Origin of the sequence: Rhizobium sp. CF142 (genome assembly GCF_000281145.1) — a bacterium.
In the GTDB taxonomy this organism is placed as follows: domain Bacteria; phylum Pseudomonadota; class Alphaproteobacteria; order Rhizobiales; family Rhizobiaceae; genus Rhizobium.
In genome coordinates this window covers 1-55,562 of sequence record NZ_AJWE01000018.1, presented here as the reverse complement: position 1 = coordinate 55,562, position 55,562 = coordinate 1, and the positions used below count along the sequence as shown (strand labels likewise).

The 55,562-nt window shown below is 60.8% G+C and carries 54 protein-coding genes; 21 read left to right on the top strand and 33 right to left on the bottom strand.

Annotated features, from left to right (window positions below; all coding sequences use genetic code 11):
• The first annotated feature begins 52 nt into the window (after positions 1–52).
• Entirely contained in the window at positions 53–745 is a 693-nt protein-coding gene (locus PMI11_RS05500) for a ribonuclease HII (RefSeq protein ID WP_007814284.1), read from the top strand.
• Positions 746–983: 238 nt separating this feature from the next.
• On the opposite strand, the gene PMI11_RS05495 is transcribed toward PMI11_RS05500, so the two are convergent.
• The 11 genes from PMI11_RS05495 to PMI11_RS05445 form a co-directional block, all read right to left on the bottom strand.
• Entirely contained in the window at positions 984–1,475 is a 492-nt protein-coding gene (locus PMI11_RS05495) for a F0F1 ATP synthase subunit B (RefSeq protein WP_007814282.1), read from the bottom strand.
• Between the two features lie 3 nt (positions 1,476–1,478).
• Positions 1,479–2,099, bottom strand: a complete 621-nt coding sequence (locus PMI11_RS05490; RefSeq protein WP_007814280.1) for a F0F1 ATP synthase subunit B — start codon at positions 2,097–2,099, stop codon at positions 1,479–1,481.
• Positions 2,100–2,177: 78 nt separating this feature from the next.
• A complete protein-coding gene (locus PMI11_RS05485; protein WP_003588243.1) occupies positions 2,178–2,405 on the bottom strand; it encodes a F0F1 ATP synthase subunit C in 228 nt (75 codons plus the stop codon).
• A gap of 67 nt (positions 2,406–2,472) precedes the next feature.
• Positions 2,473–3,225 (bottom strand): F0F1 ATP synthase subunit A, encoded by a 753-nt coding sequence (locus PMI11_RS05480; RefSeq protein WP_007814277.1) that lies wholly within the window; start codon positions 3,223–3,225, stop codon positions 2,473–2,475.
• Between the two features lie 59 nt (positions 3,226–3,284).
• On the bottom strand, positions 3,285–3,623 hold the full coding sequence (locus PMI11_RS05475) for an AtpZ/AtpI family protein (protein WP_007814275.1): 339 nt from the start codon (positions 3,621–3,623) through the stop codon (positions 3,285–3,287).
• A 385-nt stretch (positions 3,624–4,008) separates the two neighbouring features.
• Positions 4,009–5,187 carry a cell wall hydrolase gene (locus PMI11_RS05470; RefSeq protein ID WP_007814273.1) on the bottom strand — a complete coding sequence of 393 codons (1,179 nt, stop codon included), beginning with the start codon at positions 5,185–5,187 and terminating at the stop codon, positions 4,009–4,011.
• 217 nt (positions 5,188–5,404) lie between these two features.
• Positions 5,405–7,303 carry a potassium transporter Kup gene (locus tag PMI11_RS05465; RefSeq protein ID WP_007814271.1) on the bottom strand — a complete coding sequence of 633 codons (1,899 nt, stop codon included), beginning with the start codon at positions 7,301–7,303 and terminating at the stop codon, positions 5,405–5,407.
• A gap of 18 nt (positions 7,304–7,321) precedes the next feature.
• Positions 7,322–8,299: a magnesium transporter CorA family protein gene (locus PMI11_RS05460; RefSeq protein ID WP_007814270.1), complete on the bottom strand. Its 978-nt coding sequence runs from the start codon at positions 8,297–8,299 to the stop codon at positions 7,322–7,324.
• 405 nt (positions 8,300–8,704) lie between these two features.
• Positions 8,705–9,856 (bottom strand): Mrp/NBP35 family ATP-binding protein, encoded by a 1,152-nt coding sequence (locus PMI11_RS05455; protein ID WP_007814266.1) that lies wholly within the window; start codon positions 9,854–9,856, stop codon positions 8,705–8,707.
• A gap of 569 nt (positions 9,857–10,425) precedes the next feature.
• Entirely contained in the window at positions 10,426–11,157 is a 732-nt protein-coding gene (locus PMI11_RS05450; RefSeq protein WP_007814265.1) for a LuxR family transcriptional regulator, read from the bottom strand.
• 260 nt (positions 11,158–11,417) lie between these two features.
• The gene (locus tag PMI11_RS05445) at positions 11,418–12,233 is read right to left on the bottom strand and encodes an IclR family transcriptional regulator (RefSeq protein WP_007814263.1); all 816 of its coding nucleotides are present in this window, start codon (positions 12,231–12,233) and stop codon (positions 11,418–11,420) included.
• Positions 12,234–12,346: 113 nt separating this feature from the next.
• Here PMI11_RS05445 and PMI11_RS05440 point away from each other — a divergent pair, with 113 nt between their 5' ends.
• The 5 genes from PMI11_RS05440 to PMI11_RS05420 all read left to right on the top strand — a co-directional run bounded on the left by PMI11_RS05440 (position 12,347) and on the right by PMI11_RS05420 (position 16,431).
• Positions 12,347–13,108, top strand: coding sequence for an SDR family NAD(P)-dependent oxidoreductase (locus PMI11_RS05440; protein WP_037070762.1), 762 nt, complete (start codon positions 12,347–12,349; stop codon positions 13,106–13,108).
• Positions 13,108–14,025, top strand: coding sequence for a 2-dehydro-3-deoxygalactonokinase (locus PMI11_RS05435; RefSeq protein ID WP_007814258.1), 918 nt, complete (start codon positions 13,108–13,110; stop codon positions 14,023–14,025). The genes PMI11_RS05440 and PMI11_RS05435 overlap by 1 nt, the downstream gene beginning before the upstream one ends.
• Before the next feature lie 14 nt (positions 14,026–14,039).
• The gene (locus PMI11_RS05430; RefSeq protein ID WP_007814256.1) at positions 14,040–14,672 is read left to right on the top strand and encodes a 2-dehydro-3-deoxy-6-phosphogalactonate aldolase; all 633 of its coding nucleotides are present in this window, start codon (positions 14,040–14,042) and stop codon (positions 14,670–14,672) included.
• 4 nt (positions 14,673–14,676) lie between these two features.
• On the top strand, positions 14,677–15,564 hold the full coding sequence (locus tag PMI11_RS05425) for an SMP-30/gluconolactonase/LRE family protein (RefSeq protein WP_007814254.1): 888 nt from the start codon (positions 14,677–14,679) through the stop codon (positions 15,562–15,564).
• Positions 15,565–15,801: 237 nt separating this feature from the next.
• The gene (locus tag PMI11_RS05420; RefSeq protein ID WP_007814252.1) at positions 15,802–16,431 is read left to right on the top strand and encodes a PRC-barrel domain-containing protein; all 630 of its coding nucleotides are present in this window, start codon (positions 15,802–15,804) and stop codon (positions 16,429–16,431) included.
• 66 nt (positions 16,432–16,497) lie between these two features.
• Here the strand turns inward: PMI11_RS05420 and PMI11_RS05415 are convergent, their stop codons facing one another.
• Positions 16,498–17,865 carry a putative bifunctional diguanylate cyclase/phosphodiesterase gene (locus PMI11_RS05415; RefSeq protein ID WP_037070761.1) on the bottom strand — a complete coding sequence of 456 codons (1,368 nt, stop codon included), beginning with the start codon at positions 17,863–17,865 and terminating at the stop codon, positions 16,498–16,500.
• Between the two features lie 128 nt (positions 17,866–17,993).
• Positions 17,994–19,706, bottom strand: coding sequence for a response regulator (locus tag PMI11_RS05410; protein ID WP_007814248.1), 1,713 nt, complete (start codon positions 19,704–19,706; stop codon positions 17,994–17,996).
• A 183-nt stretch (positions 19,707–19,889) separates the two neighbouring features.
• Here PMI11_RS05410 and mutL point away from each other — a divergent pair, with 183 nt between their 5' ends.
• Both mutL and PMI11_RS05400 read left to right on the top strand, forming a co-directional pair.
• Positions 19,890–21,707 (top strand): DNA mismatch repair endonuclease MutL, encoded by a 1,818-nt coding sequence (gene mutL / locus PMI11_RS05405; RefSeq protein WP_037070766.1) that lies wholly within the window; start codon positions 19,890–19,892, stop codon positions 21,705–21,707.
• Between the two features lie 67 nt (positions 21,708–21,774).
• Positions 21,775–22,002, top strand: a complete 228-nt coding sequence (locus PMI11_RS05400; RefSeq protein WP_007814243.1) for a DUF2093 domain-containing protein — start codon at positions 21,775–21,777, stop codon at positions 22,000–22,002.
• Here PMI11_RS05400 and lpxK read toward each other — a convergent pair.
• From lpxK to PMI11_RS05370, 6 genes are all read right to left on the bottom strand, one after another.
• The gene (gene lpxK / locus PMI11_RS05395; protein ID WP_007814240.1) at positions 21,999–23,042 is read right to left on the bottom strand and encodes a tetraacyldisaccharide 4'-kinase; all 1,044 of its coding nucleotides are present in this window, start codon (positions 23,040–23,042) and stop codon (positions 21,999–22,001) included. The genes PMI11_RS05400 and lpxK overlap by 4 nt on opposite strands.
• A gap of 104 nt (positions 23,043–23,146) precedes the next feature.
• A complete protein-coding gene (locus PMI11_RS05390; RefSeq protein ID WP_007814238.1) occupies positions 23,147–23,869 on the bottom strand; it encodes an HAD family hydrolase in 723 nt (240 codons plus the stop codon).
• Positions 23,870–23,878: 9 nt separating this feature from the next.
• Positions 23,879–25,198 (bottom strand): lipid IV(A) 3-deoxy-D-manno-octulosonic acid transferase, encoded by a 1,320-nt coding sequence (gene waaA, locus PMI11_RS05385; RefSeq protein WP_007814236.1) that lies wholly within the window; start codon positions 25,196–25,198, stop codon positions 23,879–23,881.
• Between the two features lie 168 nt (positions 25,199–25,366).
• Positions 25,367–25,615, bottom strand: coding sequence for a DUF4170 domain-containing protein (locus PMI11_RS05380; protein WP_007814234.1), 249 nt, complete (start codon positions 25,613–25,615; stop codon positions 25,367–25,369).
• 61 nt (positions 25,616–25,676) lie between these two features.
• Positions 25,677–26,483 (bottom strand): 3'(2'),5'-bisphosphate nucleotidase CysQ, encoded by an 807-nt coding sequence (locus PMI11_RS05375; RefSeq protein WP_007814232.1) that lies wholly within the window; start codon positions 26,481–26,483, stop codon positions 25,677–25,679.
• A 16-nt stretch (positions 26,484–26,499) separates the two neighbouring features.
• Complete coding sequence (locus tag PMI11_RS05370; RefSeq protein ID WP_007814230.1) at positions 26,500–27,849, bottom strand: TldD/PmbA family protein; 1,350 nt, start codon at positions 27,847–27,849, stop codon at positions 26,500–26,502.
• Positions 27,850–27,964: 115 nt separating this feature from the next.
• Between PMI11_RS05370 and PMI11_RS05365 the strand changes: the two genes are divergently transcribed.
• Positions 27,965–29,776, top strand: coding sequence for a monovalent cation:proton antiporter-2 (CPA2) family protein (locus tag PMI11_RS05365; protein WP_007814228.1), 1,812 nt, complete (start codon positions 27,965–27,967; stop codon positions 29,774–29,776).
• Positions 29,777–29,788: 12 nt separating this feature from the next.
• On the opposite strand, the gene PMI11_RS05360 is transcribed toward PMI11_RS05365, so the two are convergent.
• The 3 genes from PMI11_RS05360 to PMI11_RS05350 are packed head-to-tail and all read right to left on the bottom strand — an operon-like array spanning position 29,789 to position 33,233.
• Positions 29,789–30,670 (bottom strand): patatin-like phospholipase family protein, encoded by an 882-nt coding sequence (locus PMI11_RS05360; RefSeq protein WP_037070760.1) that lies wholly within the window; start codon positions 30,668–30,670, stop codon positions 29,789–29,791.
• An 18-nt stretch (positions 30,671–30,688) separates the two neighbouring features.
• On the bottom strand, positions 30,689–31,249 hold the full coding sequence (gene rsmD, locus PMI11_RS05355) for a 16S rRNA (guanine(966)-N(2))-methyltransferase RsmD (protein ID WP_007814224.1): 561 nt from the start codon (positions 31,247–31,249) through the stop codon (positions 30,689–30,691).
• Positions 31,230–33,233 carry a pseudouridine synthase gene (locus tag PMI11_RS05350; protein WP_007814222.1) on the bottom strand — a complete coding sequence of 668 codons (2,004 nt, stop codon included), beginning with the start codon at positions 33,231–33,233 and terminating at the stop codon, positions 31,230–31,232. Before PMI11_RS05350 ends, rsmD begins: the two co-directional genes overlap by 20 nt.
• A gap of 89 nt (positions 33,234–33,322) precedes the next feature.
• On the opposite strand from PMI11_RS05350, the gene PMI11_RS05345 reads away from it, so the two are divergent.
• Both PMI11_RS05345 and PMI11_RS05340 read left to right on the top strand, forming a co-directional pair.
• Positions 33,323–33,760, top strand: a complete 438-nt coding sequence (locus PMI11_RS05345; protein WP_007814219.1) for a nucleoside deaminase — start codon at positions 33,323–33,325, stop codon at positions 33,758–33,760.
• The gene (locus PMI11_RS05340) at positions 33,757–34,062 is read left to right on the top strand and encodes a hypothetical protein (protein WP_007814217.1); all 306 of its coding nucleotides are present in this window, start codon (positions 33,757–33,759) and stop codon (positions 34,060–34,062) included. The genes PMI11_RS05345 and PMI11_RS05340 overlap by 4 nt, the downstream gene beginning before the upstream one ends.
• Positions 34,063–34,129: 67 nt before the next feature.
• Here PMI11_RS05340 and PMI11_RS05335 read toward each other — a convergent pair whose 3' ends face one another.
• Together PMI11_RS05335 and ileS are read right to left on the bottom strand one after the other, a co-directional pair.
• On the bottom strand, positions 34,130–34,759 hold the full coding sequence (locus PMI11_RS05335) for a hypothetical protein (protein WP_007814215.1): 630 nt from the start codon (positions 34,757–34,759) through the stop codon (positions 34,130–34,132).
• A 131-nt stretch (positions 34,760–34,890) separates the two neighbouring features.
• A complete protein-coding gene (ileS, locus tag PMI11_RS05330; RefSeq protein ID WP_007814213.1) occupies positions 34,891–37,797 on the bottom strand; it encodes an isoleucine--tRNA ligase in 2,907 nt (968 codons plus the stop codon).
• A 441-nt stretch (positions 37,798–38,238) separates the two neighbouring features.
• Between ileS and PMI11_RS05325 the strand changes: the two genes are divergently transcribed.
• Positions 38,239–39,453 (top strand): MFS transporter, encoded by a 1,215-nt coding sequence (locus PMI11_RS05325; RefSeq protein ID WP_007814211.1) that lies wholly within the window; start codon positions 38,239–38,241, stop codon positions 39,451–39,453.
• Positions 39,454–39,455: 2 nt separating this feature from the next.
• Here PMI11_RS05325 and PMI11_RS05320 read toward each other — a convergent pair whose 3' ends face one another.
• Both PMI11_RS05320 and PMI11_RS05315 read right to left on the bottom strand, forming a co-directional pair.
• The gene (locus tag PMI11_RS05320; RefSeq protein WP_037070764.1) at positions 39,456–40,439 is read right to left on the bottom strand and encodes a bifunctional riboflavin kinase/FAD synthetase; all 984 of its coding nucleotides are present in this window, start codon (positions 40,437–40,439) and stop codon (positions 39,456–39,458) included.
• Positions 40,440–40,453: 14 nt separating this feature from the next.
• A complete protein-coding gene (locus PMI11_RS05315; protein ID WP_007814207.1) occupies positions 40,454–41,302 on the bottom strand; it encodes a TIGR01459 family HAD-type hydrolase in 849 nt (282 codons plus the stop codon).
• 307 nt (positions 41,303–41,609) lie between these two features.
• Between PMI11_RS05315 and groES the strand changes: the two genes are divergently transcribed.
• The 3 genes from groES to PMI11_RS05300 all read left to right on the top strand — a co-directional run bounded on the left by groES (position 41,610) and on the right by PMI11_RS05300 (position 44,698).
• Positions 41,610–41,906, top strand: a complete 297-nt coding sequence (groES, locus tag PMI11_RS05310) for a co-chaperone GroES (RefSeq protein WP_007814205.1) — start codon at positions 41,610–41,612, stop codon at positions 41,904–41,906.
• Between the two features lie 55 nt (positions 41,907–41,961).
• A complete protein-coding gene (gene groL / locus PMI11_RS05305) occupies positions 41,962–43,599 on the top strand; it encodes a chaperonin GroEL (RefSeq protein WP_007814203.1) in 1,638 nt (545 codons plus the stop codon).
• Between the two features lie 652 nt (positions 43,600–44,251).
• Positions 44,252–44,698 (top strand): hypothetical protein, encoded by a 447-nt coding sequence (locus PMI11_RS05300; RefSeq protein ID WP_007814201.1) that lies wholly within the window; start codon positions 44,252–44,254, stop codon positions 44,696–44,698.
• 67 nt (positions 44,699–44,765) lie between these two features.
• Here the strand turns inward: PMI11_RS05300 and PMI11_RS05295 are convergent, their stop codons facing one another.
• Entirely contained in the window at positions 44,766–45,476 is a 711-nt protein-coding gene (locus PMI11_RS05295) for a glutathione binding-like protein (protein WP_007814199.1), read from the bottom strand.
• 204 nt (positions 45,477–45,680) lie between these two features.
• Here PMI11_RS05295 and PMI11_RS05290 point away from each other — a divergent pair, with 204 nt between their 5' ends.
• Positions 45,681–46,109, top strand: coding sequence for a DoxX family protein (locus tag PMI11_RS05290; RefSeq protein ID WP_007814196.1), 429 nt, complete (start codon positions 45,681–45,683; stop codon positions 46,107–46,109).
• A 71-nt stretch (positions 46,110–46,180) separates the two neighbouring features.
• On the opposite strand, the gene hisG is transcribed toward PMI11_RS05290, so the two are convergent.
• The 3 genes from hisG to hisS are packed head-to-tail and all read right to left on the bottom strand — an operon-like array spanning position 46,181 to position 49,510.
• Positions 46,181–46,876: an ATP phosphoribosyltransferase gene (gene hisG, locus PMI11_RS05285; protein WP_007814195.1), complete on the bottom strand. Its 696-nt coding sequence runs from the start codon at positions 46,874–46,876 to the stop codon at positions 46,181–46,183.
• On the bottom strand, positions 46,873–47,994 hold the full coding sequence (locus PMI11_RS05280) for an ATP phosphoribosyltransferase regulatory subunit (protein WP_007814193.1): 1,122 nt from the start codon (positions 47,992–47,994) through the stop codon (positions 46,873–46,875). Before PMI11_RS05280 ends, hisG begins: the two co-directional genes overlap by 4 nt.
• Before the next feature lies 1 nt (position 47,995).
• Positions 47,996–49,510: a histidine--tRNA ligase gene (gene hisS / locus PMI11_RS05275; protein WP_007814192.1), complete on the bottom strand. Its 1,515-nt coding sequence runs from the start codon at positions 49,508–49,510 to the stop codon at positions 47,996–47,998.
• A gap of 135 nt (positions 49,511–49,645) precedes the next feature.
• Between hisS and PMI11_RS05270 the strand changes: the two genes are divergently transcribed.
• The 3 genes from PMI11_RS05270 to PMI11_RS05260 all read left to right on the top strand — a co-directional run bounded on the left by PMI11_RS05270 (position 49,646) and on the right by PMI11_RS05260 (position 51,241).
• Positions 49,646–50,404, top strand: a complete 759-nt coding sequence (locus tag PMI11_RS05270; protein ID WP_007814190.1) for a hypothetical protein — start codon at positions 49,646–49,648, stop codon at positions 50,402–50,404.
• A 40-nt stretch (positions 50,405–50,444) separates the two neighbouring features.
• Positions 50,445–50,810: a hypothetical protein gene (locus tag PMI11_RS05265; RefSeq protein WP_037070763.1), complete on the top strand. Its 366-nt coding sequence runs from the start codon at positions 50,445–50,447 to the stop codon at positions 50,808–50,810.
• A 71-nt stretch (positions 50,811–50,881) separates the two neighbouring features.
• Positions 50,882–51,241: a CopM family metallochaperone gene (locus PMI11_RS05260; RefSeq protein ID WP_007814187.1), complete on the top strand. Its 360-nt coding sequence runs from the start codon at positions 50,882–50,884 to the stop codon at positions 51,239–51,241.
• Between the two features lie 67 nt (positions 51,242–51,308).
• Here PMI11_RS05260 and PMI11_RS05255 read toward each other — a convergent pair whose 3' ends face one another.
• Positions 51,309–52,358 (bottom strand): aldo/keto reductase, encoded by a 1,050-nt coding sequence (locus tag PMI11_RS05255; RefSeq protein WP_007814185.1) that lies wholly within the window; start codon positions 52,356–52,358, stop codon positions 51,309–51,311.
• A 246-nt stretch (positions 52,359–52,604) separates the two neighbouring features.
• On the opposite strand from PMI11_RS05255, the gene PMI11_RS05250 reads away from it, so the two are divergent.
• A complete protein-coding gene (locus tag PMI11_RS05250) occupies positions 52,605–53,309 on the top strand; it encodes an HAD family hydrolase (protein WP_007814183.1) in 705 nt (234 codons plus the stop codon).
• A 6-nt stretch (positions 53,310–53,315) separates the two neighbouring features.
• On the opposite strand, the gene PMI11_RS05245 is transcribed toward PMI11_RS05250, so the two are convergent.
• Together PMI11_RS05245 and PMI11_RS05240 are read right to left on the bottom strand one after the other, a co-directional pair.
• The gene (locus tag PMI11_RS05245) at positions 53,316–53,801 is read right to left on the bottom strand and encodes a hypothetical protein (RefSeq protein WP_007814181.1); all 486 of its coding nucleotides are present in this window, start codon (positions 53,799–53,801) and stop codon (positions 53,316–53,318) included.
• Complete coding sequence (locus PMI11_RS05240) at positions 53,798–54,427, bottom strand: DNA-3-methyladenine glycosylase I (RefSeq protein WP_007814179.1); 630 nt, start codon at positions 54,425–54,427, stop codon at positions 53,798–53,800. The genes PMI11_RS05245 and PMI11_RS05240 overlap by 4 nt, the downstream gene beginning before the upstream one ends.
• A gap of 210 nt (positions 54,428–54,637) precedes the next feature.
• Between PMI11_RS05240 and PMI11_RS05235 the strand changes: the two genes are divergently transcribed.
• Positions 54,638–55,390, top strand: a complete 753-nt coding sequence (locus PMI11_RS05235) for a L,D-transpeptidase (RefSeq protein WP_007814177.1) — start codon at positions 54,638–54,640, stop codon at positions 55,388–55,390.
• Positions 55,391–55,562: the final 172 nt, after the last annotated feature.

Below are 55,562 nucleotides of genomic sequence, written 5' to 3'. Positions count from 1 at the left end.
CCCTGATCCGGGGGCTTGCAGGAAATCGGGTTGGCGTGCGAGTTTCAACCGCATGAAACGTCGCACGTCACCCGATTCTCCTCTGCTTTTTGAAGAGGTCCCCCTCGTGCCGGATTTCCGGCTGGAGCTTAAAGCCCGCAAGGCTGGCCATTGGCCTGTCGCCGGCGCCGACGAGGCTGGACGCGGGCCGCTTGCCGGACCTGTTGTGGCTGCAGCTGTGATCCTCGATCCCAAGCGTATTCCCGAGGGCCTCAACGATTCCAAGCAGCTTTCGGCTCAGAAACGCGAGGAGCTGTTCGTCCAAATTCTTGCGACCGCAACAGTCTCCATCGCCTCGTCCAGTTCCACACGCATCGACGAAACCGATATCCGCAAAGCAAGCCTCGACGCCATGCGCCGCGCGATCTGCGGCCTTTCCATCCCGGCAAGCTATGTGCTGACGGACGGGCTGGACGTGCCGACTGGGCTCGATTGTCCCGGTCAGGCGGTGGTGAAGGGTGACGCGCGATCCGTTTCGATCGCTGCCGCCTCCATCGTGGCGAAGGTGACGCGCGACCGAATGATGGCGCGCGCGCATCTGGTGTTTCCCGAATATGGTTTTGCCGCCCATGTCGGATATGGCACGGCGCAGCATCGCTCCGGCATCGAGAAGCACGGGCCTTGCTCACTGCATCGGATGAGCTTCCGGCCACTCCGCAAGGACGGCGTCGTGGGAGAAATGAATGGGGAGATGCTGGAGGAGTAAGCTCCAGCGCGAGATCGGCTCCGTTTCCCTGCAAACCACGGGGATGGGAAAGTGTCAGAGACATTCCATTTGCCGTAGCCACACCGAGCGTTTCGGGAGGAGCTTCCGAAAAGGGTGATCCGTTGTTTTTCAGCTCTGCCCATCACAGGTTCAGACATCACACCAAGCACAACAGCATCCGCCAAAAACAGAAAAGCCCCGCCTTGGCGGGGCTTTTCTAATCCCATAGAGCCGCAGCTCAGTTCAAACGGGTCTTCACTTCGCCGACGGCCTGGCCGAAGAGTTCGGACTGAACCTTGCCATCGGCCTGCTTGCCAATGACGGATTCAGCGGCTGCGATGGCGAGATCGACTGCAGCAGAGCGAACAGCCTTCATTGCGTCGGCTTCGGCCTGCTTGATCTTCTGTTCGGACAGAGCCGTGCGGTTGGCGACGAATTCCTCCGTCTTCTTCTTCGCCTCGGCGGTCAGCATTTCAGCTTCGCGCTCGGCAGCGGCAACGATGTGAGCGGCTTCGGCTTCAGCTTCCTTGCGCTTGCGCTGATATTCAGCGAGCAGGTGCTGGGCTTCTTCGCGCAGACGCTTGGCTTCCGCCAGCTCGTTGCGGATCTGGTCGGCACGGTCGTCAAGCGACTTCGCCATCATGCCCGGAACCTTCAGGTAGACGATCAGTGCCAAGAAGAGAACGAGGCCAACGAAGGCGAAGAAAGTTGCATCAAAAGCAAATTCCATCGATCAAGCCTCCTTTTTGGCGGCTGCAACGGCAGCGGCGACATCAGACTGGGCAGTAGAGCCGCCGATGAGCTGTTCGACAACAGCTGCTGCGGTTTCCTCGGCGATGGCACCGACATCGGCAAAAGCCTTTGCCTTCACATCGGCGATACGGGCCTCGGCAGCCTTCAGCTTTTCGTTGAGGCTAGCCTCGACCACGCGGCGATCACCCTCGGCCTTTACCTTGGCAGCATCGCGAGCGGCAGTGCCGATCGAGTTTGCCTTGGCACGGGCAGCGGCGAGTTCGCCTTCATAGGTTGTGACCGCGGCATCGGCCTCAGCCTTCAGGCGGCCGGCCTCTTCGACATCCTGCGAGATGCGGTTGTGACGCTGCTCGAGGATCGCGCCGATGCGCGGTGCGATGACCTTTTGCATGAGCAGGTAGAAAATGACGAACGTAATCACCAGCCAGAGAAGCTGGGATGCGTAGGTCGACGAATCGAAAGGCGGGAAAGGCCCACGCGCGTGCTCGCCTTCGGGGACGCCGGTCTCGGTATGGACCTCGCCGGCAGCCGGAGCGGCATGCGCATCCGTCGCGGCTCCCGCCGGAACCTCTTCAGCGTAGGCCGGGGTCACAAAATACATGCTCACCTCCAGGTGTACTGCAAATGCAAAGGATCACGGCTCGCTGTTCGCAGGCCGTGATCCATCAATCCACCGATATTAAACGGCGAAGAGGAGGAGAAGAGCGACGAGCAGCGAGAAGATGCCCAGAGCTTCCGTAACGGCGAAGCCGAATACCAGACGGCCGAACTGGCTGTCAGCAGCAGACGGATTGCGCAGAGCGCCGGAGAGGTAGCTGCCGAAGATATTGCCGAGGCCGAGAGCCGTACCGGCCATACCAAAGCAAGCCAGACCTGCACCGATGAACTTTGCTGCTTCCGCTTCCATGTTGAACTCCTTTGAAATGGTTGTTGCGGCGAATGACTGACGCCCTTTGACGTCGATGTCGTTATCCTTAGTGCCCGCCCGGATGGATCGCGTCATTGAGGTACATGCAAGTCAGCACCGCAAAGACGTAAGCCTGGAGGAAGGCGACGAGGAACTCGAGACCGGTCAGGGCGACGGTCATGATGAGAGGAAGAACGGCTCCGCCGACACCGACTGCACCAAGGGCTCCAAGCGAGGCGACGAAGCCTGCGAACACCTTCAGCGTGATGTGACCAGCGAGCATGTTTGCGAAAAGACGAACCGACAATGAAATCGGACGGGACAGGAAGGAAATGATCTCGATCGAGACAACCAGCGGCAACAGAATGCCCGGCACGCCCGAGGGCACGAAGACATTAAAGAAGTGGAAGCCGTGCTTATAGAAGCCGTAGACCAGAACCGTGCCGATGACGAGGATCGCCAGCGCGAAGGTGACGATGATCTGGCTGGTAATCGTGAAGAAATACGGGAACATGCCGAGCAGGTTTGCCGTCAGCACGAACATGAAGAGCGAGAAGACCAGCGGGAAGAACTGCATTCCCTTGGTGCCTGCCCCTTCCTTCAGCATGCCAGCGATGAACTCGTAGGACATTTCGGCAAGCGACTGCGAACGGCCCGGAATAATGGCGCGATTCGTGGTCGAGAAATAAAGGAAGCCAGCGGCAACGGCAGCCGAAGCCACCATGAAGAGAGATGCGTTGGTGAACGAGAAATCAATCCCGCCGATCTCGATCGGCACAATCTTGAAGATCTGGAACTGATGAGTCGGATCGTTTGACACCGGTTGCTCTCTCTCTTTGGCCCGCCTAAGAGGCGGAAATTGCACTGGACCAGACGGCCCTATTTATCAGTGTTTTGGCGATCCAGGGGTTGGGCGACCTTCCCCGCAGCGCGCAAAACATTCAAAACGCCGGCACAGAATCCAAGAAGCAGAAGAACAATCAACCCCCAAGGCGTCGTGCCAACAAAATGGTCGAAGAGCCAGCCGAGCACAGCACCGACAACGATGGCGGAAATGAATTCGCTCGAGAGCTTCATCGCCTGGGCATAACCTTTACGGCTCTGCTCGGCACTGGCCTCCCGCGCCTCTTCCTTCCTGTCATCGACATGTCTGGAGGCTAGTTCCGCTTCCAGCTGCCGACGGCGCTGCTCAAGACTTTCTTCGCGGTCATCCGCCATCGTGCTCTCCTCCGCTCCCGTCGCCCGCAATCCCGCTACCCCGGTTTTCCGAACCACGGACGCAAAGGTTAAAGAACCTTCCGGCCCGTTCTGAAGTCGCGCGCAACATAGTTTTAGGGATTAGCATAGTCAAGGCGTAGAGAGCTTGTGTCCAGCCATAAAATAACCGCAAAAAATCAAAGATTTAAGCGGAATTTGGCCACTCGCACCCGATTTCACCGAAAGAATCCGTCGTCGAACGGCGCCGGGCGGCGAAAAAACGGCAATCGGCCGCCCTTTTGCCGAAAGCGTGTCGCGATCCCTTGGATTCGCTGGTCACGCTTTAGGCTTTTGCTTCACGCATGTCGTTATCGCAAAACCGCTGTACAGTTTTGCGCGACATGCTTTAGCTCCAGCCGCCGCCATAGGTGCGGTAGAAGACATGCATGCCGATACGGCCGACCTTTTCCATGGTCCCGGCCCAATTCGGCCGGACGTAGACGGCATGGTAATGCGTGGCCGACCCCACTTGCGGCAGCCAGATCTTGCCGGCGGTCACGGCCATGGCAACATCGCGAGCGACGCGCCAGTGATACTGCGAATTCACACGGTCCTTGATGTTGTCGCAGGCGAAGGAAAACTGGCAGCGATTGCGCCAGTCTTCGTTCTGGTAGACGACGCCGCAAATAGTCTTGGGATAGGCGGGGTTGCGGACGCGGTTGAGGACGACCTGCGCGACGGCTGCCTGCCCCTTCACCGATTCGCCACGCGCCTCGAAATAGATGCCTGAAGCCAGGCATTGCTGCTCGCGGGCGGAAAAGACGCTGGGCGGCAGGATGCTGGCAGCCCAGGCATGGTCCTTCGGGCCGATCTGCGGCACGAAACGGCCGTCATCCTTGTCGGTCAGGATGGAATCGAAAGGCGACTGGCGGGAATAATCCGGTGCGGCAGGTGCATAGGCCGTCGCCAGCACATCCGCCTTATTGCTGGTCACGAGGCTTGCCAGCATTGCCGGTACAGCAGTGTTCGGCTGCGGCACCGGCTGCGTCTTGTAGAAGGCCGTGGCAATCTCGATCTCCTTGCCCTTGATCGCCGGCTTCACGAAGGCAGACTTGTCCTTGAGATCGAAGACCGGGCGGAAGAGGAGTTTGGTGCGCTCAAGGATGGAGCCGGCGGAGAAATCCTTCGGCGGCTGCACCTTTTCGACGGCGACGACACGGCCCTTCTTGGCATTGCGATTGACGCGATCCTCGTCCGGGCTGCCTTCATTACCCTTCTCACCAGAGACGAAGGCAACCTTGCGGCCATCGGGCAGCACCATGCCTGCACCTGATACGATCGAGCCGGTGGCAGCGGGATCGGCAAAGGCGAGTTCTGCCTGGTGGATGGAGCCTGCGGGCGAATTGGTCAGAACCATGCGCCAGCTTTCGCCATCATTGTCGAGACCGGCGAGCATGGTGGCAAGATCGGCATGAGAGGCGACGCTCGGGAAGATCAGCCATCCGGCCACGCCGAAGATCGCGGGAGAGACCCAATTCTGGGGCAATAGACGCAGCTTGCTGCGGAAGCGGCCATTTCGACGCAACGCGGACTCCGGGCATGGGACGCGGGAACAGTCCCAAGAAAATCTCGCATTAACCTTGATAGCTGGTTAACGACCTGTCCCGGAATATGCCCATGAGGATTTCTGCATATTCTAATGCGGCTGACATTTTCGTGAGATGGATCATCTCGCCCCGCCCATTCCCGTGCCGGTCACAGAAATGGGAGAGCGCGAGATGGCGTCCTCTCTTCGCTTCCCGTCAAATGATGACGTGCGAACCCAGTTCCACCACGCGGTTGGCCGGAAGGCGGAAGTAATCGGAGGGGTTGGCGGCCGCATTGGCGAGCGCGATGTAGAGGCGGTCCTGCCAGTAGGGCATGCCGGACTTGGCATCGGGCACCAGCTTGCGGCGGCCGAGATAGAAGGACGTCGTCATGATGTCGAACTTCAGGCCGGTCTTGCGCAGCGCCGCCAGCGCCTGAGAGACGTTCTGCGATTCCATGAAGCCGAAGAGCAGTTCCACGCGCGAGAAGCGTTCCGAGATCTGCTCGACCTTGTAGCGTTCCTGCGGCGAGACGCGCGGCTTGTTGACCGTGCGGATCGTCAGAATGACGTTGCGGTCATGGAGCACGTGGTTGTGCTTAAGATTGTGCAGCAGTGCGGCGGGTGCGGAATCCGGATCGCTGGTCAGGAAGATCGCGGTGCCCGGAACATGGGCCGGCGAGTGCTCGCTCTTGCGCTCGATGGAGCTGACGAAGGAGGCGAGCGGAATGTCGGTATGACGGGTCTTTTCCGTCAGGATCGCCGTGCCGCGACGCCAGGTCCACATGATGACGGTGAAGGCCGTCGCAATCATGATCGGGATGTAGCCGCCGTCATGGATCTTCAGGAGGTTGGCGCCCAAGAAGATCAGTTCGAGAAGGACCAGCGGCAAGAGCGCGATGATGGCAACCGGAAGCGACCAGTTCCAACGGACGCGGACGAATTCGAAGGCCATGATCGAGGTGACGACCATCGCGCCGGTGACCGAGATGCCGTAGGCGGTCGCCAGCGAATCCGAGGTCTTGAAGCCGAGCACGAGGAAGATGACGCCGAAGAACAGCACCGCGTTGACCGAAGGCACAAAGATCTGCCCGGTATTGGTCTCTGACGTGAAGAGAATTTCCATGCGCGGCAGGAAGCCGAGGTTGATTCCCTGACGTACGAGCGAGAAGGCGCCGGTGATGACGGCCTGGCTGGCGATGATCGTCGCGCAGGTCGCGAGGATGACGACTGGCAGCAGCGCCCACTTCGGATACATGAGATAGAAGGGATCGGACATCGTCATCGGATTGCCGAGAACGAGCGCGCCCTGCCCCAGATAGTTCAGCGTCAGCGACGGGAAGACCAGCGCGAACCATGCCCACTGGATCGGGCGACGGCCGAAGTGGCCGAGGTCTGCATAGAGGGCTTCAGCACCCGTCACCGTCAGGAAGACGGCGCCGAGAACGACGATGCCGTAGAACCCCTCATGCAGCAGGAAGCTGATGGCATAATAGGGGTTGAAGGCGGCAAGGATGCCGTAGTCATCGGAAATATGGGCGATGCCGGCGGCGGCCATGACGAGGAACCAAAGCGCCGTGATCGGGCCGAAGAATCGCGCGACCGCCCCTGTGCCATGCGACTGCACGACGAAGAGCAGTGCCAGAATTGCTACCGATATGGGCACGATATATTCCGACAGCTGCGGCGTCACGAGCTTGATACCTTCGACCGCTGACAGAACCGAGAGCGCCGGGGTGATCATGGCATCGCCGAGGAAGAGTGCCGCGCCCATCAGGCCGAGCAGCATCAAAAGCGCTGTGTGGCCATTGGCGGTCTTCATCAGGAGGGCGAGCAGCGACAGCGTGCCGCCTTCGCCGTCGTTGTCGGCGCGTAGCAGGAAGAGCACGTATTTGATGGTGACGATGATCGTCAGAGCCCAGATCATCAGGGAAATGAGGCTGATGACCTCGAAACGGGTGAGACCATCATGGGCGACCGGCTTCAGCGCTTCGCGGAAGGCATAAAGCGGGCTCGTGCCGATATCCCCGTAAACGACACCTACAGAGCCTAGCGCAAGATAAAAGAGCTTGCGCGGCGTAAGGTTACGTTCTTGAGAATGGCTTTCTTCAGACATGAAGTAATTACAGGCTCCTCAGAGCCAGCCTTTCCAGCGGAAAAAGAAGAAGGGAATGACGGCGGAGATCACCATGAGGCCCAGCGAGTAAGGATAACCCGCGGCAAGGTGCAACTCCGGCATGAACTCGAAATTCATGCCATAGATGGAGGCGACCAGCGTCGGCGGCAAGAACACGACCGAAGCAATCGAAAAAATCTTGATGATGGCATTCTGCTCGATGTTGATGAGGCCGAGCGAGGCGTCGAGCAGGAAGGTGATGTTGCCGGCGACGAAGGAGGCATGTTCCGAAAGGGACTGGATGTCGCGCGAAATCGTCCGGCAGAGTTCCTTGGTTTCCTGATCGTGCTGCACGACAGGGATCGTATAGAAGAAGGTGAGAAGGCGCGAGAGCGAACCGAGACTATCACGCAGCTTGCTGATCATGCGGTGATGGCCAGCAATGTCCTTCAGCTTCTCTTCCAGATAGTTCGAGGGCTTGCGTACCTTCTTGGCGCGGTCACCGAACACATGCACCGAGAGGATGTCCAGGCGAGACACCGACATTTCCAGAACTTCGGCGGTGCGATCGACGATGGTTTCCAGGAGCTTGGCAAGAAGGGCGGCGCCGCTGCGCCACTGCTCCGGTACGCGATGCAGGGCGGCGATGAAGAGTGCGAAGGACTTCGGATGCGCGTAGCGTATGGTCACCAGCTTGTCGCCGGCAAGGATGAAGGCGACATCCGTCAGGGTCGGCGCTTCCGTTTCCGCTTTCCATATCAGCGAAGCGGTCATGTATACGGCATTATTTTCGACATAGAGGCGGGCTGACGGCTCAATCGCCCTGAGATCGTCGCGGGTCGGCACTTCGATGCCAAGGATCGTTTCGACATGCAGTTCCTCCTCGCGAGTCGGTTCGACCATGTCGATCCATACCACATCCGCCGGAAACTCCGGAGGATTGGCAAGATCACGGATCTCGACCGACTTGCAGTTGGAACAGTATGCGGTGATCACAGCCCGCATCTCCGGCGCCGGCAGCGCCCAGCCGTCTTAGCCCTTTTCATCGAAAGCCCTTCCATGCCCACGCGAGCGCGGTGACGCCAGGGCGCACTCGCCATCGATCGTAACGGAAGCGGATAAAGAAAGTTCATACAACTCCGGTCATGTCCGGCCTTTCCGGCCGGGTTGCTCCACCGCATCGCAGTCACCAATCCTTCGATCGACAAGTCAACTCCGAATATGCAGAGAGGCCGGAACCTTCATCGACAGGCGGCCATCACAGAGCATTTGCAGACGCGCCATCATGGCGCCGGCGCGCATATGAAGCAAAGCCGGAAAATAATCAAGACATCTTACGTGAACTGCGCCCTTTCATCTCATTTCCCCCACAATTCGAGGTGAGTGGCCAAGTGATTCGCACTATTCGAAGACGATCGCAGGCGCTTCGCGCTGCGGCTTTTCACCGATCTGTTCCCAGACCTTGGCAGCGATGGCACGGTAGATGCCGGCAACAATGCCATTCGGATCGGAGGCGACAAGCGGCGTTCCGGCATCCGAGGTCTCGCGGATATTCATGGTCAGCGGCACTTCGCCGAGGAAGGGTACGCCGATGCGCTCGGCCTCCCTGCGGGCGCCGCCGTGGCCGAAGATGTCGTAACGCGTGCCGGTATCGGGCGCGACGAAATAGCTCATGTTCTCGACGATGCCGAGAACCGGCACTTCGACCTTGCGGAACATGTTGAGGCCCTTACGGGCATCGATCAGCGCCAGATCCTGCGGTGTGGAGACGATCACGGCGCCGGCGAGCGGCACTTGCTGGGCCATGGTGAGCTGAGCGTCACCGGTGCCGGGCGGCATGTCGACGACGAGAACGTCGAGTTCACCCCAGGCGACTTCGCGCAGCATCTGCAGGAGGGCGGACTGAACCATCGGTCCGCGCCAGATCATCGCGGTTTCCTCATCGACAAGGAAGCCCATGGACATGACCTTGAGGCCGTAATTCTCCATGGGATTGATGATACGGCCATCGATCTGGGTCGGTCGGCCGGAAATCTTCAGGAGGCGCGGCATCGAGGGGCCGTAGATATCGGCATCGAGAATGCCGACGCGAAGACCATTTGCCTGCAGGCCGAGGGCCAGATTGACCGCCGTTGTCGACTTGCCGACGCCGCCCTTGCCCGATGCGACGGCGATGATGGCGCCGATGCCGGGAACGCCGATCTTGGCGGTACGCGGCGGCTGCTGCGGGGCATGGGAGTGGCCGTGATGGCTATGGTCAGCCTGCGGGACGGGGCGCGCTGCGGGTGCATTTGCGGCGGCCTTCTTGTCTGCCGTCAGCGCCACGAGCGCACCTTTTACACCCGGCATTTCCTTGATCACACGCTCGGCAGCAAGCCGCAGCGGCTCCAGTTCCTTGGCGCGTTCCGCCGGCACGGTGATCGAGAAATAGACCTTGCCATCGGAGATGAAGACATCGGAAACCATGCCGAGTTCGACGATGTTGTGCTCCAGATCCGGCCCGCGCACGGTCTTCAGCGTTTCCAGAACCTGTTCCTTGGTGACCTCGGTCATTCCGCCCTCACTGCTTTTTCGTCTTCAGTAAATAGTGGAGGCCAGCAGCTTCGCCAAACAAAATCGGGCGGCAGGCACATCTCGCATTAAAGGAAAGGCAGCGCGTTCTCTCTCCGTTGCGGTCATCAAGTCCGCTGGGCTCTCGCCCTGATGACCGCAACGGACTCCCCGAGAACCGGCGCAATTCGGGGCGAATTAGAGCAAGCGGAAAAAAAGGCCAGAAAAAAATGAACGATATCGTCCGGTTTCGGAACAGGGCAAAAGGTGGTTGCCCAAACGCAACAACCGCCGCCGATATCGGAACGCCGGGAGAAAGCGGCAGCGATATCAGACGGCGGCGTGTCGGTCGCGCCGTTGAGCTGGCGCTGTTTTCAAAGTCCCCTCTGGACCTCTGCTGATAATGATGCACGAAGCATGCCAACTGCGGAATCCGGGGAAAAGGATGATAATTGTTCAGTCCAGGGCCACCAGCAAAGGGAATGGCGCTCACATATTGAGCACGGCGGCAGCGACTGACGATATTTTAGGCCGGCATTGCCTAGTTAATCAGGGGCCTACTTAATCGGAGCCTACTTGATGAGGCCGATGCGTAACGCCTTGGCGACGGCCTGCGTGCGGTTGACCGTATCCAGCTTCTTGGTGGCGCGGTTCAGGTAGTGATTGACCGTATGCTCCGAGAGATCGAGGATTTCGGCAATCTCGGCACTGGTCTTGCCGGCGGCAGTCCAGTTGAGGCAATCGATCTCGCGGTCGGTCAGCGTATCGGTTATGCGCGTATCGAGATTGCGGATCTCGGCCAGACGATCGAAGACATGGATCGCGATATAGCTGAGCTCGCGCATCTCTACCGGGGTGAAAGGCTCGCGATCACCGGCGAAGGAGACTGCACCGCGCGCGCCCGACGGTTCATGCGTCGGAAAATAGGCGCAGCGCATCATCTTGAAGCGTTCAAAAAGGGTTGCAACAACACCTGTCTTGCCGTCGTCGCGCGGCCAGTTGGTGCGCGACGTATCGTAGAAGAAAGGCAAGGTCGACGTGCGCAGCCGCCGCAGGACCGGGCTGTTCACCATCAATCCTTCCTGATCGTAGATGGACAGCAATTCCGCCGGCCAGCTCGTGATGATCGTATTGCCCTGCAGGTCGAAGGAGGTAATCGGCGGCAGGTTCAGAACCATGAAGGCCCGGCTGCGATAGGCCTCCGTCACCCGCTTCATGAAGCGGAAGATGTCGAACTGGGTCTTTAGACTGGCGACCTCCTGGACATAGGCGTCTTCCACCGAAGTTTGCGGTAAGCTTGCCATCAGATTTTTCGCCTTCGAACCGAGCTTTGGGTAAACCGCTGGCAGCCTGTGTAGAAAAACGCTCAGGTGCAGGGTGGGTTACACAACCCCCGTCAGATCAATAGGATTCAGCCTCGGCGTGCAGCGCGTTCGGCCGGTGAATTGGTGATGATTTCGCGGACGACCCCAGTTGGCGTGATTCGCCGTCAAATCTCAATAATGCACTCATCATAAGCATGCTATGTATACGACGTCCAGCAATGACCACGGTCAAATCGGTTTCAACGCCTCGGCCCGAGGCGGATGCGCATTTCGTCCATGATTTTCCGTGCTGTCACCTGAACCGGAACGGCCCATTCCTGGAGAAGTTCCATCGACAGCCGGTAAGTGGGACCGGTGACAGAGACCCCGCCGATGAAGGAGCGATCGTCCGACCAGATGGGGGCAGCCACACAGCGGATGCCCGCTTCGTGCTCCTCGCGATCGAAAGCATGACCGGCCGCAGCGATTTCGCCGATTTCCGCCAGCAGGCTTTCAGCGTTCACATGCGTCGCTGAGGTGAAGCGGTTGAAATGCAGACCGGGCAGCAGTTCCTCGATTTTATCTCGTGCGAGCACCGAAAGGGCCGCCTTGCCGACACCGGTGCAATAACAGGGCGAGGCATTGCCGATCTGTGAATACATGCGCACCGGCTGGTGTCCTTCGACCTTGTCGAGATAGATGATGGAGGAGCCGCGCAACACGCCGAGATGGACGGTCTCTCCCGTCTCCCGATGAAGGGCGGCCAGATGCGGCGCGGCAATCAAGCGGAATTCGTTGCGCGCCCAGCTTCGTGAGGCGAAATCGAGCAGCCGGAGCCCAGGCGCATAACGGCCTTCGACGTCAAGTTCAAGGAGTCCTTCCTCCACGAGATGGCCGAGTTGTCGGTGCAGCGTGCCGCGCGGCTGATTGGCAAGTGCGAGGATATCGGTGAAACGCAAGGGGACATCGGCATGGGTGACGAGATCGAGTAGCACCATGAGCTTGCCGAGCGTGCCAGTGTCACGCGACGCGCCTTTGTCATCTGCCTGCGCCATGCTGTCGCCGCTAGAGCTCATTGCCTTTCCTACCCTTGACAGGAAAGGCAGCCTAGTCGGATAATTCCATATAGTCAAATTAAGTTCCAGATAGTGGAATAAATAGCATGCCCGGAGGAGAGACGGTGAGCGCTATGTCTGCACAATTCCCCGAATTCAGGGATCGCACGGTATTGGTGAGCGGCGGAGGTTCCGGCATCGGCGCTGCCCTCGTCGAAGGTTTCGCAAGGCAGGGTGCAAAGGTTTCCTTCCTGGATATCGCCGAGGCAGAAAGCCGGGAACTGGCGGAACGACTTTCGGGAGAGACTGCGCATCCCGTCAGCTTCTACCACACGGACCTGCGCGATATCGATGCCATCAGGCGCGCGGTGAGCGAGGTTGTCGAAAAGTCCGGACCGATCCGGGTGCTCGTCAACAATGCCGCCTGGGATGACCGGCACGAATTCGACGATGTGACCGAGGACTATTGGGACAATAATCAGGCGGTCAATCTGCGCCATGTCTTCTTTACCTCGCAGGCGGTTGCGCCTTCGATGCGGGCAGCCGGTGGTGGAGCGATCATCAATATGTCGTCGATTGCTTTCAAACTGAACATGGGCGTCTTTCCCGCCTATGCCGCCGCCAAGGCGGCAGTCGTCGGCCTGACGAAGAGCATGGCTGGAAGGCTTGGCCCTGAGAATATCCGCGCCAACTGCATCCTGCCGGGCATGGTTGTGACCGAGCGGCAGATGAAGCTATGGCTGACGGAGGAAAGCATTGCCCGCTCCGTGCAGGGGCAATGCCTGAAGATCGTATTGAAGGCCGACGCGATTGTCGGTCCGGCTCTGTTTCTTGCATCCGACTGCGCAGCCGGCATGACCGCGCAGTCCCTTATCGTCGATGGAGGCGTTCTCTAATGGCAAATCCCGCTTATGTCGCGGTGGACTGGGGCACCAGCAGCTTCCGGCTCTGGCTTATCGCTGCTGACGGCAGCATTCTTGCCGAGCGGCGCAGCGGCGAAGGCATGACGACGGCCGCCAAGACCGGCTTTTCCCAGGTTCTCGAAGGACATCTTGCAGCAGTTGAAGCGCCTGATGACCTGCCGGTCATCGTCTGCGGCATGGCAGGCGCGCGGCAGGGCTGGGTTGAGGCGGGTTATATCGACGTGCCGGCTTCGCTTTCCTCGATTCTATCAGCTGCTGTCTCCGTGCCCGGCGAAAGCCGTGACGTACGCATCCTTCCGGGCCTTGCCCAGCGCGATGCGGCGACGCCGGATGTCATGCGCGGCGAGGAAACGCAGCTTCTCGGCGCGCTCGGGCCTGAGAGCAAGGGCACACAGGCCGTCTGCATGCCCGGCACGCATTCCAAATGGGTGCATGTCAAGGATGGCAAGGTCACCGGCTTTTCCACTTTCATGACCGGTGAGCTTTTCGACGCCATCACCAAGCATACGATCCTCATGCATGCCGTTGCCGGCGCCGAGGACCAGCCGGCCGATGCCGCCGCCTTCCAAGCGGCGGTTGCTGCGGCCTTCGAGCGGCCGGCGCTCGCGTCGAACCTGATTTTCACCGCCCGCTCCGGCCAGCTTCTGCACGGTATTTCGGCGGCGGCCGCACAGGCCAAACTGTCGGGTACGCTGATCGGCCTCGAAATTGCCGGCGCGCTACAGGATGCCGGCAAGGATACGGCCATTACGCTCGTCGCCTCCGGGCGCCTGCAGGCGCTTTACGAGCAGGCCTTCCGTACGCTCTCCCTTTCCTTCACCGCCATCGATGCCGATGCCGCCGTTCGCGGCGGGCTTTCTGCCGCTGCCCAAGCCATCTGGCCAAACTGAGAAAGATACCTCCCATGAACCGTATCCCCTTCCCCGACATGAAGCGTCCGCTGATTGCTATTCTGCGCGGCATCAAGCCCGAGGAAACCCAAGCCGTGGTCGGCGCGCTGATCGAAAACGGTCTGACGGCAATCGAAATCCCGCTGAATTCGCCGGAGCCCTTCAAGTCTATCGAGATCGCCGCCAAGATGGCGCCTGACAATGTGCTGATCGGCGCTGGCACGGTGCTGACGACAGAGGCGGTCGACAGCCTGCACAATGCCGGCGGCAAGCTGCTGGTCACGCCGAATGTCGAACCCGACGTGATCATCCGCGCCCGCGACTATGGCATGGTGACCATGCCCGGCGTCTTCACGCCCACAGAAGCGCTGCAGGCAGCTCGCGCGGGTGCGACCGGCCTCAAGTTCTTCCCCGCCAGCGTTCTGGGACCGTCAGGCATCACGGCAATCCGCGCCATCCTGCCGCCGGAACTGGTGATTGCGGCTGTCGGCGGCGTGTCGGACAAGAACTTTTCGGATTACACCAAAGCCGGCATTTTCGCCTTCGGCTTGGGCACCAGCATCTACAAGCCGGGAATGACCGGAGCAGAGGTTGCCGAGCGCGCCAAGGCAACCATCTTAGCCTATGACGCAGCCATAGGAGCATAGGCATATGACTGATATTTATGAATTCGAGGGCAAAACACTTTGCAATACCAATTCGGTTCTCGGTGAAGGCCCCACCTACGATCCCGGCACTAACACGGTCTGGTGGTTCAATATTCTCGGCAAGGAACTGCACGAACTCAATCTTTCGACCGATGAAAAGAAGGTGCATTCGCTGCCAATGATGGCAAGCGTGCTCGCCCGCATCGATGCCGGCCGCCAGTTGCTGGCGACCGAAGAGGGGCTGTTCGTGCGCGATATCGCCAGCGGCAGCCTGACCTTCTATGCGGCACTCGAAAACGACAGACCGGAAAACCGCTCCAATGACGGACGCACGCATCCATCTGGCGCACTCTGGATCGGCACGATGAGCAAGCGCGCCGAAAACCAGGCCGGCGCGATCTATCACGTGGCCGCCGGCAAGGTAACCAAGCTCTTCAGCGGCATCAGCATCCCGAACTCCATCTGCTTTTCGCCCGACGGCACGATCGGCTATTTCACCGACACGCGCCTCAGCCGCCTGATGCGGGTCATGGTCGATCCGCAGACCGGCCTTCCTTCCGGCGAGCCGATCGTCATGGTCGACAGCATGGATGAGCCGGGGGGCCTGGACGGATCGGTCTGCGATGCCGACGGCTATATCTGGAACGCCCGCTGGGGCGCTGGCGTCGTCGATCGCTACAGCCCGGATGGCTTGCGCATCGCCCGCTACAAGGTACCGGCCGCACAGCCCTCATGCCCAGCCTTCATCGGCGCTAATGCCGACCGGCTCGCGGTGACCACCGCCTGGGAAGGGCTGGATGAGGATGCCCGCTCCACGCAGCCGAGCGCCGGCGCCCTGCTCGAACTCGGCGTTGCCGTGAAGGGCGTTTTCGATCCCGCCTATGTGATCTGAAGCACGAACTGCGGGCAGAGCCGGCAGTCTCGAGGGCGCTCCAATCCGGGGCGCCTTTTTGCTTTTGCGGGCTTATCTCCCGGTAAAGGTTCCGTAAAAACCGTAAAATTTTCCGTGTCTTCGTCCGGAACCAATAAGCAAATCGGTCATTTCACTCTTGAACCGGCACGGCAGGAATGCCTGAAAAACGGGCGCTGCCACGCCAGGGATCACTCAAGGAACGAAGGTAGGTTCGAAATGACACGCAAACTTCTGACGACCGTTGCCGCTGGCGCACTGTTTGCCACGGCTTTCGCACCGGCGGCATTCTCGCAGACCGCTCCGCAGCCGGCGAACCCTGCTGCCCCGACCCAGTCTGCGCCCGCCGACCCGGCCGCCCCGGCCCCGGCAGAGCCGGTCAAGCCGATGGCGCCCGCAGGTGATGCCGCACAGGCTCCGGCCCCGGCACCGAGCACTGATACGGCTCAGGCAGGTGGCGACAGCTATCTGACGCAGCAGGCCGCGGACCAGATCAGCGCCAACACGTATATTGGCCAATCGGTCTATAACGGCAACAATGAGAGCATCGGCAGCGTCAATGACCTGATCATGAAGAAGGACGGCGGCCTTGTTGCAGCGGTGATCGGTGTCGGCGGCTTCCTGGGCATTGGCGAAAAAAATGTCGCCGTTCCGATGGAGAAGGTAACCGTTGCGCAGAATACGCAGGACGGCTCCGTCAAGCTGACGACCACCGAAACCGCCGAATCCCTGAAGGCAGCTCCGGAATTCAAGACGCTGGCCATGCAGTCAGCTGAAAAGGCTCCGGCAGCAACCGGCACTGCCCTGCCGACGGACAATACGTCGACAGGTTCGACGACCAACAAGTAATCCGTACGGAGAGTAGAGCGTAAGCGATGGCGTCCTATGGGCGCCATCGTTTCTTTGCTTCTGCCGCTATGCGCTCGCGCGTTCGGTTGCGCTTGTGTCGTAATAATAGTTCTCGTGCAGGAAGCGCAGTGTAGCGATGCCATCGGCCGGCCGGCCGAAATGATAGCCCTGCCCCATGCCGCAACCGAGCATGCGCAGCTTGACCGCTTCCGAATAGTCCTCGATGCCCTCGGCCACGACCTCCAGTTCGAGGCCTTCGCACATGGCAAGAATCGCCTTGATGATGTGCTCGGAGGCGCGGTCGGAATTGATGCGCGAGACGAAGGCGCGGTCGATCTTGATCTTGTCGAAGATGAAATCGCGCAGGCGCCCGAGGCTCGACTGACCGGTGCCGAAATCGTCAAGCGAGATGCGCACGCCGGCGGCCCTCAGATCGGCGATGATGCGGTGCGCCGTGTCGGCAGAGCTCATGACAGCCGTCTCTGTGATCTCAAGCTCAAGACGATGCGGGTCGAAGCCGACGCGGCCGAGGATCGACAGAATGCTGCTGCTCGTGCCCGGATCCATGAGCTGGGCCGAAGACAGATTGAAGGACAGGAAGAGTTCGCGCGGCCAGGAGAGCGCCGCTTCTGCAGCCTTGCGCAGCAACGCTTCCGACAGGGCATCGATGAAACCGCGCTCTTCGGCCAGCGGCACGAAGACGCCGGGCGAGACGAAGCCGAGATCGGGATCGTTCCAACGGGCAAGGGCCTCGAAGCCCACTACCTGATTGTTGGCGAGCGAGACGATCGGCTGGAAATGCACGTCGATCGCATCAGAAATGATGGCGTTTCGAAGCGCCTGTTCGAGCTGGGTCGCCCGTTTCATCTCCTGCGCGATCTCACGCGAATAGACGGTGATCTGACCGCGGCCGCGACGCTTGGAACGATAGAGTGCGGTTTCGGCACTCTTCAGCAGCTCCTCGCAATCCTCGCCAGCAAAGGGATAGATCGCAAAGCCGAAGGAGGCGGAAAGGCGCACATTGCGGTCGCCGAGATCGTAGGGAGCCGACAGGACCTCACGGATCATCTGGCCGAACTTCTCGGCACTCGCGCGCTCGAAGATCAGCGGCAGGACGAAGGCAAACTCGTCGCCGTCATGACGGGTGACCACCGCACCATCCGGAATGCAGGCTTTCAGGCGATGGGCGACCTGACACAGGATTTCGTCACCGGCGGCAGAACCGAAGAGATCGTTGATCGGCTTGAAGCTGTCGAGATTGGCAATACCGATGGTGAAGGGCGCCGGATCGCTGGCCCGCTCGGCAGAAATCTGTATGACCTTGTCCCGCATGCGATTGCGGTTTCCCAATCCGGTCAGCGGATCGGTATAGGCCATCGCCTGGAGTTCGTTTTGACTCACAGTCATGAATGGTATTTCCGCAGACACCATCACTCCAAACCCAGGGTTTTCCTCCACACCTTGGCGAAGAATGACGGCCAAATCTTAACAATTCGATAGTAAATCGGCGGGACTACAACCCGAAGCATTCCCAAATTCTGGGGAGTTGACCGGTATTCTATTTAGATTTGCGCCTTGATCGGCTCATCCACCAGGTGCTTCTGAAATACCGTTTCCAGGATGTCAGGGCTGACCGGTTTCATGATGACGTCATCCATGCCGGCCTTGGCGCATTCCGCGCGATCACGCTCGAAGGCCTGTGTCAGCACGCCGATAATCGGGGTTCGTGTGCCCTGTCCCTCTTCCATCTGGCGAATGAGGCGCGAGGCTTCAAAGCCATTGAAGACCGGAAGGGAAATATCCATCAGCACGATCTGCGGCCGGTGCTCGGCCCAGAGACGAACGACCTCTTCGCCGGTCGCTGCGATCCGATGGCGATAACCAAGACCTTCGAGGATCTGCGTGAAAACGATCTGGTTGATGTCGTTGTCCTCGGCGACGAGAACCTGCAGGCCTACGGTTTCTTCAGTCGTGGTGATTTCCCAGTCGCCTTCAGTGCCGCCGCGTCCGCTGCGGTTGAAGTGGCGAGCGATCTGGAAGGTCAGCTCGTTGGCGATCTGGAAGCCATCCATGACGAGGGCGGGAATGCCGTATTGTTCGGTGAGCTCCAGGCAGCGCATGCCCATCTGGTTATCGATGATCAGGAGATCGAGCGAGATGCCGGAGGAGCTGGCAATCTCGAGGAAACGTTCCTCCTCATCTTCGCCGCGGACCGAACAGGCTTCGAAGCCGTATTTGGCGAGCGTGCGCAGCGCGGCAGTCTCGGCGGCGAGATCTGCGGTGACGACGAGGATCTTTCGGCCGGAGAAGTTTTCCGGAACGATTGCCTCCATCGCCGCCGGCTCGCGGCGCTGCGATGCGTTCGGCACCGGCACGTAGGCGCGGCGGTAGGTCTGGTTGCTGGAAGTGGTGATCTCGGAGGCCAGATTGAATTCGTCGAGATCGTCGCCGTCGCGCGGCAGATCCTGCATGGTGGAGACGAGAAAATAACGTCCAGGCTTGCCGATCCTGTGCTTGCGGCTGACGATGTCGCGCTCGGTGCCATCGCGGGCGATCTGGCGCTGGCGGGAGACGGACATTTCGCCGGTTTCCAGCACGTGGCGGTCGCTTTCCTCGAAACGCTTGGCAATGTCAGGCGAAAACAGATCCCCGCTCTTGCGGCCGAGAACCTCGTCCGGCGTCGTCTGGTACTTCTCGCAGAAGGCCTTGTTGACGGCGACGTAGGCAAGGTTGCGATCCTTGACGAAGAGCGGGAACGGCAGATGGTCGAGAATGTCCTCGGTGAGCTGCACGCGCTCGAGATCGTAGCGCCACTGTTCCTCGCGCTTACGCGCTTCGGAAATATCGGAGATGATGGTCACGCCGTAGCCGTTCGGCAGCCGGCGCTTCAAAAAGCGCACCCAGCGGTCGGCGTCGTGGCGCTCGACGGATTCGAAACGTTCGCGCCAATGGGAGGCGATACGCTGAGACAACCAGTCCTCGCGGCTGAGCGAACCCGCCTCGCGCAAAAGGGTCTGCTCGCGGATGCCGGTATCGTAGACCGCACCGAGGAAATCACGAAGCCGGGCGCCCGGGCGCAGCACATCCTCGGGCACCGGAAAGAATTCCATGACCTGACGGCTGGCAAAGATAAGAAGATCGTTGCGATCATAGATGACGAATGCAGCAGAAAGACTGTCGCATGCGGCGTCGAAAAGCACCGTCTGAAGGTCTGCCTCAGGCGGCAACGCGTCACTCGCAGATGATGTGTCCGCCTTTTCGAAGCCGGCACTCATTCATTCACATCCCACATCTGTCCGATTTTCGCAGTTTCGGAGGTATATGAATAAAATGCCGTTTTTGTCTTAAGAGCCGCTTAACAGTAGTGACCCCCAAATTTGGGGGAGAAGCCTCCAGTGTCCTCTCATGGGTTGATGAAAACCCTTTCCTCCCGGCCGCGAATCCTCGAAAATAGGGATATGGCCATCAGACAGCTCTCCGAAACGCTCATCAACCAGATCGCCGCCGGCGAAGTCATCGAACGGCCGGCGAGCGCTGCAAAAGAACTGATCGAAAACGCGCTCGACGCAGGCGCGACCCGTATCGAAATCGCAACCGCAGGCGGCGGCAAGGCGCTGTTGCGCGTCAGCGACAACGGTTCCGGCATGGATGCCGCCGATCTGGAACTTGCGGTCAAGCGGCACTGCACCTCGAAGATATCGGAGACGCTCGACGATATCCGCACACTCGGCTTCCGGGGCGAAGCACTGCCGTCCATCGGTTCGGTGGCACGGCTCAGCATTGCAAGCCGCAGGCGTGACAGCGCGGCAGGCAACGAAATTTCCGTTGCCGGCGGCAAGATCGTGCATCTGCGACCGGCAGCCGGCAATCCGGGAACGATCGTCGAAGTGCGCGACCTGTTCTTCGCCACACCGGCGCGGCTGAAATTCCTGAAGACGGAGAAGGCGGAAGCGGCTGCCATCACGGAGATTGTCAAGCGTATGGCGATCGCCTTTCCGGGCGTGCGTTTCGTGCTGTCTGGCGCGGACCGCTCAACGCTGGAATTTCCGGCAACCGGCGAGGATCATCTGGCACGCATGGCGCAGGTGCTCGGCAAGGAATTCCGCGACAATGCCATCGCCCTGGACGCCGAACGCGAAGACGTGCAGCTGACCGGCTTTGCCGGCGTGCCCACCTTCAACCGCGGCAATTCGGCCCATCAATATGCTTTCGTCAACGGCCGCCCCGTGCAGGACAAACTCATCCTCTCAGCGATCCGCGGCGCCTATGCCGAAACGATCCCGGCCGGCCGTTATCCCGTCGCGGTGCTGTCGATCGCGCTCGATCCGGCGCTGGTGGACGTCAATGTGCATCCGGCGAAATCCGACGTCCGCTTCCGCGATCCGGGACTGGTGCGCGGGCTGATCGTCGGCGCTGTCCGCGAGGCGCTGGCGCGTGACGGCAGCCGCGCGGCAACGACAGGCGCAAGCGACATGCTGCGTGCTTTTCGCTCCGGCTTCCAGGCGGCGCCACAGAGGCCGCAGGCGCCCTGGTCTGCCGCAACCTCCCCTTCCCGGCCATACCAGCCGACGGCCAGTTTCGGTGAAAGGCCGCAGGCTTCCTTCGACGGCCTCGTCCATCCGACGGCCCGTTCCGAACCAGCTTTCCAGCCCGCACCACAGCCTCATGCCGCTGCCGCCGCCGAATCTTTGGCGCGCTATCCGCTTGGTGCTGCTCGGGCACAGATTCACGAAAACTATATCGTCGCCCAGACGGATGACGGCATCGTCATCGTCGATCAGCACGCGGCCCACGAACGGCTGGTCTTCGAAGCCATGCGTAAGGCCTTACACTCCAAGAGGCTCGCCTCGCAGGTGCTGCTGATCCCTGAGATCGTCGACATTCCCGAAGAGGATTGCGACCGGCTTATCGCGCATGCCGAAGAATTTTCCGAACTTGGTCTCGCGATCGAACGCTTCGGGCCGGGCGCCATTGCTGTGCGCGAGACGCCGGCCATGCTCGGCGAAGTGGACGCGCAAGGCCTGATCCGCCAGCTTGCCGATGAGATCGCCGAATGGGACACGGCATCCGGCCTTTCCGCCAAGCTCGAATATGTGGCGGCGACCATGGCCTGCCATGGCTCGGTGCGATCAGGACGACGGCTGCGGCCGGAAGAAATGAACGCGCTTTTGCGCCAAATGGAAGTGACCCCAGGCTCCGGCCAGTGCAATCACGGACGCCCGACCTATATCGAACTCAAGCTAGCCGATATCGAGCGGCTGTTCGGCCGGAGCTGAAAAAGCTGGCAAAACGGCTTCTCGGGGAGTATGGCAGACAGATGACAGACTGCAGGGAATGGAGCGCATGAACTTGTTCGAAGGACACGGAAACCGCGAGGCGAAGATCCGTTATCTCGACGGCGATTTCCAGATTCTGTCGCCCGGCTCCTATGTCGTCTGCGCACTGACAGGCAAACACGTCCCGCTCGACGAACTTCGCTACTGGAGCGTGGCGCGGCAGGAGCCCTATGTCGATGTCGCCTCCGCACTGGAAGCCGACCGGCGCGCCGGTGTTCTGCCGACCCAGCGCTAGGTTTTTACCTTTGCCTCCTTGAGCCGCCGCTCACGGCAGGCTTCAAAGGCTCGGTCGATGATGAGACCTGGGGCAAGCGGGTCGGTGAAGGCCATTTCCACCTCGACGACATGGCAGCGGGCCGCAAGCTGCTCCGCCTTACCGTGATGACCGGCGAGACGCACGAAATCCTTCGACGTCGTGACGATCGTCAGGTTCTGATGGTCTGCGGTCATCAGAAGACCGTCGATCTCTTCCTCGCTTAAATGCTCGTGATCGCCGAAGGAGGTGGCGACCTCGACGGTTGCTCCAAGCGAACGGACGGTGCGGAAGAATTTTTCCGGATCGGCGATGCCGGCAAAGGCGAGTACCTTGAGGCCTTCGAGAGCATTCTCGCCGGACACTTTCAGCGCAGCCGTGAAATAGGGCTTGGCAGCGCGCGCCGCGATACGGACGATACGGTCAGCTGCATTACCGTCTCCGACCTTCAGAAGCGCGGTCGCCTGGCGCAGCTGCAGTCTAACCGGCGCACGCACCGGGCCACCCGGCACGATATGGCCGTTGCCGAGACCGCGCGTTGCGTCGATCACCAGAAGCGCGTAGTCGATTGCGAGCTGCGCGCTCTGGAAACCATCGTCCATGATGATGAAATCGGCGCCTTCTTCGACGAGCCTCGCAGCACCATCGACACGCCTGCGGGAGATCACCGTCAGGGCTTCCTGCGCCAGCAACAGCGGCTCGTCGCCCACGGCGACTGCCCAGTGATGGGCGGGATCGACGACGGTGGTGACATCCAGCGAGCCACCGTGACCGCGGCTCAAGAAACCGGGCTTGAGCCCCTTGGCTTTGGCGGCACGGGCAATGGCAATTGCCGTCGGCGTCTTACCGGCGCCGCCGACCGTGAAATTACCGACGCAGACGACGGGAATCGGAACCGAGGCGCGGCGCGCATGTACCATGCGGTAGCCCGCCACACGACCATAGAGGAAAGAAAGGGGCGACAGAGCCCACGCCTGCCAACCTGCCCGCCTCCACCAGAAAGGCGGCGCTTCTGAAATCATGATGCCGTCCCGTTTCCCCTGCCCTCACCCCCAGGCGAGGTCTCACAAAATCGACCGGGGCGGATTGAGAAGCCAAAACGCGTGAAAATGCAAGTCTTTGCGCGTCAGGCCAGTTGCAGATCCGGCAACAGGGCTTCGATGTGGGTGATGTCATCGAAAACATGATCGGCGGCGGCGGAGAGTGATTCACGCGAGCCTGTGCCGGTCAGAACCGCAATCGTCAGGCCGGTTTTTGCGTTCCTGCCCATATGGAGATCGTGGTTGTTGTCGCCGACCATGGCGATCTCTTCCGGCTGCAGGCCCGTCGCAGCGCAGAAGCCGAGCACCATGCCGGGCTCAGGCTTGCTGCCGAAGCCGCTGTCGTAGCCGGCGATATAGTCGACATAGTCGGAAATGCCGAAGCGCAGGGCCGTTTGGCGGATCGAGCGCTCATTGTCGCTGGAGGCGATGCCGAGCTTGAAGCCACGGCTGTGCAGGCGGCCGAAGAAGGCTGCGAGATCGGTGACCGGCACAGAGAATTCTGCGGCATTGGCAAAGAGAGTGTCGAGCTTGATCGTCAGCTCGATCGCATCGAGTTTCGAACCGGCAGCAACGAGGCCTTCCGCGATCTGGTGAGTATTGCCGGCAGCAAGCAGGCTGTCGGGAACGATATGGCCCGTGACGGGGTCCATGCCGCATGCGGCAAGCAGATGATCGGCAAGCGCCGCGTCGCCTTCGGCGGCGATGCGCGCAAGCTCGCGGTTTACCGGCAGCCAGCTTTCATCATAGTCGAGCAGCGTACCGTCCTTGTCGAAGAGGATACCCCTGATCTTCGCCTCTGCCGACATGACCGCTCCTCAGGCCTGCGCCACGGCCTTCGGCAGCAGACGCGCCTTCACCGTCAGCGGATTGATATAGGGCTCCAGCCCCTTCAACGTGGCGCTGAGCGCGCCGCGCATTTCATGCACGGACGCGATGCCGGCCTGGATCATCTTGCCGCGCGCCTCGTCATTGGTCAGCAGGTAATGCACGCCCTTCGCCAGCATCTCGGTATCGCGCACCATGCGGGCGCTGCCGCTGCGGGCGAGCTTCTGATAGGCCTCGCGGAAATTCTGCACATTGCCGCCCGACAGGATGGCGCAGCCAAGCATGGCCGGCTCGAGCGGGTTCTGGCCGCCCTCGGCAAAGAGCGAGCGGCCGACGAAGGCGACTTCCGTCAGACGCAGATAAAGGCCCATTTCGCCGATCGTATCGCCAAGGAAGATATCGACATCCGGGGTCAGAACATCGTCACGCGTACGACGGGCGACCTTCAGCCCCTGCTTGACGAGGGCTGCCTCAATCTCGTCAGCGCGCTCGGGATGGCGCGGTACGATAATGGTGAGCTGCTTGTCGCGGTCACGCAGCGCCCGATGGACGATGCCGGCGGCATTTTCCTCGCCGTCGAAGGTGGAGATCGCCGCCCATGTCTTGCGGTCGCCTATCTGCTTTTTGTAGCGGGCGAAGACAGCGCTGTCGTAGGGTGGAGCGTCGGTATCGACCTTCAGGTTGCCTGAGGTGATGACCGGCACGGCGCCGAGATCGCGGAAACGCTCGGCATCCAAATCGGACTGGGCGATGACGAGCGCCAGATTTTCGAAGAGGGCCTCGGCAAGCGACGGGCGGCGGCGCCAGCGGGCAAAAGAGCGGTCCGACATGCGGGCATTGACGAGGATCTGCGGAATGCGGCGATGGCCAAGTTCAAGCACGGTCGCGGGCCAGATCTCGGATTCGGCAATGATGGCGCAATCTGGCTGCCAGTAGTCGAGGAAACGGCCGACGGCGGGCTTCAGGTCGAGCGGCACATATTGATGGATCGCGTCATTGCCGAGACGTTCAGCGGCGAGCCTTGCTGAGGTGATGGTGCCTGTCGTCAGGATGACATGGATGTCGCGTCGGCGGATTTCACGGATCAGGGGAATGACAGCGTTGGTTTCGCCGACACTTGCGGCATGAAACCAGACGAGCGGGCCTTGCGGCCGATTGGCGCTCGCATAGCCGAAGCGCTCCAACCGGCGGGCGCGGTCTTCCTTGCCCTTGGCCGTGCGATAGGTGATGTAGAGGCCGACGACCGGCGACGCCACAGTTCCCGCCAGACGGTACGCGTTCAGACCGATCCGCGCCATCCGGGAGCTCATTCAGCAGACCTCCGACCTATGCAGATCGACATCAATCCAATTCCCTAATTATCGTTGCGGCCGCAATGACCGATCAATTTGTTCAGAATGCGTCGATCAAGGGCAAGGAACCGATGCGCAAAGGCCTCCGCTGTGGACAGCGGAGGGCCAGCGGCTTGCTGCTAGGGCTCACTTGCTCCCGGTCGTATCCTGCGGATCGAGCAGACGATGCATGTGGACGATGAAATAGCGCATATGCGCATTGTCGACCGTCTGCTGCGCCTTGGCCTTCCAGGCCGTCAGTGCCGTGGCATAGTCGGGGAAAATACCGACAATATCGAGATCCCCAAGATCCCGAAACTGGATGCCCTCAAGGTTTTCGAGTTCGCCACCGAAGACGAGGTGCAGGAGCTGCTTTTTACCGCCGGAGTCCGTCATTTTTATTCTCTTTCTGCCTATTCTCCTCCGGCCCTTCATCTGAGGGATTTTGACGGAAACGTCAACCGTCTCTTAGCTGAGTGAACAAGTCCAGATATTCACGGAGACGCGGGATAGGCGAAGCGCAGAGCGCCTCATGGCTGACTTTTTCTCTATTATAGGTTGTCGGGCGACCCGAGAGGTCGACGAGACCGCCACCGGCACGTTCGAGAATAAGATCGGCAGCCGCAATATCCCAGTCGTGGGCATTCCGCCCGACAAACGTCGTGTCCAGCCGGCCATCGGCCACCATGGCGATGCGGTAGGCGAGCGAGGGGATATATTTGACGCGCTCGCTGCGTTCGCGAACCGCCGCCGGCAGAACCTTGAACAGTTCCTCGCTGACGGCAAGCTGGCTGAGATCGGCTTCGCCGCGTGTGGAGACGTAAATCGGCTCACCGTTTTTCAGCGCAGGGCCACCTTCCACCGCTTCGTATAGTTCGTCGAGCGCCGGCGCATAGAGCGCGCCCGCAACGGGACGGCCACGATGAACGATGCCGACGCTGACGCACCAGAGATCCTTGCCGGCGAGGAATGCCCGTGTGCCATCGATCGGATCGACGATGAACAGCGTCTCGTGTTCCAGACGGCCGGCATCGTCGTCGGTCTCTTCCGACAGCCAGCCATAGTCCGGCCGTGCCCTGCGCAGGATGGTTTCGAGCGTTTCATTGGCGGCGAAATCGGCGGCACTGACGGGCGAGCGTTCCTCATTCTTCCACCAGACTTCCGGTGACTTGTTGAAGAACCCAAGTGCGACGGCGCCCGCCTGTTTTGCAGCATCGGCAATCAGCGCGAGATCGCCCTGCCAGCGGTTGTCCGTGTCGCTCATCGCGTCGATCCGTTCGTCAGCGGCCGGCAAGCGTCATGCCTTCAATGGCGAAGGTCGGCGCCGCCACACCGAATTTACGGTCGATGTCGTTGGCGAGCGTCAGCCGCATGAACATGTCCTTGAGGTTCGAGGCAATCGTCACCTCCGATACTGGGAAGGTGAGTTCGCCGTTTTCGATCCAGAAACCGGTCGCGCCTCGGCTGTATTCGCCGGTTATCATGTTGACGCCCTGGCCAATCAGCTCGGTCACGTAAAAACCGTTACCAACGCTGCGGATCAGCTCTTCCGGCGAGATGTCGCCGGGCTCCAGCGCCAGATTGGTCGAGGCGGGCGTGACAGAGGTGCCGCCGCGCACGCCGCGGCCATTGGTTTCCAGACCGCCGATCTCGTTTGCGGTGGAGGTCGACAGGAACCAGTGCTTGAGCACGCCATCCTCGATCATGACCAGCCGCTCGCCGGAAACGCCCTCACCATCGAAGGGACGGGAGGACGGGCCGCGCACGATCAGGGGATCGTCGGTGATCGACAGGCCCGATTTCAGCACCTGCTGACCCATCTTGTCGCGCAGGAAGCTCGTCTTGCGGGCAACCGACGCACCGTTGATGGCGCCGGCAATATGGCCGACGAAACCACGAGCAATACGCGGATCGAAAATGACGGTAATGCCCTTGCCGGTCGGCACCTGCCGGGGATTGACGCGCTTGATGGCGCGCTCGCCGGCCCGGCGGCCGATCTCGGCGGGATCGTCCAGTTCGGAATAATAGAGGCGGCTGTCGAAATCATAATCGCGCTCCATGCCGGTGCCTTCGCCGGCGATGACGCTGACGGAGTTGCCGAAGCGCGACGCCATATAGCTGCCTTCGAAGCCATGCGAGGTGGCAAGCACCAGCCCGCCCAGGCCGGCAGAGGCGCCAGCGCCGGAGGAATTGGTGACACCCTTCACGGCAAGGGCCGCCGCTTCGGCCGCAAGGGCCGCCTCCCGCAACTGATCGGCGCCGACTTCGGTCGTGTCGAGAAGCTGCAGGTCGGGATAGTTTTTTGCGAGCCTGTTCTCATCAGCGAGGCAGGCAAACGGATCTTCCGGCGAGACCTTGGCCATGGCGACGGCGCGTTCAGCCAGCGCCTGCAGGTCGAAACCCGGATTGGCGGAAACGCTTGCCACACGCTTGCCGACGAAGACACGGAGCGAAAAGTCGTCGCTCTCGGAGGATTCTGTTCCTTCGACCTTGCCTAAGCGAACGCTGACCGATTGGGCGCGCGAACGGACGACCACGGCGTCGGCGGCATCGGCGCCTGCCTTTTTCGCCAGATCGATCAGTTGACTTGCACGGGAAAGAAGTGTCGAGGAATCGATTTCAGAGGACATGATTTGGCCTTTCCTTCCAGTTCCATTTATTGTGCACTCCCGAAAGCATCAAGGCCGTGGATGCCGATTCTTTTCCTGGCTGCCTGCTTGTCCCGCCACCCGAAAGAAATGAAGCATGTCCGCACCCAACGCGCTTTTCACCGAAACGATCCTGCTACTCGGCGGCGCGGTCGTTGCCGCACCGATCTTCAAGAAGCTCGGGCTCGGCACGGTTCTCGGTTATCTCGCCGCTGGTATCGTGATCGGGCCGATCTTCCATGGCATCACCGATGGCGAGCAGATTCTCGATGTCGCCGAACTCGGCGTCGTCTTCCTGCTCTTCATCATCGGGCTGGAATTGAAGCCCACCCGCCTCTGGCAGATGCGGCGCGACATTTTCGGTCTCGGCACGGCGCAGGTGGTGGTGACGGGCCTGGCGCTGACAGCACTTGCCTGGGTTTCCGGCGTGCTCGACTGGCGCGGCAGCATCGTCGCCGGCTTCGGGCTGGCGCTTTCTTCCACCGCATTCGCCATGCAGATCCTCGAAGGCGACGGCGATGTCAATACGCGCTACGGGCAGCGCTCCTTCTCGATGCTGCTGTTTCAGGATCTGGCGATCGTGCCGCTTCTGGCTGTCGTGACCATCCTCGATGGCGACAAGGGCAGCGGCAATCCACTCGTCGACTTCGGCATTTCCGTTGCGGCGGTCGGTGCGATGATCATCATGGGCCGATATCTGCTGACACCCCTCTTCCAGATTATCGCCCGCACCGGCGCGCGCGAGGCGATGATCGCGGCCGCACTCTTCGTCGTGATGGGATCGGCAAGCTTGATGCAGTTTGCCGGGCTCTCGATGGCGATGGGCGCTTTCCTGTCCGGCGTCATGCTGGCGGAATCCTCCTACAGGCATGAGCTGGAAGCCGATATCGAACCCTTCCGCGGCGTGCTTCTCGCTATCTTCTTCATTGCCGTCGGACTGTCGTTGCAGCTTCAGGTGTTGCTCGACAACGTGCTCTTCATCATTATCGCCGTGCCTATTATCATGGCCGTGAAAGCGCTCATCATCTATGTGCTCTGCCGCGCGGCGCGCTCTTCGCATAACGATGCCGTACGCATCGCCTTCCTGCTGCCGCAGGGCGGTGAATTCGGCTTCGTCCTTTTCACCACGGCTGCCGTCGCGGGGCTGATGTCCAACAGTACAGCTTCGCTGCTCGTTGCGATCGTCACCCTCTCCATGGCGCTGACGCCGCTGGGCGCCGCCCTTTCCAAACGGATGCTGTCGGGAGAAGAGCATGAAGAACTCGACGAAGATTTCGAGGGCGCGGGTGCTGACGTGCTGATGGTCGGTTTCTCGCGTTTCGGGCAGATCGCCGCGCAGATCCTGCTTGCCGGCGGCCGCAGCGTGACCGTCATCGATTTTTCCGCCGACCGCATCCGGCAGGCGTCCTCCTTCGGTTTTCGCATCTATTTCGGCGATGGCACCCGCAAGGATGTGCTGCGTTCGGCCGGCGTTGATAGGGCCAAGATCGTGCTCGTCTGCACCCAGAAGAGGGAGATCACCGACAAGGTCGTCGAACTGATCCAGGCCGACTACCCGCAGACGACGCTCTTCGTGCGCTCCTATGACCGCATTCACTCCATCGAACTGCGCAACAGGGGCGTCGATTACGAGCTGCGCGAAACGCTGGAATCCGGTCTGCTCTTCGGCCGGCGCACGCTGGAGGCGCTCGGTGTTGCTGAAGTCGATGCCTATGAGATCGGCGAGGACATTCGCAAGCGCGACGAAGCGCGGCTGGTGCTGCAGGTTTCAGAGGGTCTGCAAGCCGGACAGGACCTGCTGTTTTCGAAGCCGATCCATCCGGAGCCGCTGGTCAGGCCCAAGCGTGTACCCGATCCCTTCGAAAACGATCCGCTGGCAAATACGGCCGATATGACGGCAGACGCCTGAGGCGATACCGGTTTACCGCTTCAGCCGCGCCTCGATTTCCCGATCGAGCGCATATTTCAGCTCGTCCTTGACGCCAACCGACATGGCAAGCACGTCGCGCGCCTTCAGGAAATCCATGACGCCTGTGCGGCCGACGATGGGGCGCAGGAAGATATGCGGCCGCAGGAGCTTCAGCTTCAGGGAAATCGCGGCCTGCATCATCAGCTGGCCGGAGCCGAAGATGCTTTCCATCCGGTTCGGAATATGGGTGCCGTCGCCTTCGGGTGCGCCGACGACATCGATGCCGATGACGATATCGGCGAGGTCCATCAGGCATTCGTAGGGAACGGGATTGGCGATGCCGCCATCGATCATCACCCGGCCGTGCAGCCTGACCGGCATGAAGACCGCAGGAATAGCCGATGATGCGGCGAGTGCCGGAAAAAGCTGGCCTTGTTCGACGATGACCTCGGCCTGGCCGTAATAGTCGGTGGCGATAACCTTCATCGGCACCAGCAGATCCTCGAAGCGTGCCGGAAGCTCTGAGGGCAGGAAAGCCTTCAGGATACGTTCGAGATTGAACTGACCGATGCGGATGCCCTTGGCGACGGCGTCGCGCACCGTTGTCGGCCGCAGCCCCCAGATACGGCTGACGACGGCAGCCTTGTTGCCGACGGTTGCCAGCGCATGTTCGCGGATCTCAGCACCCGACATGCCGGCCGCCATACCGGAGCCCATAATGGCGCCGATGGAGGAACCTGAGATCGCCACCGGGCGGATGCCGAGTTCATCCAGCGTTTCGATTATGTGGATGTGCGAGAGGCCGCGTGCGCCACCGCCGCCGAAGGCAACGGCAACCGTCGGGAGATCACTGATCGCAGGCGATTTCGGACTGATGATTTCCGCCTGCACGATCTGCCCCCAACGCGCCCGCTACTGCGGCTGATACCGGAAGAAATGTACTCTTGTATCGCCGAATATTCGACTTTCGAGGAAAACATAGGAAGGATGAACCGAAACGGCAACATCCGCGCGTTCTTCCAATACGGTAATCGCGCCAGGCTTGAGCCAGCCGCCTTCGGCCGCAGCCGCAAGCGCCTTCTCTCCCAGCCCCCTGCCATAGGGCGGATCGGCAAAGAGCATGTCGAAAGGCTCGAGATTGCCGATGCTGCCGAGATCGGTCGCATCACGGCGCAGGATTCGCGTCCTGCCATGTAGGCCGAGCGCATCGATGTTTTCCCAGAGGAGCGCCCTGCCCTCCACGCTATTCTCAACGAAGAGCGCATGGCGACAGCCACGTGAGACGGCCTCGAGGCCGACGGCGCCCGTACCGGCGAAAAGATCGAGTATCCGGGTGCCGTCGACGCATTCCGGATAGGCATGGCTCAGAATGTTGAACAGGCTCTCACGCGTCCGGTCCGCAGTCGGCCGGATGTCGTTGGATTTTGGTACGGCAAGCGGCCGTCCGCGAAACTCACCGCCGACGATCCGCACCGCGCGTCATTCCCTTGCCTTTCGCACCACCTCTGGACGGCCCGCCACTGGGCTTGCCACCACCACCCGGCCGGTCGCCCTTCGGCTTGCCGGAGAAATTCTTTGCCCCACGGGGTTTGTCACCGAAGGGCTTGTCGCCGCGCGGACGTTCTGACCGACCCTCGCCACCGAAGCTTCTCGCCGGACGCGAAGAGCGTTCACCACCCTCCTCGCGCGGACGATCGCGGAAGGAACGCGGGCGTTCCTCGCCCTCCGTACGCGGACGACGTTCGCCGCGCGGCTTGTCACCAAAGGGTTTGTCGCCGCGGACGCGCTCGGAGCGGCCTTCGCCGCCAAAGCTTCTGGCCGGACGCGAAGCGCGTTCGCCTCCGTCCTCACGCGGCCGATCGCGGAAGGAACGCGGACGTTCTTCCCCCTCCGTACGCGGACGACGGTCACCACGCGGCTTGTCGCCGAAGGGTTTGTCGCCACGCGGACGTTCCGAGCGGCCTTCGCCACCGAAGCTTCTGGCCGGACGCGACGAACGTTCGCCACCCTCTTCTCGCGGACGGTCGCGGAAGGAACGCGAACGCTCTTCTCCACCCGTACGCGGGCGACGTTCGCCACGCGGCTTGTCACCAAAGGAGCGCTTGCGGCCGAAACCTTCATCCTCATCGCGCTTGGCAGGCGTCTCGCTCGAGCGGATCCATTCGCCATCCTCTTCATGGACGCGATTGATCTGCGGGCGCAGCCGATCGGCTGCAGGATCGAAGCGCTGCTCCTTGACCGGGGTCGTTTCACCGCGACGGCGCGCGGTCTGAGCATTCTTGGCAGCCTTGGCGGCCGCCTTCTCGCCGAGTGGACGAGCACCGGGTGCCATCCAGACATTGGCATTGCGGCGGCTGCCGAGCGCCGGGCGCTTCGGCCGGTCGTCTTCGCTACGACGGTCGTCCTTTCGATTGTCTCGGCGATCATCCCGACGGTCGTCGCGCTTGGTATCGAGGCGGCTCAGCGCCCGTTCGCGCTTGTCTTCGTCGCGACGCGGACGTTCGCGCCGCTCAGGCGCCGGCTCTTCGGGCTCATCGGCAGCAACGGCCGGGGCGTTATAGATCGGCGCATCGAAATTCGCCTTGGCGTCCTCGATGAGGCGGGGGCCGAGCTGGTCACGCAGCGTGCGGCCGCGAACCTCGATCACCTCCCCCTCGGGCAGTTCGCCGAGCTGGAAAGGACCGTAGGAGATGCGGATCAGGCGGTTGACCTCAAGGCCAAGCGCACCGAGAACGTTCTTGATTTCGCGGTTCTTGCCTTCGCGCAGGCCCATGGTGATCCAGACATTGGACCCCTGCGCGCGGTCGAGCGTCGCCTCGATCGAGCCGTAGAGAACGCCGTCGACGGCAATGCCATCCTTCAGCTTGTCCAGCGCGTCCTGATCGATATCGCCATGGGCGCGCACGCGGTAGCGACGCAGCCAGCCGGTGGTCGGCAGTTCCAGCGCACGGGCCAGGCCGCCGTCATTGGTGAGCAGCAGCAGGCCTTCTGTGTTGATGTCGAGACGACCGATCGACATGACACGCGGAAGTTCTTCCGGCAGATTGTCGAAGACGGTCGGGCGTCCCTCGGGATCGGAATTCGTCGTCACGAGTCCCTGCGGCTTGTGGTAGAGCCACAGGCGCGTGCGCTCAATGCCGCGGATCGGCACGCCATCGACTTCGATCTTGTCTTCGAGCGTGACGTTGACGACGGGCGTGTCCAAGAGCTTGCCGTTCAGCGTGACGCGGCCGTCCATGATCATGCGTTCGATATCGCGACGGGAGGCGACGCCAGCGCGCGCCATGACCTTGGAGATGCGTTCCGCCTTGGCATCGCCATCCGCTTCGTTAGCAGCGACTTTCGCGGCAGCAGCCTTCAACGGCTTCTCGCTGCCGGTCTTCGGGCCGCTTTTGGACCGGGCTTCGCGCGCGGGGGCCTTGGTGCCGGGGCGTTTTGGCTTGTCTTTAGGTGTCATTTGTTGTTTGCCTGCCTTTTCGGCCTGTCTATCAGGTCATGCACCTGCGGTTAAGTGGAAATTCTGCGAACGTGAAGACAAATCGATTTATGGAGATGGCGCTTGAGGAAGCGCGCGCTGCCGGGGAGCGCGGCGAAGTGCCGATCGGCGCCGTCGTCGTCATCGATGGCGCGGCAGTCGCCGCCTCCGGAAACCGCACGCGGGAACTCAACGATGTCACCGCCCATGCCGAGATCGACGCCATTCGCATGGCCTGCGAAAAGCTTGGCCAAGAACGTCTTGCCGGCGCCGACCTCTATGTCACGCTGGAGCCTTGCACCATGTGTGCGGCGGCCATTTCCTTCGCCCGCATCCGCAGACTCTACTATGGCGCGGAAGACCCGAAGGGCGGAGCGGTCGACAATGGCGTGCGCTTCTATACCCAGCCGACCTGCCATCATGTGCCGGAGGTCTATTCCGGCTTCAACGAGACCGAGTCGGCGGATATGCTGAGAGCATTCTTTTCTGAGAGAAGAGACCTGCCATGATCCTGGCCATCGGAACCGTCATCGTGATGGGTGTGCTTGCCGCCTACGCCAACCGGACAATTGCGCCGGGCGTGGCGAAGCTGCCAATGCAATGGTCACTGAAGGGAAGCGTGAATTGGACGGCGCCGCGAACGATCGCTTTCGCCTTCATTCCAGGGCTTGCAGCTATAATCATGGCCGCGATCCTGCTCAGCGACCAAGTGCGCAATGCCGATATTGCCTTGATGGGTGGCGTCTCTCTCGCGTGCCAGCTTCTGCATATCACGCTGACGCAACGCTGGTTTAACGCGTCGCGCCGTTAGAGCATTTCCGTTTTGCTTTCACGCAATTCCCGACGCAAAACCGCTGCGCACTTTTGCCGAATTGCTCTTACTGAAGGATCTGCCACCATTTGGTGCCGCTATTGGCGACCGCTGCATCCTTCTTGCGCTGCTTCGCCTTCTTCTGCTCCGGCGTGCCGAGGTCATCGAGCTTTGCCGGATCGTCGACGGCGCGATATTCGGTCGGCGGATCGGAAATGTAGCGGCGCTGGTCGATATAGGCGCCCTTCTGCAGGGCACGGGCTTCGCGATAGGCCTTGGTCTGGGCTTCGGTTGTCTGGCGGCCGCCTTCGATGGCGGAGCTGGCGAGCGGCGAACGATAGCTCGGATTGTCCGAATTCTCGTCGGCTTCCTTCACGAGACGCGTACGGGCTTCTTCGGGAGATTCAACCCACTGGGGATTATCCTTGTTCGCAACCGTTTCCTGCGGCGCGACGAGTGTTTCCTTCTGGTCCTTCGCCGGCATGACCAGCGTCGGGCGCGGGGTGTACTTCACGCCTGTATTCTTGGGGCCGGGACCGGTCAGCGAAACGGACTGGCCGAGGTCGTCGGCAAGCTGTTCCATGGCGGTCTTGTCGGTGCCGTAGGTCGGGCTGCTGGCGCAGCCGGACATCGTGGAGCTTGCCGCCAGAACAAGAGACAGGCAGGCGCCCAAACGGAACCAATGCGTCGCTAACATGAAAACCCTTCCCGCATGCCGGAATCAGTACTGCCCACCGGACAATCGTCCCCCTGACGCAAAAATCCGGCCATTTTCAGGCAGCTTTTACCGGATGAACGCCATAAAGGCAATTCACCCGGTAAATATCTTCAGGCATGGATGCCGAGCTCGCGAAGTGCTGCAGCGTCACGCGCCGAAACGTCGGGATAATCAGGATCGGAACCGACGTCAGTCGTGATGCGCCAGGAACGGGCGCATTTTACGCCTTCTGCGAGCTTGGGAACGACCGCGACTTCGGGCACTTCCGGCAGACGGAAAGCGTCAGCCGGGCCGGCATCCGCCTTGATGGTGATGCCGGAGGTGATGCAGACCTCGCTGAAATCCTGCCCCTCAAGCGCCTTGCGAAGCTCGGCATCGGCGACATAGACGACGGGGGCTGCTTCCAGCGACGAGCCGATACGCTTGTCCTTGCGCTCGATTTCGAGAGCGCCGGTCACGACGCTGCGGATCGCGCGGATCTGCTTCCACTTTTCGGCCAGAGCATCGTTGCGCCATTCCTTGGCGACCGGAGCAAACTGCTCCAGATGCACGGAGACGGCCGAAGGATTGCGCGACAGCCACGCCTCCTCTGTGGTGAAAGGCAGCATCGGAGCAAGCCAGGTCACCATGCAATCGAAGATCATGCGGATGACGTAGAGTGCCGAACGACGGCGAAGGCTGGAAGGCGCATCGCAGTAGAGCGCATCCTTGCGGATATCGAAGTAGAAGGCCGAGAGCTCGACGTTTGCAAAGTCGATCAATGCACGGGCGATCTTCTTGAAGTCGAAGGCGTCGTAGTTCTCGCGCACGAGCTGGTCGAGCTCGGAGAGACGATGCAGCATCAGCTGTTCCAGCTCCGGCAGATCCGAGAGCGCGATGACTTCGCCCTTGTCATGTGCCAGCGTGCCGAGCATCCAGCGGATGGTGTTGCGCAGCTTGCGATAGGCATCGACATTGGTCTGGATGATCGTCTTGCCGACGCGCAGATCGTCCGCGTAGTCAGAGGTCATGACCCAGAGGCGCAGGATGTCGGCGCCGGCATCCTTCATCACTTCCTGAGGTGCGGTTACATTGCCCTTCGACTTCGACATCTTCTCGCCCTTCTCGTCCATGGTGAAACCATGGGTGAGGACGGCGTTGTAAGGCGCACGGCCGCGGGTCGCCGCCGATTCCAGCAGCGAGGAGTGGAACCAGCCGCGATGCTGGTCGGAGCCTTCGAGATAGAGATCGGCCGGCCATTTCAGGTCGGGGCGGTCTTCCAGCGTGAAGGTGTGGGTCGACCCCGAGTCGAACCAGACATCGAGGATATCCATGACCTGCGACCACTTGGCCGGGTCATGCTCGTTGCCGAGGAAACGCTCCTTGGCGCCTTCGGCAAACCAGGCATCGGCGCCTTCGGCATCGAAAGCATCGAGAATGCGCTGGTTGACGGCATCGTCCTGCAGCACCTGGCCCTGCTCGTCGACGAAGACGCAGATTGGCACACCCCAGGCGCGCTGACGCGACAGAACCCAGTCCGGGCGCTGTTCGATCATGGCGCGCAGGCGGTTCTGGCCGGCAGCCGGCACGAAACGCGTATCATCGATCGCCTTCAGCGCGCGGGTGCGCAGCGTCGTGCCATCCGCCAGGGTCTTATCCATGTAGACGAACCACTGCGGCGTGTTGCGGAAGATGACCGGCTTCTTGGAGCGCCAGGAATGCGGATACTGGTGCTTCAGGCGGCCGCGGGCAAAGAGAGCACCACGCTCGATCAGGGCCTTGATGACGCGATCGTTGGCATCGCCCTTCTTGCCGTTGTCGTCGATGACGCGCGCGCCTTCGAAGCCGGGGGCGTCAGCGGTATAGAAGCCGCCGTCATCGACCGGGAACGGGATCTTGGTGTCGATGCCGCGCGCCTCGATCTCGCGACCATGCGCCATCCAGACATCGAAGTCTTCGCGGCCGTGGCTCGGTGCGGTGTGCACAAAGCCGGTACCGGCATCGTCGGTGACGTGATCGCCATCGAGCAACGGCACCAAAAACTCGTAGCCGCCCTCGAGGCCCTTAAGCGGATGAGCGCAGGTGGCGCCGGCGAGATCTGCAGCAGTGACGTCGGCGAGACGCTTGTACTGCAGCTTTGCCTTGGCGAAGGATTCCTCAGCGAGATTATCGGCAAAGATCAGCTTTTCGCCCGGGCGCGGACCAAAATCGTTCTCGGCAGCCGTAACTTCATAGAGGCCGTAGGCAACGCGCGAGGAATAGGCGATCGCCCGATTGCCGGGGATCGTCCAGGGCGTGGTCGTCCAGATGACGACGAAAGCGTCCTTGAGGGCATCGGAGCCCTTCGCCATCGGGAACTTCACCCAGATCGTGTCGCTCTCATAGTCATGATACTCGACTTCGGCTTCCGCGAGCGCCGTGCGCTCGACGACCGACCACATGATCGGCTTGGAGCCGCGGTAGAGCTGGCCGCTCTTGGCGATCTTCAGGAGTTCGCCTGCGATGCGGCTTTCGGCGTGGAAGTTCATCGTCAGGTACGGGTTTTCGAAATCGCCAACGATGCCGAGGCGCTGGAACTCGCCGCCCTGGATGGCGATCCACTTTTCAGCATAGGCGCGGCATTCGCGGCGGAATTCGATCATCGCCGACGGCTCGGTCAGGTCAGGCTTGGCCTTGCCCTTGGCGCGGTAGTTTTCTTCCTCGATCTTCCATTCGATCGGCAGGCCGTGGCAGTCCCAGCCGGGAACGTAGTTGGAATCGTAACCGCGCATCTGGAAGGAGCGGGTGATGACATCCTTGAGGATCTTGTTCAGCGCGTGGCCGATATGGATGTTGCCATTGGCATAGGGCGGGCCGTCGTGCAGGACGAATTTTTCGCGGCCGGCGGCCGAGGCACGCAGCTTCTTGTAGAGATCCATCTTCTGCCAGCGGGCAACGAGCTCGGGCTCCTTCTGCGGCAGGCCGGCGCGCATCGGGAAATCCGTTTCGGGCAGATAGAGGGTCTTCGAGTAATCGATCTTTTCGGCTGTTTCGGTCATGTGTGACAATCGCTTCTGGCGGCCCGGACAAGGGCACGCGGATATGAAATCTATGGTGACGGAAAGCGCTCGCGCAAGCCAAGCGCCGAAAACCCGGACCTTCCGGCCGCTCAGCGCGCGCGGAAGACCGGGCCGATAATTCGTATCGAATGCGCCAGCCGGAATTTACTCATTGCGCCGGTTCATAGGCGCTTTTTGCTGGAAAAGGAAGAGGGATTTCAGTCTCCAGCCGCTGCGAAAATGCCGCGGCCGAACGCCTGTGGCTTGTTGCAATTCCCGTCGCTGGCGCGAGGAGATTGACGAAGACGGTGACGATTTACTGCTCCCAATGCAAAAAATCCGAAGTCCCTGTCGAATTCCCCCTTGCCCGAACGTCTTTGACTCACAGGCATGGGAAATTCATCATGCCGATCAAACCCGCCCGCAAGGAGTGATGAGGATATGAGCAGTTCCTATCGTTGGGTAATCGTCGCGGCCGGCGCACTGATGACGTGCGTTGCCCTCGGCGCCATGTTTTCTCTCGCCATTTTTCAGCAACCGATCGCCGACGCGACCGGCTGGTCGCATGCCGGCATCGCCAGCGCGATGACGCTCAATTTCATCGTCATGGGCATAGGCGGCTTCTTCTGGGGTGCCGCCAGCGACCGATATGGGCCGCGCCCGGTGGTGCTGATCGGCTCCGTCATCCTCGGGCTGGCGCTGATGCTTGCCAGCCGCGCGGAAACGCTTCTGCAGTTCCAGCTGACCTATGGCGTGCTGGTCGGGCTTTCGGCCAGTGCCTTCTTCGCACCGATGATCGCCGCGACGACGGAGTGGTTCGACGAGAACCGCGGCCTTGCCGTCTCGCTGGTTTCGGCGGGCATGGGTGTTGCGCCGATGACGATCTCGCCCTTCGCTCGCTGGCTGATCACCGCCTATGAATGGCGCCCGGCGATGATGATCATCGGCATCGGTGCACTCATCCTGATGATCCCGGCAGCACTTCTCGTGCGTCGACGGTCGTCGCCACCGCAGGATACGCATGAGGCCATCGTATCAGGCGATGGCGGTGCCCCCAATCTGTGGAAGGTTTTCCGCTCGCCGCAGTTCATCGTGCTCGGGCTGACCTTCTTCGCCTGCTGTGCCGCCCATTCCGGACCGATCTTCCATATGGTGAGCTACGCAACGTTCTGTGGCGTGGCCCCGATGGCAGCCGTCAGCATCTACAGTGTCGAGGGACTTGCCGGTCTCGGCGGGCGCCTGCTCTATGGTACGCTGGCAGACCGGATCGGCGTGAAGCCGGTCATCATCGCCGGCCTGCTGGTGCAGGCGGCGGCCCTTGCCACCTATCTTGCCGTCAGCAAGCTCGGGGAGTTCTATGCGCTCGCCGTCATCTTCGGCAGCGCCTATGGCGGGGTGATGCCGCTCTATGCTGTGCTGGCGCGTGAATATTTCGGTCCGCGCATCATCGGCACTGTCTTCGGGGCGGCAACGATGCTTTCCAGCATCGGTATGGCCTTCGGCCCGCTGATCGGCGGCTGGATCTACGATACCTATGCCAACTACTCTTGGCTCTTCATCGGCTCCGCGCTGGTCGGGCTCGGTGCGGCAGCCATTGCACTCGCTTTCCCGCCGTTGCCGCGCCAGAAATCACAGCCCGCGCTCGGCACGGCCTGAGGTCAATCGAAACACAGCTTCCGGTCGAGCTCGCCGAGCGGTCTCACACCTGCCAGCAGTGCCCTTGCCTCCTCCTCGTCGCGCTTGATCTGCGCGACGAGCGGATCGAGCCCGTCGAACTTCAGTTCGGGGCGCAGATAGCCGAAGAAGGAGACCGAACAGGTCTGGCCGTAGAGATCGCCGCTGAAATCGAAAAGATAGGTTTCGAGCAACGGCACGCCGTTTTCCGTCACCGTTGGACGCCGGCCGTAGCTTGCCACCGCATCATAGAGCTTGCCGTTTTCGAGGCGGAAACGAACGGCGTAAATGCCGGCTGCAAGTTCGACCTCCGGCGGCAGCTGCATATTGGCGGTCGGGAAGCCGAGCTGGCGGCCGAGCTTCTCGCCATCGATCACCTTCGACTGGACCGTATAATGATAGCCGAGCATGGCGGCGACCGAGGAGACATCGCCGTCCTTCAGCAGCGCGCGGATATGGCTCGATGAAACGACATCCGTGTTCTCGTCGCGGAATGCGTCGATCAGGGTGACGCCGAAACCATATCTGTTGCCGGCATCCATCAGGAAGGCAGGCCCACCCTCGCGGCCGCGGCCGAAATGGAAATCGAAGCCGGTCACCACCTCAGAGGCGCCGAGCCAGTCCTTCAGGATGGAATGAATGAACTCTTCCGCCGAACGCTGCGAGAATTCGTAGTTGAAGGGGTATTCAATGACTGCGTTGAAGCCCAGCTCTTCCAGGATACGGGCCTTGAAGGGCGCCGGCGTCAGGCGGAAGACCGGCGCATCCGGCTTGAAGACGGTGCGCGGATGCGGCTCGAATGTGAGCACCAGGGCGGGAATGCCGCGCTCTTTTGCAATATCGAGAGCCCGGTTCAGCACCGATTGATGGCCGCGATGGACGCCGTCGAAATTGCCGATGGCGATGACACCGCCCTTCAGATGCTCGGGTAGCGGATCGCGGGTTTCATTGCGGTGAAAAACGGTCATCGGCTTCAATTCTCTTATGCGAGGCGCGGCATCCACCACTTCGGCGCTGCCTTTTCCCGTTCGAGATAGGCGTGCAGGATCGCCTCGTCGGTCTCGCCGTGCAGCGTATATTCCTTCGCGTGGATACCACCGCTGATGTAGAGGAGGTCGAGGCCATAATTCAAGGCGCCGCGAACATCCGTCGGCATGCCGTCGCCAATCGCCAGCACACGGTCGATAGGGAAATCACCACGGACCTCGCGGGCAGCGGCAAGTGTGGCCTCATAGATCGGCCGGTGTGGCTTGCCGGCGATCCGGGTGGAGCCTCCGAGTTGCTCATAATAGGCGGCCATGGCGCCGGCGCAGGGAATGATGCGGTGACCGCGCTCGACCACGAGGTCGGGATTGGCGCAGATCATCGGCACGTTGCGGGCTTTGAAATCCAGCAGCATGTCCGTGTAGTCCTCGGGCGTCTGCGTCTCGTCGTCGAAAAAGCCGGTGCAGACGACGGAGGTGGCGTCGCCCGCAGCAGCACGCTCGATATCGAGGCCTTCAAGGATCGGATTGTCGCGCTCAGGGCCGAGCAGGAAGACCTCGCGCGGGCCTTCGGCAATCAGCGCGCGGGTGACGTCGCCAGAGGTGACGATACGGTCATAGGCACTGTCAGGCACGCCGATCTGGCGCAGCTGCTCGACGACCTGCCAGGAGACGCGCGGCGAATTGGTGATGAGGACGACGGTCAGGCCGGCGGCGCGGGCCGCCTGCAGCGCCTCGCCTGCCTTCGGGAACGGATCGACGCCGTTATGCACGACGCCCCAGACATCGCAGAGCACCGCATCGTATCGATCGGTGATCTCGGAGAAGTTCGCAATCCGCTTTGCCATTCCGCTTTCCTGCTTCGCTTTCAGTCACCGGTGACATTGCAAAGGCGGGCTTCAATGGCAAGGCATTTTCTGCGTCAGGCGAAGAACGCCGGGGTTCAAAAGCCGGGCGTGAGCAAAGCTCGGTAACCAAGCCGGACAAATCCTGCCTGTCTCCACAATTCCGGCACAAAAATCCGTGATGGCTCTTCTTGACTCCTTCTGGAGCCATCCCTAAATGCACGGCGGTAGCACTCACGGGAGTTGAGTGCTAACACTTTCATTGTGGGCCAACCCGGTCCGCGAATGTCATTTGATCGAGGGATTAGCAATGGCAAGCACCAATTTCCGCCCGCTTCACGATCGCGTCGTCGTCCGTCGCGTTGAATCCGAAGCGAAGACCAAGGGTGGCATCATCATCCCGGACACCGCCAAGGAAAAGCCGCAGGAAGGCGAAATCGTCGCCGTCGGTTCCGGCGCTCGTGACGAATCCGGCAAGGTCGTTCCGCTCGACGTCAAGGCTGGCGACCGTATCCTGTTCGGCAAGTGGTCGGGCACGGAAGTCAAGATCGACGGCGAAGACCTTCTGATCATGAAGGAAGCCGACATCATGGGCATCATCGGCTAATCGGCCGATTGTCTTTCATCGAAATCGCTGACACCCCTTTTCAGGAGTTCTCAAAATGGCAGCTAAAGAAGTAAAGTTCGGCCGCAGCGCGCGCGAAAAGATGCTGCGCGGCGTCGACGTCCTCGCTGACGCAGTGAAGGTCACGCTTGGTCCTAAGGGCCGCAACGTCGTTATCGACAAGTCCTTCGGCGCTCCGCGCATCACCAAGGACGGTGTTTCGGTCGCCAAGGAAATCGAACTTGAAGACAAGTTCGAAAACATGGGCGCCCAGATGGTCCGCGAAGTTGCTTCAAAGACCAACGACGTCGCCGGCGACGGCACCACGACTGCAACGGTTCTCGCACAGGCCATCGTTCGCGAAGGCAACAAGGCTGTTGCTGCCGGCATGAACCCGATGGACCTGAAGCGCGGCATCGATCTCGCCGTTGCTGAAGTCGTCAAGGATCTCCAGGCCAAGGCCAAGAAGATCTCCACCTCGGAAGAAGTTGCCCAGGTCGGCACGATCTCTGCAAACGGCGACAAGCAGGTCGGTCTCGACATTGCTGAAGCCATGCAGAAGGTCGGCAACGAAGGTGTTATCACCGTCGAAGAAGCCAAGACCGCTGAAACCGAGCTCGAAGTCGTCGAAGGCATGCAGTTCGACCGCGGCTACCTCAGCCCTTACTTCGTCACCAACCCGGAAAAGATGGTTGCTGACCTCGAAGACGCCTTCATCCTCCTGCACGAAAAGAAGCTCTCGAACCTGCAGTCCATGCTCCCGGTTCTCGAAGCTGTCGTTCAGACCGGCAAGCCGCTCCTCATCATCGCTGAAGACGTCGAAGGCGAAGCTCTTGCTACGCTCGTCGTTAACAAGCTGCGCGGCGGTCTGAAGATTGCTGCTGTCAAGGCTCCGGGCTTCGGCGACCGCCGCAAGGCCATGCTTGAAGACATCGCCATCTTGACGGGCGGCACTGTCATCTCCGAAGACCTCGGCATCAAGCTCGAGTCTGTCACCCTCGACATGCTCGGCCGCACCAAGAAGGTTTCGATCTCCAAGGAAAACACCACGATCGTCGACGGCGCTGGCGCCAAGTCCGACATCGAAGGCCGTGTTGCCCAGATCAAGGCCCAGATCGAAGAAACCACCTCCGATTACGACCGCGAGAAGCTGCAGGAACGTCTTGCCAAGCTCGCTGGCGGCGTTGCCGTTATCCGCGTCGGCGGTTCGACGGAAGTCGAAGTGAAGGAAAAGAAGGACCGCATCGACGACGCTCTCAACGCGACGCGCGCTGCTGTTCAGGAAGGTATCGTCCCAGGCGGCGGTATTGCTCTCCTGCGCTCCTCCACGAAGATCACCGTCAAGGGTGAAAACCAGGATCAGGAAGCCGGCGTCAACATCGTTCGCCGCGCCCTGCAGTCTCTGGTTCGCCAGATCGCGGAAAACGCCGGTGATGAAGCTTCGATCGTTGTCGGTAAGGTTCTCGACAAGAACGAAGACAATTACGGCTACAACGCCCAGACGTCCGAATATGGCGACATGATCGCCATGGGCATCGTCGACCCGCTCAAGGTTGTCCGTACGGCTCTGCAGAACGCAGCTTCGGTTGCTTCGCTGCTGATCACCACGGAAGCCATGATCGCCGAGCTGCCGAAGAAGGACGCTCCGGCAATGCCGGGCGGCATGGGCGGTATGGGCGGTATGGACATGATGTGATAGGCGTAAGCCATCACTGATATCCATTCCGGTCTCCGGAACAGGAAGGGCGGTCTTCGGATCGCCCTTTTTTATTCAGCCGATTCGAAAATAATCGCGGCTTAAGCTGCGACTTAAGGCGCCGTTTTTGGTCCGAAGCTTTCGCGAGGCTTGCGTATTTCGCATTTTCCCCTTTAAGGAAATTTGGTCTCAGAGCCGTCTAATTTACTAAAACTGCATGCTATGGTATCTGTGAAACCGTTTCCACAACGCATAAATGAGACTTTTGCCCACAAAATTAGCGGATAACGCGCAGTCCGGGCAAAATCCAATCATAACGTCAACCTAACGCCCCGGAAAAAGCCGTTGCCGTTTGCGCAAAAGTTCCTATAAATCCGCGCTGCAATTGACGTTCGCCCCGGAAGAATTCTCGCCTCAGACGAGACCGGATACGCCAAAGGCCACGCGTGAACATTCGGGCTTTCGAAGGTCTCCGCGAACATACGAGATTAAATCTTGCAGGAGACATTCGAGCGGCGACCATCAAAGGCGCGGCCGGACAACTGTTTCAGCAAGGTGAAAGCACAGGCATGATGCCTGGCGCTGCGTGATCCTGTTTCTTTGTGTTTGCCGAGTGTGTGGCAGGGGAGCCGCACCCGAACTGGGGAACGCCTTGTTTAAGATCGCCAAAGCCAATGCTGCCGCACCCTTGATGCCCGGCTCGCTGGACTACAACAATCATAATCACGACATGTTGGCGCAGTTTTCCGTTTCCGAAAGCTGGATCGGAGACTTTTCGACTGGAGTCATCAGGCTCGGCGAGTGGAGCGCGATGCTGCACGGTCTCCTGGCGCAGGAATGCGGCCTGTTGAGCCTGGTGCGCTGTTACGATTCCAAGGACCGCAACCACGTTCTGCAGCTCTTCGAGCAGGCTGCGACGCTTTCCTCATCCTTCTGCTTTTCGACGACCATCATCATGCCGAACGGCTTTCGCCAGCCGCTCTTCTGCATGGGCGAATCCAACGGGCTGGAAGAAAAATACAGCGGTAGCATGGTCGGCGTTTTCGTCTTCCCGCGCTTCAAGCTGGAAGGCGCCAGCCAGATTGCCAGCCGGCAGTAATCTGCCCGCGTGGGCATAAGAAAAAGCCGGTCGCGAGACCGGCCTTTCTGTTTCAATCCGAAGAATGTCAGTCGGGCTTGACCGGAATGTTGAGGCCCTTCTCGCTTGCCGGGCGGGCGATGCAGCGCTGCAGCCAGTCCATGACGGCGGGGAACTTCGCATAGTCCAGCACTTCGCGGCCGCCATAGAAGATATCGGCGCCGCGGATCCACGGGAAGGTGGTGATGTCGGCGATGGTGTATTCGTCGCCCATGATCCACTGGCGGCCCTGCAGGCGGCTTTCCAGCACGCTCAACAGGCGCTTGGCCTCATCGCGGTAGCGCTCCACCGGGTAGGAATTGTTGGCGACCTTGTCGGCGGCGAATTTGTAGAAATGGCCAAACTGGCCAAACATCGGGCCAATACCCGCCATCTGGAAAAAGACCCATTGGATGGTTTCATAGCGGCCTGCAGCATCGGCCGGGATCAGCTTGCCGGTCTTTTCCGCCAGATAGAGCAGGATAGCGCCGGATTCGAAGAGCCCGATCGGCTTTCCATCCGGGCCGTTGGGATCGATGATTGCCGGGATACGGCCGTTTGGGTTCAGCGATACGAATTCCGCCGTCTTCTGATCCGTCGTCGCGAAGGACACATAATGGGGCTCATAGGGCAGCGCGAGTTCCTCCAGCGCCACTGAAATCTTCACGCCATTCGGCGTCTGAAGCGAATAAAGCTGGATAATGTCGGGGTTCTTCGCCGGCCAGCGGCTGGTGATCGGAAATGCGGAAAGATCTGCCATCGGTTTCTCCTTGGGTGAGGCGGCGACCATAAAAGACAGCCGCCATACAAGGCAAGCCAACCGATCGTTTCATATTAGTGAACAAACTGTCCGCTGACGTTTATCTTTCCCCAACGTCAGAAAAAGGCGAAATAGAGGGCATCCGAGGTCCAACACGGTGCCGGGGCATCAAGACCTCAAGAGCCATTCAACGGAGCAACGTCCATGTCGAATACGAATAACGCCCTCATCCTTCTCGCCCGCATTCTTCTGTCCTTCATGTTCATCCTTGCCGGCTTCGGCAAGGTAACCGATGCTGCCGGTACTGCCGGCATGATCGCCGGTGCCGGCCTGCCGGCAGCAACCCTCCTGGCCTATGTTGCAGGCCTCTTCGAACTACTGGCCGGCCTTGCGGTTCTCACGGGCTTCCAGGTCCGCATTGTCGGCTGGCTGCTCGCTGGCTTCTGTGTCTTCACGGCCGTTGTCTTCCATCTGCCCTACGCAAGTGGCGCGGAACTCGTGAATATCCTCAACCAGATTATGGTCATGAAGAACATCACACTGGCCGGCGCGTACATCCTGCTTGCCACCGTCGGTGCCGGTGCCTATTCGATCGACGCACGCCGCGGCCTGCAGGCCGTCGCCGCCCGCTAATTCCATTTCCTCCAAAACACGAAAACCCGCCGTCTCTCCTGACGGCGGGTTTTGCATGTTCAACAACGTGATCAGAGAACCGAGCGGACAGCCTCGACGATCGCCGTCACCGTGGGCGTATCGGCATGGGCATCCTTGCGGGCGCGCACGAGGCAGGCTTCCGAGCGCAGGATGACGCCATCGGAGAGCACCTTGAGGTGATTGGCGCGCAGTGTGGAGCCGGTGGAGGTGATATCGACGATGATATCGGCCGAACCGGAAGCGGGTGCGCCTTCGGTGGCGCCGAGGCTCTCGACGATGCGGTAGAGCTGGATACCGTGCTGGCTGGAGAAGAACTGCTGGGTCAGGCGCCAGTATTTCGTGGCGATCGCCAGACGTCGGCCATGACGGGCGCGGAAATCGGCAGCGACATCCACAAGGTCAGCCATCGTATCGACATCCAGCCAGATTTCCGGCACGGCGACGACGACATCGGCATGGCCGAAGCCGAGCCGGGCGCAGAATTCCACCCGCTTGTCGGCCTCCGCCAGTCCTTCGCGCACGAGGTCTTCGCCGGTAACGCCGAAATCGATAGAGCCGTTGCCGAGTTCGCGGGAAATTTCCGACGCCGAGAGGAAGGCGATTTCCACATCGTCCCAGCCTTCGACGCGGCCGCGATAGGAGCGGTCATTGCCGACGGCATAGATTTTCAGGCCGGCGCGCTCGAAGATATCAGAGCAGTCGTCCTTCATGCGGCCCTTGGAGGGAAGCGCAATGGTGATCGTCATGCGGCTGCCCTTTCGGTTTCGATACGGTCGAGCCAGAGGGAGAAGCCGACGGCGGGAATGCGATCCTTCGCGCCCAGGAAGGTCAACAGCCTGTCGAAACGGCCACCGCCGGCGAGAACCGCCGTGGAACCTTCAGCCATGACCTCGAAGACGAGGCCGGTGTAATAATCGAGCGGACGACCGAAGGCAGCGCGGTATTCGATGAGCGAAAGATCGACGCCGGCATTGGAAAGTGCCGCCACACGGCCATCGAAACGCGCAAGCGCATTGCCGAGCTTCAGCCCTGCCGCGTCGGCGAAATGCGAAAGCGCTGCCGATGCGTTGACGAGCGGCACCTTGAGCGACAGGAACTGCTCCAGCACGTGGAAGGCTGCGTCATCGAGCCGGGTTTCGGACAGGACAAGCTTTTCCCTCAGCCGACGGGCGATCTCCTGCGGCGAGCGGCTGGCATTGGTGGAATAGCCGGTCACCTGCATGGTCTCGTCGATATAGGCAATCAGCGCTACCTCATCCTCGAGGCCGACCAACTGAGCAACCTTATCGTCGAGGCCGGTGACAAATTGCGGGCTGACGAGACCCGCCAGCAGAGTCTCCAGTTGCATCATATTGCCGAAAGCATGGATCAGCCGCTTCTGCCAGCCGACCGGCAGGCCGAGCGCCTGCACCACAGCTTCGAAGACGGCCTGATCGCCGATCGTGACGGAGAGTTGCCGACCGGGCAGCAAGCGGGACAGGATGCCAACGGCATCGCCGATCGCGCGGGCATCGGCACTGGCGAGATTGATATCGCCGAGATCCTCGATGCCTGCCTGATAGAATTCATTGCTGCCGTCGCGGCGCTGGCGGAAGACTTCGCCGAGATAGGAGTAGCGCTTCGGCGTGCCCGTCGCGCTCTCGATATGGCGCAGACAGACGGGAATGGTGAATTCCGGGCGCAGGCAGAGGCTGGCGCCGGTTTCGCTTTCCGTCATGAAGATACGCCGGCGAAGATCCTCGCCGGCGATATCGAGAAAGGGCTCGGCCGGCTGGATGACCGGCGTGTCGATACGCTCCGCCTTGCGGGCGGAAAATTCATCCAGAAGCTCGCCGGAGAATGCGGGGAGGTTGATGAGGGCCATATCAGCCCGCCCTCTTCCGGTCCTCCGCCTGGGCGGCGAGGATTTCCTTCACCTTGGCGACGAGATCACCTTCCGGCACGGTTTCCTGTGCCACGCGCGCCTCGCGCCAGGTCGTGTTGTCCTCGATCTCGCCGGACAGGCGCTTGCCTTCGATGAGATCCTTGATCTGCACGACGCCCTCAGCACGCTCGTCGCCGCCCTGAATGATGGCGATCGGGCAGCCGCGGCGGTCGGCATATTTCAGCTGATTGCCGAACTTCTTCCAGTTGCCTTGGAACATCTCGGCACGGATGCCGGCGGCGCGAAGCTGCTGCGTGAAGCGCTGGTAGCGGCCCATCGCCTCGACATCGCCGTCCATGACGGTGACGAGCACCGGCTCGATGATATCCTGCTGGCCGAGCTTTCCGAGGTTCTTCAGCGCCGTCATCAGGCGCGAGACGCCGATCGAAAAGCCCGTGGCCGGAACCGGCTGGCCCATGAAGCGGGAGACGAGACCGTCATACCGGCCGCCGCCGCCGACGGAGCCGAAGACGACCTTCTCGCCCTTTTCGTTGGTGACGTCGAAGAGCAGTTCGGCCTCATAGACCGGGCCGGTATAATATTCGAGGCCGCGCACGACAGAGGGATCGATCTTGATGCGGTCGGACTGATAGCCGGCGCTGGTGACGAGCGCGCCGATGAAATTCAGCTCCTCGACGCCTTCGACGCCCTTGCTCGTGCCGGCGACCAGCTCTGCCAGCTGGGCGGCACTTTCGGCATAGTTCTTGATGCCGACGAAGAAGAGGACCTTCTCGATCTGGCTCTGATCAAGGCCGGCGCCCTTGGTGAAATCGCCTGACTCATCCTTGCGGCCGGGGCCGAGCAGCAGGGCGACACCTTCGGGGCCGAACTTGTCGAGCTTGTCGATGGCGCGCAACACATTGAGACGCTGGCCGGCCTTGTCATCGCCGCCGAGGCCGATCGCTTCGAGCACGCCATCCAGAACCTTGCGGTTGTTGACGCGGATGACGTAATCGCCGCGCTTGATGCCGAGTGCTTCCAGCGTATCGGACATCATCATGCACATTTCGGCATCGGCCTGGACGCCGGGCGCACCTACGGTATCGGCATCGAACTGCATGAACTGGCGGAAACGGCCCGGACCCGGCTTCTCGTTGCGGAAGACGTAACCGGCGCGATAGGTGCGGTAGGGAAGCTGGATCTCGTTGAAATTCTCCGCCACATGACGGGCGAGCGGCGCCGTCAGGTCGTAGCGCAGCGACATCCACTGCTCGTCGTCGTCCTGTAGCGAGAAGACACCCTCGTTCGGACGGTCGCTATCGGGCAGGAACTTGCCGAGCGCATCGGTATATTCAAGCAGCGGCGTCTCGACCGGATCGAAACCATAATGCTCATAGACCTCGTGGATCTTCGCAGTCATTTCGTTGACGGCGCGGAGATCGGCTGCTGAGCGGTCAACAAAGCCGCGCGGAAGGCGGGCCTTGAGCTTTTGCGGTTTCTTCTGCTTGTCGTTCATTTCGGGGGATTTCCACATATGTGACAGTGGCGGTTTCCTAGCGGATTGGGCGGGTAGCGGCAAGGGCAAGGGCCTTGATATGGCGACCAGAATCGATGGAACGATGCGGAAAGGACCTGATATCAGGATATAGCCATGATCGCGGAAGCGCTTCAGTATCTCGCCACATCAGCGCTTACGGGCAGCGCGCAGCGCCGCTTCGTGCGCTATTCGGTCAATCTGTGGTCACGCGCCGGCCGCTGCAGCCGCGATTGGGCGGTCCATGAGGCCAAGAGCAAGGATGCCATTCGCGCCGCGATATCAGGCCTGTCACAGCGGCGGACCGCAGTCGTGCTCGGGTCCGGATTGCTCCGGGACGTGCCGATCGAGGATCTGGCTGGGAGTTTCGATACGGTCGTGCTTGTCGATCTCGTGCATCTGGCCTCCGTGCGCCTGCGGCTGAGAGGCAAGCGCTATCGGAACGTGCGGCTGATCGAACGCGATCTCTCCGGCTATGACGACCTGAAGGCAGGACACGATCCGGAGCCGCTCGGCTTCCTGCGCAGCGTGCCCTATCTCGATTTCGTCGTTTCCGCCAACCTGCTCTCGCAGATCGGCCGGGGCGTCAAACGACGATATGAGGCGGAAGCTCCCTCCGGGATGCCCGAAGATACCGTTGAGCGGCTGGTAGCGGCGCATATCGGGGGGCTGGCGGCTCAGCCCTGCCGCACCTGCCTGGTGACCGACATCTCCTACGTGGTCATCGACCGGACCGGCAAAGTACATGAGGAAGCCGACCTGCTGCATGGCGTGGCGCCGCCCGAGGCGAAGGCCGGCTGGGACTGGCCCGTCGCACCGCTTGGCGAAGAAAGTCGTGACTACCAGATCGTTCACAAGGTCATTGCCGCCTGGTGAGCGGCTTGGCTTTTCACCTGGGCTTGCCTATGTTTCTCGCATGCGCGCTTTGGCTCTCATGACGATGTTTTTCGGCTGGCTGGTCTACAGCACCCTGTCGGCATGGGCTGGCTGCCCGACCTGCGCATCGATGAACATGGCGGTACAGACCGAAGCCAGCACAGCGCATCATCACATCGAGGGCATGGCCATGCCTGACATGTCGGCCAAGGCCGATTATGCGAAAGACCCTTGCTCCACAGGCGTTGCCCATATGCCGCTCTGCGCCGCCTGCATGGTGCTGCCGCCGGCCGATCTGCTTGCCGATGGCGGCAAGCATGTTTTCGCCTATCCGTCTCCGGCTCTCGACCGGGCGCTGAGGGGCAACAGACCGGTACCGCAGGCGCCGCCTCCCCGCTTCATCTAACGATCCCTTTTGCAGAGCGGCAGCAATACGCTGCCATTAGACCCTATTGCCAGACAGAGGAAGGAATACTCATGCCTTTGAAAATCATCACTCTTTCCGCCATCATCGCTTTCGCTGCACCCGCCTTTGCCGAGGATATGTCGACCATGGACATGTCCAAGCACATGGGCGGCCACGGCCCGTCCAGCCAGGCTTTCACAGAGGCCAATGACAGGATGCACAAGGATATGATGATCAAACTAAGCGGCGATACCGATGTGGATTTCGTCCGCAGCATGATCCCTCACCATCAGGGAGCGATCGACATGGCAAAGATCGAGCTGCAGTACGGAAAGGATCCGGAAATCCGCAAACTTGCCGAGAGTGTTATCAAGGCGCAGGAGGCTGAAATCGCAGAGATGAATGCCTGGCTGAAGGCCCACGCCAAATAAGCCGACAGCAAGAATAAAAGGGGCCGCCGTCGGAACGGCGGCCCTTTTCAATCAGGCCTTTGCCTGATCAGGCCTTGGGCTCGAAATCGACCGGGCGGCGGCCGGCAGCCTGGCGGGAAAGCATCCAGCCCGGATATTCCGGAGCGAGCGCGCTGACCTCATCGAGTTTCTTGATCTCCTCGGCATCGAGCTTCAGCGTGACGGCTGCAAGGTTCTGGTCGAGCTGGTCGACACGCTTGGCGCCGATGATGACGGTCGTGACGAAGGGCTTGGCGAGGATATAGGCAAGCGCCACGGTGGCGACGCTCACGTCATGCTTTTCGGCGATTTCGCGCATAACGGCGACACAGGCCCAGGCCCGGTCCTTGTCGACAGGCGGGAAGTCGAAATTGGCACGGCGGCCTTCACCATTGCCTGGTGCGCCCGGACCATACTTGCCCGAGAGCAGGCCGCCAGCGAGCGGCGACCAGACCATGAGGCCGAGCTTTTCTTCCTGCAGCAGCGGCACGATATCGCGTTCGAGGTCACGGCCGGCAATCGAATAGTAGGCCTGCACGGTCTCAAAACGGGCATAGTCCTTACGCTCGGAAATGCCGAGCGCCTTGGCGATGCGCCATGCCTGCCAGTTGGACACGCCGACGTAACGCACGAGCCCACGGGAGACGAGATCGTCGAGCGCGCGCAGCGTCTCGTCGATCGGGGTGACCGGATCGGTGGCATGGATCTGGTAGAGATCGATATGATCCGTCTGCAGGCGCTTGAGGCTGGCTTCGACTGAGTCCATGATATGGCCGCGCGAGGCGCCTCGGTCGTTCGGCTTGTCGCCCATCACGCCATAGACCTTGGTGGCGATGACGACATCCTTGCGCGGCACGCCGAGGTTCTTCAGTGCCTGGCCGAGCAATCGCTCGGATTCACCAAACGAATAGACGTCCGCGGTATCGATGAAATTGACGCCGGCATCCAGCGAACGCTGGACGATCTCATCGGCCGCCTTCTGGTCGACATCGGCAATGGCGCCCCAGGGGGTGCCTTGCTTGGCCTCCCCGAATGTCATGGTTCCAAGGCAGATTTCAGATACGAAAAGTCCGGTATTTCCGAGTTGATTGTAACGCATGTCGAGAAATTCCCTTGTGTCTGCCGCAATAGGGGCTTGCGGACTGCTGAACTCTATTTTTTGATTATTGGCCTGCGCGTAACAGGCACAGCCGGGGCTGGCTGCAAGGTGAGGCACTTTTCATGTAGGTCGCCAGCCCGCGTTTTTCAACGGAACACGGCCCCGTGGAGACGCCCTTGTCTCGACACAGGCTGGGAATAGATTGCCCGCCCTATAGAGACAGGGCGTATTTCTAGAGGTGCGTATATGACCGCCCGACCATTGACGACGATCGGTTTCGATGCCGATGACACACTCTGGCAGAACGAACATTATTACAGACTGACGGAAGAGCATTTTACCCGGCTTCTCACCGATTTCGCCGAGGGCGCGAAGATTTCCGAGCGGCTTCTCGAAGCCGAAAAACGCAACCTCGCCCACTACGGTTTCGGCATCAAAGGCTTCACGCTGTCGATGATCGAAACGGCGATCGAGATCACCGAGGGCAAGGTGCCGGCGAGTGTGATCGCCAAAATCCTCGATACCGGACGCGACCTTCTGTCCCATCCGGTCGAAACCCTGCCGCATGTGCGCGACACGCTGGAAACGCTTGCCGGAAAATATTTGCTGGTGGTGATCACCAAGGGTGATCTCTTCGATCAGGAGCGTAAGCTCGCCCAGTCCGGACTTGGCGACTATTTCGATGCTGTCGAGATCGTCTCCGACAAGACGGCGGTCACCTATCGGCGCATCTTCTCCAAGGTCGGCGACGGGCCGGAGCGGGCGATGATGGTCGGCAATTCGCTGAAGTCCGATATCGTGCCGGCCATTGCCGCCGGCAGCTACGGGGTCTTCGTGCCCCACGAACTCACCTGGGTCCTGGAGCGGGTCGAGGAGCCGAAGGACGCGCCGCGCTTCCGCAGGATCGTCCATCTCGGCGAATTGCGCGGGCTGATCGACGGGTTACACTAAGCGACACTATTTCCGCTTCGGAAACAGCGACGGCTGCTCCTGCTGGGCAGGCGCCGGTTGCGTAGCCTGAGGAGCGGCGGCAAGCGGCTCGATCAGGATGCTGTAGGGCGCACCGAGCCCGCGCCGCGGCGAGACCTTGGAATAATAAGGGCGCAGCAGCCAGGTGGCGTTTTCCTTGACTGTCATCTCGTAGCTGGTGCCGTCCTCGTCCGTGCCGAAAAAGGCTTCGTCATCGGGTTTCGACAGATCGAAGATCGCGAGATAGGCGAATTTGCTCTTTGTCTCGAAGCTGATCTTCACATGCTGGCCGGCGCGCACGGGCAGCGTATAGACATGGCTGTTGCCGAATTTGGTCCAACCCTTCAATTGCATGGTCACGGCGGGGAACTGCAGCTTTTCGATCTTCTCGCCCGGGTCGAGTTGGGGCGTCTGCGCAAAGGCTGCGGAGGCGGACAGGAAAAGTGCTGTGGCGAGCACAAGAAGCGATTTCATGGGCGCACCAATGCTGCGCGCATCGCCTCCACTTCAGCGCGGCAGAAGCAGCCTTCGAGATGATCGTTGACGAGACCCATAGCCTGCATGAAGGCATAAACTGTGGTCGGTCCGACAAAGGTCCAGCCGCGCTTCTTCAAATCCTTGGAAATCCTGACTGACGTGGCGGTGGTCGGATTGGCAACGATATGCTGGCGGTCGACGACTGCAGGCCGATCTTCCTGCCGCGGTTCATAGTTCCAGAAGTAGCGCGAGAGAGAACCGAATTCGTCCCTGAGATCGATTGCGCGACGCGCATTGTTGATCGTCGATACGATCTTGCCGCGATGGCGGATAATGCCGGCGTCAGCAAGGCAGCGAGCGATATCCTCGTCGCCAAAGCGCGCCACCTTCTCGAAATCGAAGCCGGCGAAAGCGGCGCGGAAATTCTCGCGCTTGCGCAGGATCGTCAGCCAGGAAAGACCGGATTGGAAACCTTCGAGGCAGATCTTCTCGAAGAGCCTGATGTCATCGGTGACAGGCCTGCCCCACTCCTCATCGTGGTAGCGCAGGTAGTCGGGCAGATTCGCGTGCCAGTGGCAGCGGCTCTTGCCGTCCTCGCCGATGATGATGCCGGTTTCGCTCATATTTTCTTCTCGTTTTGCGGCTGTGAATCCGGCTTTACCATTTGCAAACCTTCTTTCCAAACCGAACGGTAACCCTGACGAAAAGTTTATTCCGTCCGTCGCCTTTTAATGAATCCGCATTTACCATTCGCTGGCGAACGTGGTGGCAGCATGACCGCAGGCGGACATTTCCGCCAGCGCATTTTCGGCCATTTGTAGAGAGTTCGTCCGATGATGAAACCCCTTGTCCTTGCCGCAGCAATGCTCGGCATTCTGTCCACGGCCGCCTTTGCAGACGACCGCTACGCCTCCCGTCCGCCCGTGGTGCTGAGCCCCGATCTCACCGCCCCCTGGATCAACCAGCTCGGCGGCGGTTCGGTTCGTCCCGTCGTCTACCAGCGGCCAGTCGTCGTACAGCAGCGCGGCCTTTTCCAGCAGCGCCGGACGTACATCCAGCGCGCGCCGCAGCCGGCACCGCAAACCGTTTCGGCCATCCGCCCCGGCGTTCCCGTCATCCGTGGGCAGGTCGAGCCGCAGTTCCTGCCACAGATCGTCGATTACGATACCAAGGAAAGGCCCGGCACGCTTATCATCGACACCAACAACCGCTTCCTCTACCTCGTCATGGATGGCGGCAAGGCCCGCCGCTACGGCGTGGGTGTCGGCAAGCCCGGCTTCGAATGGGCAGGCGCCCACAAGATCACCCGCAAGTCGGAGTGGCCGGATTGGACGCCGCCGTCGGAAATGGTGAGCCGCGAAGCCGCCAAGGGTCATTATCTTCCCGCCCGCATGGATGGCGGCCCGGAAAACCCGCTTGGCGCGCGCGCCATGTATCTCGGCTCCACGCTCTACCGCATTCACGGCACGAATGCGCCCTGGACGATCGGCAGCGCCGTCTCCTCCGGCTGTATCCGCATGCGCAACGAGGACGTGGTCGACCTTTACGATCGCGTCAATGTCGGCACCCGCGTCATCGTGATGTAAAGGCCAAATAACGCCAGCGGACGGCAAGAACAGCCGCCCGCTGGACAACAAAAAACCGTGTCTCTCACCTCTCCGACTTGAAATTCAAACCGATTTGACTAGCCTCTACGCGGTCTGAAGGAGAGGGTATCGAAAATGAAGCAGTTTTTTAGGCTCGCAGCGGCGGCTGCCG

What these genes read in the sequence shown, in the direction of transcription:
- PMI11_RS05235 (WP_007814177.1), top strand. Translation starts at nt 54,638, where the DNA reads ATGATGAAACCCCTTGTCCTTGCCGCAGCAATGCTCGGCATTCTGTCC.
- PMI11_RS05345 (WP_007814219.1), top strand. Translation starts at nt 33,323, where the DNA reads ATGGAGATGGCGCTTGAGGAAGCGCGCGCTGCCGGGGAGCGCGGCGAA.
- PMI11_RS05450 (WP_007814265.1), bottom strand. Translation starts at nt 11,157, where the DNA reads ATGGCAAGCTTACCGCAAACTTCGGTGGAAGACGCCTATGTCCAGGAG.
- PMI11_RS05240 (WP_007814179.1), bottom strand. Translation starts at nt 54,427, where the DNA reads ATGAGCGAAACCGGCATCATCATCGGCGAGGACGGCAAGAGCCGCTGC.
- PMI11_RS05425 (WP_007814254.1), top strand. Translation starts at nt 14,677, where the DNA reads ATGACTGATATTTATGAATTCGAGGGCAAAACACTTTGCAATACCAAT.
- PMI11_RS05475 (WP_007814275.1), bottom strand. Translation starts at nt 3,623, where the DNA reads ATGGCGGATGACCGCGAAGAAAGTCTTGAGCAGCGCCGTCGGCAGCTG.
- PMI11_RS05265 (WP_037070763.1), top strand. Translation starts at nt 50,445, where the DNA reads ATGCGCGCTTTGGCTCTCATGACGATGTTTTTCGGCTGGCTGGTCTAC.
- PMI11_RS05490 (WP_007814280.1), bottom strand. Translation starts at nt 2,099, where the DNA reads ATGTATTTTGTGACCCCGGCCTACGCTGAAGAGGTTCCGGCGGGAGCC.
- PMI11_RS05380 (WP_007814234.1), bottom strand. Translation starts at nt 25,615, where the DNA reads ATGACGGACTCCGGCGGTAAAAAGCAGCTCCTGCACCTCGTCTTCGGT.
- PMI11_RS05495 (WP_007814282.1), bottom strand. Translation starts at nt 1,475, where the DNA reads ATGGAATTTGCTTTTGATGCAACTTTCTTCGCCTTCGTTGGCCTCGTT.
- PMI11_RS05245 (WP_007814181.1), bottom strand. Translation starts at nt 53,801, where the DNA reads ATGAAATCGCTTCTTGTGCTCGCCACAGCACTTTTCCTGTCCGCCTCC.
- PMI11_RS05315 (WP_007814207.1), bottom strand. Translation starts at nt 41,302, where the DNA reads ATGGCAAAGCGGATTGCGAACTTCTCCGAGATCACCGATCGATACGAT.
- PMI11_RS05290 (WP_007814196.1), top strand. Translation starts at nt 45,681, where the DNA reads ATGTCGAATACGAATAACGCCCTCATCCTTCTCGCCCGCATTCTTCTG.
- mutL (WP_037070766.1), top strand. Translation starts at nt 19,890, where the DNA reads ATGGCCATCAGACAGCTCTCCGAAACGCTCATCAACCAGATCGCCGCC.
- groES (WP_007814205.1), top strand. Translation starts at nt 41,610, where the DNA reads ATGGCAAGCACCAATTTCCGCCCGCTTCACGATCGCGTCGTCGTCCGT.
- PMI11_RS05255 (WP_007814185.1), bottom strand. Translation starts at nt 52,358, where the DNA reads ATGCGTTACAATCAACTCGGAAATACCGGACTTTTCGTATCTGAAATC.
- PMI11_RS05390 (WP_007814238.1), bottom strand. Translation starts at nt 23,869, where the DNA reads ATGTCGGCAGAGGCGAAGATCAGGGGTATCCTCTTCGACAAGGACGGT.
- PMI11_RS05270 (WP_007814190.1), top strand. Translation starts at nt 49,646, where the DNA reads ATGATCGCGGAAGCGCTTCAGTATCTCGCCACATCAGCGCTTACGGGC.
- PMI11_RS05500 (WP_007814284.1), top strand. Translation starts at nt 53, where the DNA reads ATGAAACGTCGCACGTCACCCGATTCTCCTCTGCTTTTTGAAGAGGTC.
- PMI11_RS05325 (WP_007814211.1), top strand. Translation starts at nt 38,239, where the DNA reads ATGAGCAGTTCCTATCGTTGGGTAATCGTCGCGGCCGGCGCACTGATG.
- PMI11_RS05455 (WP_007814266.1), bottom strand. Translation starts at nt 9,856, where the DNA reads ATGACCGAGGTCACCAAGGAACAGGTTCTGGAAACGCTGAAGACCGTG.
- PMI11_RS05335 (WP_007814215.1), bottom strand. Translation starts at nt 34,759, where the DNA reads ATGTTAGCGACGCATTGGTTCCGTTTGGGCGCCTGCCTGTCTCTTGTT.
- PMI11_RS05465 (WP_007814271.1), bottom strand. Translation starts at nt 7,303, where the DNA reads ATGTCTGAAGAAAGCCATTCTCAAGAACGTAACCTTACGCCGCGCAAG.
- PMI11_RS05260 (WP_007814187.1), top strand. Translation starts at nt 50,882, where the DNA reads ATGCCTTTGAAAATCATCACTCTTTCCGCCATCATCGCTTTCGCTGCA.
- PMI11_RS05375 (WP_007814232.1), bottom strand. Translation starts at nt 26,483, where the DNA reads ATGAGCGACACGGACAACCGCTGGCAGGGCGATCTCGCGCTGATTGCC.
- PMI11_RS05280 (WP_007814193.1), bottom strand. Translation starts at nt 47,994, where the DNA reads ATGGCCCTCATCAACCTCCCCGCATTCTCCGGCGAGCTTCTGGATGAA.
- PMI11_RS05445 (WP_007814263.1), bottom strand. Translation starts at nt 12,233, where the DNA reads ATGAGCTCTAGCGGCGACAGCATGGCGCAGGCAGATGACAAAGGCGCG.
- PMI11_RS05410 (WP_007814248.1), bottom strand. Translation starts at nt 19,706, where the DNA reads ATGAGTGCCGGCTTCGAAAAGGCGGACACATCATCTGCGAGTGACGCG.
- PMI11_RS05350 (WP_007814222.1), bottom strand. Translation starts at nt 33,233, where the DNA reads ATGACACCTAAAGACAAGCCAAAACGCCCCGGCACCAAGGCCCCCGCG.
- PMI11_RS05440 (WP_037070762.1), top strand. Translation starts at nt 12,347, where the DNA reads ATGTCTGCACAATTCCCCGAATTCAGGGATCGCACGGTATTGGTGAGC.
- PMI11_RS05430 (WP_007814256.1), top strand. Translation starts at nt 14,040, where the DNA reads ATGAACCGTATCCCCTTCCCCGACATGAAGCGTCCGCTGATTGCTATT.
- waaA (WP_007814236.1), bottom strand. Translation starts at nt 25,198, where the DNA reads ATGAGCTCCCGGATGGCGCGGATCGGTCTGAACGCGTACCGTCTGGCG.
- ileS (WP_007814213.1), bottom strand. Translation starts at nt 37,797, where the DNA reads ATGACCGAAACAGCCGAAAAGATCGATTACTCGAAGACCCTCTATCTG.
- PMI11_RS05420 (WP_007814252.1), top strand. Translation starts at nt 15,802, where the DNA reads ATGACACGCAAACTTCTGACGACCGTTGCCGCTGGCGCACTGTTTGCC.
- PMI11_RS05435 (WP_007814258.1), top strand. Translation starts at nt 13,108, where the DNA reads ATGGCAAATCCCGCTTATGTCGCGGTGGACTGGGGCACCAGCAGCTTC.
- PMI11_RS05370 (WP_007814230.1), bottom strand. Translation starts at nt 27,849, where the DNA reads ATGTCCTCTGAAATCGATTCCTCGACACTTCTTTCCCGTGCAAGTCAA.
- PMI11_RS05250 (WP_007814183.1), top strand. Translation starts at nt 52,605, where the DNA reads ATGACCGCCCGACCATTGACGACGATCGGTTTCGATGCCGATGACACA.
- lpxK (WP_007814240.1), bottom strand. Translation starts at nt 23,042, where the DNA reads ATGATTTCAGAAGCGCCGCCTTTCTGGTGGAGGCGGGCAGGTTGGCAG.
- PMI11_RS05400 (WP_007814243.1), top strand. Translation starts at nt 21,775, where the DNA reads ATGAACTTGTTCGAAGGACACGGAAACCGCGAGGCGAAGATCCGTTAT.
- PMI11_RS05365 (WP_007814228.1), top strand. Translation starts at nt 27,965, where the DNA reads ATGTCCGCACCCAACGCGCTTTTCACCGAAACGATCCTGCTACTCGGC.
- groL (WP_007814203.1), top strand. Translation starts at nt 41,962, where the DNA reads ATGGCAGCTAAAGAAGTAAAGTTCGGCCGCAGCGCGCGCGAAAAGATG.
- PMI11_RS05320 (WP_037070764.1), bottom strand. Translation starts at nt 40,439, where the DNA reads ATGACCGTTTTTCACCGCAATGAAACCCGCGATCCGCTACCCGAGCAT.
- PMI11_RS05340 (WP_007814217.1), top strand. Translation starts at nt 33,757, where the DNA reads ATGATCCTGGCCATCGGAACCGTCATCGTGATGGGTGTGCTTGCCGCC.
- hisG (WP_007814195.1), bottom strand. Translation starts at nt 46,876, where the DNA reads ATGACGATCACCATTGCGCTTCCCTCCAAGGGCCGCATGAAGGACGAC.
- hisS (WP_007814192.1), bottom strand. Translation starts at nt 49,510, where the DNA reads ATGAACGACAAGCAGAAGAAACCGCAAAAGCTCAAGGCCCGCCTTCCG.
- PMI11_RS05295 (WP_007814199.1), bottom strand. Translation starts at nt 45,476, where the DNA reads ATGGCAGATCTTTCCGCATTTCCGATCACCAGCCGCTGGCCGGCGAAG.
- PMI11_RS05485 (WP_003588243.1), bottom strand. Translation starts at nt 2,405, where the DNA reads ATGGAAGCGGAAGCAGCAAAGTTCATCGGTGCAGGTCTGGCTTGCTTT.